58 protein-coding genes, 1 tRNA gene and 1 other RNA gene (2 of these 60 cut by a window edge) are annotated in these 57671 nt (G+C 29.4%); 44 read left to right on the forward strand and 16 right to left on the reverse strand.

Annotation, left to right across the window (positions count from 1 at the left end; genetic code table 11):
- Window positions 1-222, forward strand: partial view of a DedA family protein gene (locus tag ACOTVC_RS02725; protein WP_214116036.1) — the 3' end only. It extends 342 nt beyond the left edge of the window; 222 of the gene's 564 nt are visible here — the last part of the coding sequence; its start codon lies off the left edge, out of view; the stop codon is at window positions 220-222.
- Window positions 219-1475 carry a ComEC/Rec2 family competence protein gene (locus ACOTVC_RS02730; RefSeq protein WP_214097844.1) on the forward strand — a complete coding sequence of 419 codons (1257 nt, stop codon included), beginning with the start codon at window positions 219-221 and terminating at the stop codon, window positions 1473-1475. Before ACOTVC_RS02725 ends, ACOTVC_RS02730 begins: the two co-directional genes overlap by 4 nt.
- On the opposite strand, the gene ACOTVC_RS02735 is transcribed toward ACOTVC_RS02730, so the two are convergent.
- From ACOTVC_RS02735 to ACOTVC_RS02745, 3 genes are read right to left on the reverse strand one after another with little or no spacing between them, the layout of a single operon-like run.
- The gene (locus ACOTVC_RS02735; RefSeq protein ID WP_039642088.1) at window positions 1422-2234 is read right to left on the reverse strand and encodes a ribonuclease BN; all 813 of its coding nucleotides are present in this window, start codon (window positions 2232-2234) and stop codon (window positions 1422-1424) included. The genes ACOTVC_RS02730 and ACOTVC_RS02735 overlap by 54 nt on opposite strands.
- Window positions 2234-3616 (reverse strand): FAD-linked oxidase C-terminal domain-containing protein, encoded by a 1383-nt coding sequence (locus ACOTVC_RS02740; RefSeq protein WP_214097843.1) that lies wholly within the window; start codon window positions 3614-3616, stop codon window positions 2234-2236. The genes ACOTVC_RS02735 and ACOTVC_RS02740 overlap by 1 nt, the downstream gene beginning before the upstream one ends.
- Window positions 3616-4326 (reverse strand): plasminogen-binding N-terminal domain-containing protein, encoded by a 711-nt coding sequence (locus ACOTVC_RS02745; RefSeq protein WP_080754594.1) that lies wholly within the window; start codon window positions 4324-4326, stop codon window positions 3616-3618. The genes ACOTVC_RS02740 and ACOTVC_RS02745 overlap by 1 nt, the downstream gene beginning before the upstream one ends.
- A 125-nt stretch (window positions 4327-4451) precedes the next feature.
- On the opposite strand from ACOTVC_RS02745, the gene ACOTVC_RS02750 reads away from it, so the two are divergent.
- The 3 genes from ACOTVC_RS02750 to tpx are packed head-to-tail and all read left to right on the forward strand — an operon-like array spanning window position 4452 to window position 7485.
- Entirely contained in the window at window positions 4452-5609 is a 1158-nt protein-coding gene (locus ACOTVC_RS02750; protein WP_087690012.1) for a peptidoglycan DD-metalloendopeptidase family protein, read from the forward strand.
- A 1-nt stretch (window position 5610) separates the two neighbouring features.
- Window positions 5611-6954, forward strand: a complete 1344-nt coding sequence (gene mgtE / locus ACOTVC_RS02755) for a magnesium transporter (protein WP_421627649.1) — start codon at window positions 5611-5613, stop codon at window positions 6952-6954.
- 12 nt (window positions 6955-6966) lie between these two features.
- Entirely contained in the window at window positions 6967-7485 is a 519-nt protein-coding gene (gene tpx, locus ACOTVC_RS02760; protein WP_214116029.1) for a thiol peroxidase, read from the forward strand.
- Here tpx and ACOTVC_RS02765 read toward each other — a convergent pair.
- The 4 genes from ACOTVC_RS02765 to waaF form a co-directional block, all read right to left on the reverse strand.
- A complete protein-coding gene (locus ACOTVC_RS02765) occupies window positions 7482-8867 on the reverse strand; it encodes a replicative DNA helicase (protein WP_087699265.1) in 1386 nt (461 codons plus the stop codon). The genes tpx and ACOTVC_RS02765 overlap by 4 nt on opposite strands.
- A gap of 12 nt (window positions 8868-8879) precedes the next feature.
- Window positions 8880-9782, reverse strand: a complete 903-nt coding sequence (gene cysK, locus ACOTVC_RS02770) for a cysteine synthase A (RefSeq protein ID WP_214116027.1) — start codon at window positions 9780-9782, stop codon at window positions 8880-8882.
- A 96-nt stretch (window positions 9783-9878) separates the two neighbouring features.
- Entirely contained in the window at window positions 9879-10181 is a 303-nt protein-coding gene (locus ACOTVC_RS02775) for an HU family DNA-binding protein (protein WP_039619003.1), read from the reverse strand.
- Window positions 10182-10273: 92 nt separating this feature from the next.
- Window positions 10274-11188, reverse strand: coding sequence for a lipopolysaccharide heptosyltransferase II (gene waaF, locus ACOTVC_RS02780; RefSeq protein WP_214116026.1), 915 nt, complete (start codon window positions 11186-11188; stop codon window positions 10274-10276).
- A gap of 51 nt (window positions 11189-11239) precedes the next feature.
- Between waaF and ACOTVC_RS02785 the strand changes: the two genes are divergently transcribed.
- The 13 genes from ACOTVC_RS02785 (at window position 11240) to ACOTVC_RS02845 (ending at window position 22696) form a co-directional block, all read left to right on the forward strand.
- Entirely contained in the window at window positions 11240-12055 is an 816-nt protein-coding gene (locus tag ACOTVC_RS02785; protein WP_421627652.1) for a glycosyltransferase family 2 protein, read from the forward strand.
- Window positions 12056-12102: 47 nt separating this feature from the next.
- Complete coding sequence (locus ACOTVC_RS02790; RefSeq protein WP_421627699.1) at window positions 12103-12777, forward strand: glycosyltransferase family 25 protein; 675 nt, start codon at window positions 12103-12105, stop codon at window positions 12775-12777.
- Window positions 12774-13649 (forward strand): glucose-1-phosphate thymidylyltransferase RfbA, encoded by an 876-nt coding sequence (rfbA, locus tag ACOTVC_RS02795; RefSeq protein WP_039619036.1) that lies wholly within the window; start codon window positions 12774-12776, stop codon window positions 13647-13649. The genes ACOTVC_RS02790 and rfbA overlap by 4 nt, the downstream gene beginning before the upstream one ends.
- A complete protein-coding gene (gene rfbB / locus ACOTVC_RS02800; protein WP_421627654.1) occupies window positions 13650-14678 on the forward strand; it encodes a dTDP-glucose 4,6-dehydratase in 1029 nt (342 codons plus the stop codon).
- A gap of 1 nt (window position 14679) precedes the next feature.
- Window positions 14680-15105, forward strand: a complete 426-nt coding sequence (locus ACOTVC_RS02805) for a sugar 3,4-ketoisomerase (protein ID WP_421627656.1) — start codon at window positions 14680-14682, stop codon at window positions 15103-15105.
- Between the two features lie 7 nt (window positions 15106-15112).
- Window positions 15113-15514, forward strand: a complete 402-nt coding sequence (locus ACOTVC_RS02810; protein ID WP_214117009.1) for a sugar 3,4-ketoisomerase — start codon at window positions 15113-15115, stop codon at window positions 15512-15514.
- A complete protein-coding gene (locus ACOTVC_RS02815) occupies window positions 15511-16185 on the forward strand; it encodes a NeuD/PglB/VioB family sugar acetyltransferase (RefSeq protein ID WP_214117006.1) in 675 nt (224 codons plus the stop codon). Before ACOTVC_RS02810 ends, ACOTVC_RS02815 begins: the two co-directional genes overlap by 4 nt.
- Window positions 16186-16274: 89 nt before the next feature.
- Window positions 16275-17129: a GNAT family N-acetyltransferase gene (locus ACOTVC_RS02820; protein WP_421627658.1), complete on the forward strand. Its 855-nt coding sequence runs from the start codon at window positions 16275-16277 to the stop codon at window positions 17127-17129.
- Window positions 17130-17157: 28 nt separating this feature from the next.
- Window positions 17158-18276 carry a non-hydrolyzing UDP-N-acetylglucosamine 2-epimerase gene (gene wecB / locus ACOTVC_RS02825; protein WP_214116997.1) on the forward strand — a complete coding sequence of 373 codons (1119 nt, stop codon included), beginning with the start codon at window positions 17158-17160 and terminating at the stop codon, window positions 18274-18276.
- Window positions 18273-19217, forward strand: coding sequence for a glycosyltransferase family 2 protein (locus ACOTVC_RS02830; RefSeq protein WP_421627660.1), 945 nt, complete (start codon window positions 18273-18275; stop codon window positions 19215-19217). The genes wecB and ACOTVC_RS02830 overlap by 4 nt, the downstream gene beginning before the upstream one ends.
- The gene (locus tag ACOTVC_RS02835) at window positions 19214-20413 is read left to right on the forward strand and encodes a hypothetical protein (protein WP_421627662.1); all 1200 of its coding nucleotides are present in this window, start codon (window positions 19214-19216) and stop codon (window positions 20411-20413) included. Before ACOTVC_RS02830 ends, ACOTVC_RS02835 begins: the two co-directional genes overlap by 4 nt.
- The gene (locus ACOTVC_RS02840; protein ID WP_421627664.1) at window positions 20406-21491 is read left to right on the forward strand and encodes a DegT/DnrJ/EryC1/StrS family aminotransferase; all 1086 of its coding nucleotides are present in this window, start codon (window positions 20406-20408) and stop codon (window positions 21489-21491) included. Before ACOTVC_RS02835 ends, ACOTVC_RS02840 begins: the two co-directional genes overlap by 8 nt.
- Entirely contained in the window at window positions 21491-22696 is a 1206-nt protein-coding gene (locus ACOTVC_RS02845) for a glycosyltransferase family 8 protein (protein ID WP_214116993.1), read from the forward strand. The genes ACOTVC_RS02840 and ACOTVC_RS02845 overlap by 1 nt, the downstream gene beginning before the upstream one ends.
- On the opposite strand, the gene ACOTVC_RS02850 is transcribed toward ACOTVC_RS02845, so the two are convergent.
- The 4 genes from ACOTVC_RS02850 to waaC are packed head-to-tail and all read right to left on the reverse strand — an operon-like array spanning window position 22685 to window position 27181.
- Window positions 22685-23740 (reverse strand): glycosyltransferase family 4 protein, encoded by a 1056-nt coding sequence (locus ACOTVC_RS02850; RefSeq protein ID WP_421627666.1) that lies wholly within the window; start codon window positions 23738-23740, stop codon window positions 22685-22687. The genes ACOTVC_RS02845 and ACOTVC_RS02850 overlap by 12 nt on opposite strands.
- A complete protein-coding gene (locus ACOTVC_RS02855) occupies window positions 23737-25284 on the reverse strand; it encodes a glycosyltransferase family 2 protein (RefSeq protein ID WP_214116237.1) in 1548 nt (515 codons plus the stop codon). Before ACOTVC_RS02855 ends, ACOTVC_RS02850 begins: the two co-directional genes overlap by 4 nt.
- A gap of 8 nt (window positions 25285-25292) precedes the next feature.
- Complete coding sequence (locus ACOTVC_RS02860) at window positions 25293-26165, reverse strand: lipid A biosynthesis lauroyl acyltransferase (protein WP_214116236.1); 873 nt, start codon at window positions 26163-26165, stop codon at window positions 25293-25295.
- Window positions 26162-27181 (reverse strand): lipopolysaccharide heptosyltransferase I, encoded by a 1020-nt coding sequence (gene waaC / locus ACOTVC_RS02865; protein WP_214116235.1) that lies wholly within the window; start codon window positions 27179-27181, stop codon window positions 26162-26164. The genes ACOTVC_RS02860 and waaC overlap by 4 nt, the downstream gene beginning before the upstream one ends.
- Window positions 27182-27247: 66 nt before the next feature.
- On the opposite strand from waaC, the gene ACOTVC_RS02870 reads away from it, so the two are divergent.
- The 20 genes from ACOTVC_RS02870 (at window position 27248) to ACOTVC_RS02965 (ending at window position 47369) form a co-directional block, all read left to right on the forward strand.
- Window positions 27248-28027 (forward strand): 3'-5' exonuclease, encoded by a 780-nt coding sequence (locus ACOTVC_RS02870; protein WP_214116234.1) that lies wholly within the window; start codon window positions 27248-27250, stop codon window positions 28025-28027.
- Between the two features lie 58 nt (window positions 28028-28085).
- Entirely contained in the window at window positions 28086-29072 is a 987-nt protein-coding gene (galE, locus tag ACOTVC_RS02875; RefSeq protein WP_214116233.1) for a UDP-glucose 4-epimerase GalE, read from the forward strand.
- Window positions 29066-30760, forward strand: coding sequence for an ABC transporter ATP-binding protein (locus tag ACOTVC_RS02880; protein WP_214116232.1), 1695 nt, complete (start codon window positions 29066-29068; stop codon window positions 30758-30760). The genes galE and ACOTVC_RS02880 overlap by 7 nt, the downstream gene beginning before the upstream one ends.
- Window positions 30757-31821: a glycosyltransferase gene (locus ACOTVC_RS02885; protein WP_214116230.1), complete on the forward strand. Its 1065-nt coding sequence runs from the start codon at window positions 30757-30759 to the stop codon at window positions 31819-31821. The genes ACOTVC_RS02880 and ACOTVC_RS02885 overlap by 4 nt, the downstream gene beginning before the upstream one ends.
- Window position 31822: 1 nt before the next feature.
- A complete protein-coding gene (locus ACOTVC_RS02890) occupies window positions 31823-32923 on the forward strand; it encodes a glycosyltransferase (RefSeq protein WP_214116228.1) in 1101 nt (366 codons plus the stop codon).
- Between the two features lies 1 nt (window position 32924).
- Entirely contained in the window at window positions 32925-35063 is a 2139-nt protein-coding gene (locus ACOTVC_RS02895) for an STT3 domain-containing protein (protein WP_421627668.1), read from the forward strand.
- Window positions 35060-36187 carry a N,N'-diacetylbacillosaminyl-diphospho-undecaprenol alpha-1,3-N-acetylgalactosaminyltransferase gene (pglA, locus tag ACOTVC_RS02900; RefSeq protein WP_214116226.1) on the forward strand — a complete coding sequence of 376 codons (1128 nt, stop codon included), beginning with the start codon at window positions 35060-35062 and terminating at the stop codon, window positions 36185-36187. The genes ACOTVC_RS02895 and pglA overlap by 4 nt, the downstream gene beginning before the upstream one ends.
- Window positions 36180-36782, forward strand: a complete 603-nt coding sequence (pglC, locus tag ACOTVC_RS02905) for an undecaprenyl phosphate N,N'-diacetylbacillosamine 1-phosphate transferase (protein WP_039628855.1) — start codon at window positions 36180-36182, stop codon at window positions 36780-36782. Before pglA ends, pglC begins: the two co-directional genes overlap by 8 nt.
- A complete protein-coding gene (gene pglD, locus ACOTVC_RS02910; RefSeq protein WP_214116225.1) occupies window positions 36769-37365 on the forward strand; it encodes a UDP-N-acetylbacillosamine N-acetyltransferase in 597 nt (198 codons plus the stop codon). Before pglC ends, pglD begins: the two co-directional genes overlap by 14 nt.
- A complete protein-coding gene (gene pglE, locus ACOTVC_RS02915) occupies window positions 37362-38522 on the forward strand; it encodes a UDP-N-acetylbacillosamine transaminase (RefSeq protein ID WP_214116224.1) in 1161 nt (386 codons plus the stop codon). The genes pglD and pglE overlap by 4 nt, the downstream gene beginning before the upstream one ends.
- Before the next feature lies 1 nt (window position 38523).
- The gene (gene pglF, locus ACOTVC_RS02920; RefSeq protein WP_214116223.1) at window positions 38524-40287 is read left to right on the forward strand and encodes a UDP-N-acetylglucosamine 4,6-dehydratase (configuration-retaining); all 1764 of its coding nucleotides are present in this window, start codon (window positions 38524-38526) and stop codon (window positions 40285-40287) included.
- A gap of 111 nt (window positions 40288-40398) precedes the next feature.
- On the forward strand, window positions 40399-40776 hold the full coding sequence (locus ACOTVC_RS02925; protein WP_039642147.1) for a chemotaxis response regulator CheY: 378 nt from the start codon (window positions 40399-40401) through the stop codon (window positions 40774-40776).
- Window positions 40777-40788: 12 nt separating this feature from the next.
- The gene (locus ACOTVC_RS02930; RefSeq protein WP_087690059.1) at window positions 40789-41625 is read left to right on the forward strand and encodes a 50S ribosomal protein L11 methyltransferase; all 837 of its coding nucleotides are present in this window, start codon (window positions 40789-40791) and stop codon (window positions 41623-41625) included.
- Entirely contained in the window at window positions 41625-43547 is a 1923-nt protein-coding gene (gene ftsH / locus ACOTVC_RS02935; RefSeq protein ID WP_214116222.1) for an ATP-dependent zinc metalloprotease FtsH, read from the forward strand. Before ACOTVC_RS02930 ends, ftsH begins: the two co-directional genes overlap by 1 nt.
- Entirely contained in the window at window positions 43547-44164 is a 618-nt protein-coding gene (locus ACOTVC_RS02940) for a phosphatidylserine decarboxylase (protein WP_087690061.1), read from the forward strand. The genes ftsH and ACOTVC_RS02940 overlap by 1 nt, the downstream gene beginning before the upstream one ends.
- A complete protein-coding gene (pssA, locus tag ACOTVC_RS02945) occupies window positions 44161-44871 on the forward strand; it encodes a CDP-diacylglycerol--serine O-phosphatidyltransferase (protein WP_039619071.1) in 711 nt (236 codons plus the stop codon). Before ACOTVC_RS02940 ends, pssA begins: the two co-directional genes overlap by 4 nt.
- A 63-nt stretch (window positions 44872-44934) precedes the next feature.
- Window positions 44935-45489, forward strand: a complete 555-nt coding sequence (locus ACOTVC_RS02950) for a PepSY-associated TM helix domain-containing protein (protein WP_214116220.1) — start codon at window positions 44935-44937, stop codon at window positions 45487-45489.
- A 49-nt stretch (window positions 45490-45538) separates the two neighbouring features.
- A tRNA-Ser gene (locus ACOTVC_RS02955) sits at window positions 45539-45628 on the forward strand.
- An 84-nt stretch (window positions 45629-45712) separates the two neighbouring features.
- The gene (locus tag ACOTVC_RS02960) at window positions 45713-47182 is read left to right on the forward strand and encodes a DNA methylase (RefSeq protein ID WP_214099172.1); all 1470 of its coding nucleotides are present in this window, start codon (window positions 45713-45715) and stop codon (window positions 47180-47182) included.
- A complete protein-coding gene (locus ACOTVC_RS02965) occupies window positions 47175-47369 on the forward strand; it encodes a hypothetical protein (protein WP_039628870.1) in 195 nt (64 codons plus the stop codon). Before ACOTVC_RS02960 ends, ACOTVC_RS02965 begins: the two co-directional genes overlap by 8 nt.
- An 18-nt stretch (window positions 47370-47387) precedes the next feature.
- Here the strand turns inward: ACOTVC_RS02965 and ciaB are convergent, their stop codons facing one another.
- Entirely contained in the window at window positions 47388-49223 is a 1836-nt protein-coding gene (ciaB, locus tag ACOTVC_RS02970; RefSeq protein WP_214099171.1) for an invasion protein CiaB, read from the reverse strand.
- A gap of 64 nt (window positions 49224-49287) precedes the next feature.
- On the opposite strand from ciaB, the gene ACOTVC_RS02975 reads away from it, so the two are divergent.
- The 3 genes from ACOTVC_RS02975 to ACOTVC_RS02985 all read left to right on the forward strand — a co-directional run bounded on the left by ACOTVC_RS02975 (window position 49288) and on the right by ACOTVC_RS02985 (window position 51893).
- Window positions 49288-49692 (forward strand): acyl-CoA thioesterase, encoded by a 405-nt coding sequence (locus ACOTVC_RS02975; protein ID WP_039619080.1) that lies wholly within the window; start codon window positions 49288-49290, stop codon window positions 49690-49692.
- Window positions 49693-49756: 64 nt separating this feature from the next.
- Window positions 49757-50686, forward strand: a complete 930-nt coding sequence (locus ACOTVC_RS02980; protein WP_039619082.1) for a ribose-phosphate pyrophosphokinase — start codon at window positions 49757-49759, stop codon at window positions 50684-50686.
- 223 nt (window positions 50687-50909) lie between these two features.
- A complete protein-coding gene (locus ACOTVC_RS02985) occupies window positions 50910-51893 on the forward strand; it encodes a DUF3800 domain-containing protein (RefSeq protein WP_120759946.1) in 984 nt (327 codons plus the stop codon).
- Window positions 51894-52018: 125 nt separating this feature from the next.
- On the opposite strand, the gene ssrA is transcribed toward ACOTVC_RS02985, so the two are convergent.
- Both ssrA and ACOTVC_RS02995 read right to left on the reverse strand, forming a co-directional pair.
- Window positions 52019-52377: a transfer-messenger RNA gene (gene ssrA / locus ACOTVC_RS02990) on the reverse strand.
- Between the two features lies 1 nt (window position 52378).
- Window positions 52379-52789 carry a histidine phosphotransferase gene (locus ACOTVC_RS02995; protein ID WP_421627674.1) on the reverse strand — a complete coding sequence of 137 codons (411 nt, stop codon included), beginning with the start codon at window positions 52787-52789 and terminating at the stop codon, window positions 52379-52381.
- 87 nt (window positions 52790-52876) lie between these two features.
- Here ACOTVC_RS02995 and ruvB point away from each other — a divergent pair, with 87 nt between their 5' ends.
- Together ruvB and ACOTVC_RS03005 are read left to right on the forward strand one after the other, a co-directional pair.
- A complete protein-coding gene (gene ruvB / locus ACOTVC_RS03000) occupies window positions 52877-53887 on the forward strand; it encodes a Holliday junction branch migration DNA helicase RuvB (RefSeq protein ID WP_421627676.1) in 1011 nt (336 codons plus the stop codon).
- On the forward strand, window positions 53877-54920 hold the full coding sequence (locus tag ACOTVC_RS03005; protein ID WP_039642162.1) for an AI-2E family transporter: 1044 nt from the start codon (window positions 53877-53879) through the stop codon (window positions 54918-54920). Before ruvB ends, ACOTVC_RS03005 begins: the two co-directional genes overlap by 11 nt.
- 6 nt (window positions 54921-54926) lie before the next feature.
- Here ACOTVC_RS03005 and ACOTVC_RS03010 read toward each other — a convergent pair whose 3' ends face one another.
- Entirely contained in the window at window positions 54927-56228 is a 1302-nt protein-coding gene (locus ACOTVC_RS03010; RefSeq protein ID WP_214116187.1) for an MFS transporter, read from the reverse strand.
- Between the two features lie 76 nt (window positions 56229-56304).
- Between ACOTVC_RS03010 and rdgB the strand changes: the two genes are divergently transcribed.
- Window positions 56305-56922 carry an RdgB/HAM1 family non-canonical purine NTP pyrophosphatase gene (rdgB, locus tag ACOTVC_RS03015; protein ID WP_421627678.1) on the forward strand — a complete coding sequence of 206 codons (618 nt, stop codon included), beginning with the start codon at window positions 56305-56307 and terminating at the stop codon, window positions 56920-56922.
- A 24-nt stretch (window positions 56923-56946) separates the two neighbouring features.
- Here the strand turns inward: rdgB and ACOTVC_RS03020 are convergent, their stop codons facing one another.
- Window positions 56947-57671 carry the 3' portion of an efflux RND transporter permease subunit gene (locus tag ACOTVC_RS03020; RefSeq protein WP_214116184.1) on the reverse strand. It continues 1741 nt past the right edge of the window, so 725 of the gene's 2466 nt are visible here — the last part of the coding sequence; its start codon lies off the right edge, out of view; it ends in the stop codon at window positions 56947-56949.

Below are 57671 nucleotides of genomic sequence, written 5' to 3' on the forward strand. Positions count from 1 at the left end.
GCAGGTCTTTGCAAATTTAGCTTTGTAAGATTTTTTATCATCAATACCTTAGCTAGTTTAATTTGGGCTGTTGTTTTAGGTTATGCTGGTTTTATTTTTGGAAATACCCTAAAAGAGGCTTTTGAAGTATTTACCAACTATCCTTACATAGCTCCTGTTTTTATAATCACTTTAATTTTTATTATATGGTTATATTTATCACGCTTTTCTAAGAAAAAATGAGTTTAAAATTCTCTATAAAAGAAACTTATAGAGAATTTTTTATTTTATTATTATGTTTTTTAGCAATTTTTAGTTTAAATTTCATCTATGAGTATAAAAAATATCAAAATTTTAAGCTTACTAAGCATTTATTACTTAAAGATAACATCGTTTTATCTTCTTATGAAAAAACTAATAAAAAAGGTAAAAAATATCAAGTTTTAAAACTTAAAAATTCTGATTTTATTTTTTACACTACTAGTTATAAAGATCTAAATTTAAGTAAAAATGATGTAATAAATCTTAGAATTATCACTAAAAATATTAACTTTAAAGATTATCTTAGTAAAAATTTTTATACACCAAGTTATGATTTTAACAAAACCAAAACACAAAAAGAAAATACCCTAATAAAGTATTTTTTAAATCAACATCAAAATGAAAAAATCAAAGAATTTTACGGGGCTTTATTTTTTGCCAAAAATGTATCAAGTGAGCTTAGAAATGATGTAAATTTTTATAATACCGCGCATTTAATTGCTATTAGTGGATATCATTTAGGCTTGTTATTTAGCTTTTGCTTTTTGATTTTTGCTCCTTTATACGCTTTTTTTCATAAACGATATTTTCCTTATAGAAGTTTAAAACTTGATATTAGTATTTTTGCTTTCTTACTTTTAATTTTGTATATATTTTTAATAGACTTTAGTCCTTCTTATACAAGAGCTTTACTGATGAGTCTTTTTGCTTTTTATTTATTTAGTAAAAATATTAAAATACTCAGTTTTAAATTTTTATTTTTAAGTATAGTCTTTTGCATTAGTATTTTTCCAAAACTTCTTTTTAGCGTTGGTTTTTTATTTTCTATTTTAGGGGTTTTTTATATTTATTTATATCTTCATCATTTTAAAGATCAATTTTCAAATTTTACTCACGTTTTTTTGCTAAATATCTGGACTTTTTTGGCAATGATTATTCCTGTATTATACTTTTTTCCTCTACTTAGCTTTCAGCAATTTTTAGCCATACCTTTAAGTTTAGTCTTTGCGGTATTTTATCCTTTGGTTTTAATCTTGCATATTTTTTCTTATGGAAACTTATTAGATTTATATTTAATGTATTTTTTTGAGTTTAAAATGCATGCGATTAATCTATCAATGCCTTTTGTATTTTATTGTATTTATTTAATTTTATCTTTAACCGCTATATTTAATAAATACTTAGCTCTTTTTGTAGTTTCTCTTGGGCTTATTCCCTTTATTTTCTTGATTTAAAAGCAAATAAGCCTTTAAACCCAAAAGATAAATAATCCAAGAAATGTAAATCCACAAAAAGAAAAACAATATCACAGAAAAAGAACCATATACATTTAAATAAGTTTTATTATATACAGCATAATATACAAAAATCATCTTAGAAATATACCAAATTACAGAAGCACCAAAAGAACTAATAAGTAAAGTTTTTAAATCACCTTTTTTACTTACTGAACTTGAATAAGAGACAAAAAATAAAGCCCATATAATCACATAAGGTAAAATCTCAAAAAAATTTAAAGCAATATTAAAATCATCTAAGGTTTTTTGTATAAAACCTGAAATATAAAAACTCACTCCAAGCCCAAGTGGGGTTAAGGTTGCTAAAGTCCAATAAGAACTTATACTATGCCAAAGACTTTTAGAATTTTCTTCTAAAAGCTTATTAATCACATAATCATAACCTGAAAAAAAAGCCAAAGAAGTCAAAGCCATAGCCAAAAGTCCTATAAGTCCTAAATTTACGCTGTTTTTTAAAAATGTATTGATGTATTGTATGATTAATTCTTGTTGAGTTGGGATTAAAAAAGTAAAAATTAAATTTTTAATTCTTTCTTGATAAATTTCAAAACTTGGAATTTGGGTAAAAACCCAAAAACACAAAAACAAAAGTGGTATTAAAGACAAGATAGTATAAAAACTCAAAGCCGCAGCATAATTTAAAATTTCTTTATCTCTTAAAGCTAAAAGAATTTTAAATAAGTTTTTAAAACTCATCAAAGTCCCATTTTGAAAGGATTAAGTATATTATTTGGATCAAATGCTTTTTTGATATTTCTCATTAAGTCCATTTCAGCTTCACTAAAAGCAAGCTTCATAAAAGGAGCTTTTGAAATGCCTATGCCATGCTCTCCACTTAAAGTCCCACCTAAAGAGACCGTAAGCTTAAACACCTCTTCCACAGCTTCATAACCTTTTTTAACTAATTCAGGATTGTTTTTGTCACTTACCATTACATTAGTATGCACATTCCCATCGCCAGTATGACCAAAACAAGGGATTTTAAAATCATATTTTTTAGAAATTTCAGCTATGCCTTTTAAAAGCTCAGGTAGTTTTGAACGTGGCACTGTAATATCTTCATTAAGTTTTAAATTTCCATACATTGCTATACTTTGAGAGCAATTTCTTCTAGCAAACCAAATATCAGCTACTTCTTGCTCATCTTTTGCTATTTTAAACTCTCTTACACCAGATTCATAAAAACTCTCTTGCAAGATTTTTAAATCTGTTTCCAAAGCCTCTTCTATATTACCATCTACATCAGCGATTAAAATCGCACCCGCATCCATAGGCAAGCCTTTTTGAAATTTTTGCTCTAATGCTTGTATGCTTAGTTGATCTAAAAATTCCATAGATACAGGGGTTACACCTTTAGCTAAAGTTTTATAAACTGCATTCATCGCTTCATCAATACTGTTAAAAATCCCCATAGCTGTCTTTTTAAACTTTGGCAAAGCAACTAGTTTTAATGTAATCTCACTAAGTACAGCCAAAGTTCCCTCACTTGCTATTAAAATTCCAGCTAGATTATAACCCGCTACATCTTTTATGGTTTTTTTGCCTGCTCTAATGATTTCTCCATTAGGTAAAACAGCTCTTAAAGCCATTACATAATCTTTAGTTATACCATACTTAGCAGCCCTCATACCCCCTGCATTTTCGCTTACATTTCCCCCTAAAGAAGAATACTCCATACTAGCAGGATCAGGTGGATAAAATAAGCCATATTCTTTTACTTTTTCTTGTAAAGCCATATTTATCACACCAGGTTGTACCACTGCAACTAAATTTTCAAGATCAATTTCTAAAATTTTATTCATATGTTTTTCAAAGCTTAGCACTACTCCACCATTAACAGCCAAGCTTCCACCGGTAAATCCGCTACCTGAACCCCTAGGAATAACGATGATTTTATTTTCATTGCAATATTTTAGAATTTGACTAATATCATTTTCATCTCTTGGGAAAAGCACTCCGTCAGGCAAATAATGCTTTTTAGTAGCATCATAGCTATATGCTCTTTTATGGATAGGATCAAAATGTGCATTTTCAACCCCTAAAAGATCTTGAAAGAATTTTTGATGAATTTCTTGCATTATTTTTCTCTAGTTAAGCTAATTAGTTTTTCATAATATACATAATAATTTCCAATAGCCTCATCATTTAAGCTAAAAATATCACTTTTATAACCTGTGATTCTTGAATAAAATGGAATTTGCAAACTTTGAGCTTGAGGTATGGCAAATTCTTCAATCTTGCCAAAGTCTTGACAATCAACTATCTCAGCTTTATTTTCTAAAGCTACTACTAAAAGCCCCACAGCATTTTTTGAACAAAAAGATCTAAAATCTGATCTTCTTGGAGTTTGGCGGTATTCTTGTATCATATGAGCACCAAATAAATCAGGGTGTAAAAAATAAATTCCATTTAATTTTTGTGCTATAAAATCATACACGCTTTTATCAGGAGCTATAATCAAAGCTCTATCATATAAATAATTCAAAACTATTTTATCGCCTACTTGTGGCAATACATTTGGTAAAGGCATAGCATCTTGAGCTAACATATCAAAAACTTTAAATTGTAATTTAACCAAACCATTTTCACGCCCTATCACACTAGCTCTTGCAATGATAGATTTTTGTGTATCAATTTCATGTACAACTATACCACTTGAGTGCAATAAAATCCTAGGATCATCTTTTATATAACCATAAATATCATCTACTTTTTCAAGTTTTGTTTGTATTAAATCAAAATTTTTAGCTTGTAAAAATGCTAAAAAACAGCAAAGCACTAAAATAATTCTTGACAATTTATACTCCTTAAAAAGTGTAAAAATAAATTATATTGTTTTTTCCTTACAAAATTGTAAGAAAAATTAAGTAAAATACAAATTTATGTTTAAATTTTAGAAGGCTTTAGATTATCATGAAAAAAATTTTCATATCTTTACTTATATCCATAAAACTTTTTGCTATTTCAAGTGTTGAAGAACTTTCTTGGGAAAATGGCAAAACTTTACTTGATTTTTTACAAGATCATTCTATACCACTTAATTTATATTATAATCTTGACACCGAAGATAAAGAACTAAGCGCAGAAATTGCAAGTGGCATTAAATACCAAATGCTAAAAGATGAGCAAGGTGAGCTCGAGCAAGTTTTAATCCCAATTAGTGATGATTTACAAATTCATATTTACAAAAATATAGAAAACAAATTCGTATTGAGTTTTACCCCTATTTCTTACACTAAAGAAAAAAGAATCATTCGCGTAGCTATTAACAACTCAGCTTATCAAGATGTTTATGATGAAAGTGGCAGTGTAACCTTAGCAAGAGCTATGGTGAGAGCTTTTAAAAATAGTGTTAATTTTAAAAATGTCAGAAAAGGCGATAGCGTAGTATTAATTTATGAGCAAAAAAGAAGACTAGGAAGACTTTTTGGCGACATTAATATCCAAGCAGCTTTAGCTAACATTAGAGGTAAAGAATATTCTGTGTTTTTATATAAAGATTCTTATTATAATGCTCAGGGAAAAGAACTTGAAAATTTCTTTTTAACCAAACCTGTTAAATACACAAGAATTTCGGATCGCTTTACTAGAGCAAGATATCATCCTATCTTAAAACGTTATAGAGCTCATTTAGGTATTGACTATGCAGCTCCAACGGGTACTCCAGTTAAGAGTGCAGGAGATGGGACGATTAGTTTTGTTGGGACAAAAGGTGGTTATGGTAAGGTTGTACAAGTAAAACATGTATCAGGCTATATGACTTTATATGCTCATCTTAGTCGCTTTGCAAAAATCAAACGTGGCCAAAAAATTAAGCAAGGACAAGTAATTGCCTATGTAGGCTCTACTGGTATGAGTACTGGGCCACATTTACATTTTGGACTTTATCTAAATAACAAAGCAATTAATCCTGAAACCATAGTAAAAATTCCAAAATCAAGCCTAAGCGGTAAAAATAAAGAAGAATTTTTAAAAATGGCAAAAGAGTATGAAAATCGCTTGCAAAGCATTGATGAAAACTATAAAAATCCACCAAAAGAACAAAATATAGAAAATTCTATGGAGCTTTGAGATGATGAATGATTTTTTAGAAGCACAAGAACTTTTAAAAAATATTTCCAAAAATCAAAGCACCTATGAAACCAATGAAGCCCTAAAGACTATCAAAAGATATAATGAAGAGCTTTATTTGCAAACTCTTAAATCTTTTGATACTTACACACTTGCAAATGTAGCTACTATAACACCTGAACATATCTTAGAAGATATTTTAGAACACTTAAGCATTATAAAGATTGCAAAAGCGGTAGAAGAGCTTGAAAGTGATGATGCAACAGATTTGATTAAGCGTTTTGAAGAGCTAAATCCACAAAAAACTTTAGCCATTTTAAACCGCTTAAGCTCCGAAGATAAAGAAGAAATTTTACGCCTTAAAAATTATGATGAAAATACCGCTGGTGCTTATATGCAAACAGAAATTTTCACAGCTTCTATTGATGAGAGTATAGAAAAGGCTATTAAAAGATATAGAATTTTAAAACACTCAGGACAAGTGGATCAAATTTTTCAAGTTTATATCATAGATAATCAAGGAAAGCTTTGTAATGCTATCAACCTAAGTGATCTTTTGCTTTGGGATTTTAAACTAAGTTTTGCAGATATTATCAAAAACAATAGTGAAAAATATAAATGTTATAGCATTAAAGATCATGAAGATATACAAAAGGCTATTGATATAGTAGAAGATTATGATTTGAGTGTTTTAGCGGTTGTAAATGATGATGGAGTGCTTTTAGGTAGAATTACCTATGATGATATCCATGATTTAATCCAAGAAAATGCAACAGAGCAAATTTATAACTTAGCCGGAGTTGATGAGGATGCTGAAGAAGAAAGTGCTTTTAAAGCAGCCAAAGCAAGAGCTTTTTGGCTTATGATCAACCTTACCACCTCATTAATCTCAGCTAATATCATTAGCCTTTTTTCAGGCGAAATAGAACAACTCGTAGCTCTAGCAGTACTTATGCCTATCGTAGCTTCTATGGGAGGCAATACAGGCTCACAAGCTTTAGCGGTAACAGTTAGAAAACTTTCACTCAATGAAGTAGAATTTAAAGACGCTAAAAAAGTTATATTAAGAGAGAGTGGAATTTCTTTACTTAATGGATTTATATTTGCTAGTATTATGAGTATTATAGCTCTTATATGGTTTAAAACAGCTCTTTTGGGGCTTGTTATAGCCTTATCAATGCTAATTAATCTAGCCTTAGCCGGTTTTGTAGGCTCTTTTGTACCTTTAACTTTAAAAAAATTTAAAATCGATCCTGCAGTAGGATCGAGTGTAGTGATTACTGCAATTACCGATGGTTTGGGATTTTTTAGTTTTTTACTTTTAGCAAAAATGATTTTATTATAAAAGAGGAAAATTATGGCAAGTATTATATATAAAGATCAAGAAATAGAACTTATAGGAGATGAGCTAGAAGTTGGCGATACTGCTCCAAGAATAACTCTAAGAACCAAAAACCTCGCCCCAGTAGAAATAGCACCACCTGGAAAAACTCAAATTTTATTAACCTTTCCTAGTTTAGACACTCAAGTATGCTCTAAACAAGCAAGAGAAACCAATAAGAGATTAGCTTCTATGAAAAATATCGAAGTTATTATTATCAGCATGGATTTGCCTTTTGCTATGGATCGTTTTTGCGCTACTGAAGGGGTTGATGATATTATTGTAGCAAGTGATTTTGCTTTTAAAGATTTTGGTACTAATTATGGAGTTTTAATGGGTGATAGTGTATTTGCAGGATTATTAGCAAGAGCAGCCTTTGTAGTCAAAGATGGAAAAATAGTGTATAAGCAACTCGTAGAAGAGCTAATGGGAAAAATCGATTTTAAAGATTTAGAACTTTTTATGCATAAAAATTATGGTTACCCTTTGAATTAACCTTCAAAGTTTGTAACCACAAAATCTTCTTTTGGAGCTTCAATAAAGCATGATTTTTCTTTTAAAAAAAGCAAATCCACATGTCCTACAGGGCCATTTCTATTTTTACCTATAATGAGCTCAGCCTTTTCTTGCACAGGATTTGGCATAAATTTTCTCTCATAAGTCTTACCTTCATTTTTAGCTTTATTTTCTCTTTCTTTTTCTTCTTGCTCTCTATAAACCTCATCTCTATATACAAATAAAATCGTATCTGCATCTTGTTCTATAGCGCCACTTTCTCTTAAATCACTAAGCATAGGACGCTTATTTGCTCTACTTTCTAATGAACGATTTAATTGCGAAAGTGCCACTACTGGCATATTTAATTCTCTTGCTAAAAGTTTTAAACCTCTTGAAATTTCACTCACTTGTAAATGCCTATCATTAAAAGCTGAATTACTCATCATAAGACCGATGTAATCAACTACGCAAAGCTCAATACTCTCATCTTGAGCCTTTATTTTGCGTAAAATCGAACGAATATCAGCTATGCTAGCATAACCACTATCATAAATATAAAGATTTTTTTGCGCATATTCATTACAAGCATCACCTACTCTACTCCACTCATCATCGTTTAAATCTGCGATTAGAATTTTTTGCAAAGGAATGGAAGTTTTTGCACTGATTAATCTTTGCATGATTTGTGTAGCAGGCATTTCTAGTGAAAACATTACAACACCTTTATTTTGCCTTAGTGTTTTTTCTATAAAATTAAGACAAATTGTAGTTTTTCCCATACCTGGGCGCGCAGCAATGATTACAAGATCGCCAGGTTTAAAGCCTTTTGTCATTTTATTAAGCTCACTAAAGCCTGTATCAAGTCCTAAAATATCTTTGTTTTCAGCTTCTTTTTGCTTTTTAAACTCATCCATAAGCTCAGACATAACCATAGTCATATCTTTAATACTATTACTATTTACACGGTTGGTAAGATTAAAAATCTCTTTGCCTATTTCATCTGAAATTTGAGAAATGCTTTTATCTTCATTTACCCTTGTAGGTATAGTATAAGCAAAATTTAAAAGTTGGCGTCTAATGGATTTTTCTCTTAACTCATAAGCGTATTTACTCACATCTGCTATGGAAGTAGTGGCTAAAACTTCAGCTAAAATTTGTTCATCTACTTTTTTATGTTTTCTTATAAAACTTGCACTTATAGGCTCGCCTGCATTCACACAAGCTAAAATAGCTTTGTAAATATCTTGATGAGCTTTGAGTGAAAAATCATTAATCTCAATATCTGAAGAAATACTAAAAAAAGAATCCTCACTATATATACAAGAACTTAAAATCGCCCTTTCAAGATCTAAATCAAAATGCTCATTATTTTGACTCATACATACTCCAAATTATAAATTTGCAAATAAATCAGTTGATAAATATCGCTCTGCTGTATCATTTAACATAGTCAAGACTTTTTTATTTGGATTTTCTAAAGCAATTTTTCTAGCCATATATACATTTGCTCCGCTTGAAATTCCTGCCATTATGCCGTTTTTACCAAGCTCTAAGGCTGTATTTATAGCATCTTCATTGCTTACACAAACTATCTCATCTATAATTTTTTGATTTAAAATTTTAGGGATAAAATTTGCACCTATACCTTGAATTTTATGGCTTGCAGCGGTATTTTGACTCAAAAGTGGCGAAGATGCAGGTTCTAAAGCTATGATTTTGATATTAGGATTGCGTTCTTTTAAAATTTCTCCTACCCCACTAATAGTCCCACCCGTGCCAAAACCTGCTAAAAAAATATCAAGATCAGGCAAAGCTTTTAAAATTTCTAAAGCAGTATTTTTTCTATGTGCATTTTTGTTGTTGATATTTTCAAATTGACTTACCATAAACGAATTTGGAATTTCACTCAAAAGTTCATTAGCTCTATCAAGCGCTCCTTGCATACCTTTGCTTGCTTGAGTAAGCTCTAGCTTTGCACCAAAAAAACTCATCATTTTTCTACGCTCAATACTCATAGACTCAGGCATAGTTATGATAAGTTTAAGCTTTAAGCTTGCACAAATCATTGCTAAAGCTATGCCGGTATTTCCACTTGTAGCTTCTATAATGGTTGTTTCTTGATTAATCTTGCTTTCATTTAAAGCTTGTTTTATCATCTCCACGGCTGCTCTATCTTTTATAGAATGACTTGGATTAAAATACTCACATTTAGCATAAAGATTTGGAGCAAATTCTTTTAAAGAAATAATCGGAGTATTACCTATACAATCTAAGATATTATTATAAACTGACATTGTTTTCCTTCTAATTTTTTAAAAACAATATCAAAAGAAAATTAATATATAATCTATGAAGAAAAACGCAAAAGTTAAAAACTTTTGCGCAAAGAATTATTTTTTAGCTTTTTTAGCGGTTTTAGCAGCAGCAACTGCGTCTTTAAGGTTTTTACCTACTTTAAATTTAGCAACTTTAGTAGCAGGTACTTTGATAGTAGCACCAGTGCTTGGTACTCTAGCTTCTCTAGCAGCTCTTTCAGCCACAGAAAATGTACCAAAACCAATAAAGCTAATGCTATCACCTTTAGCTAATACATCAGTAATAGTAGCGATTACTGCATCAGTAGCTGCAGTTGCATCTTTTTTAGTTAGCCCAGCAGTTTGAGCAACTTGAGAAATAAAATCTGCTTTAGTCATAAAAAGCTCCTTGATTAAAAATGATTGCTAAGTTTAACACATTTATCAAGCTTTTGCAAGAGGTTTAAACCCAAATCACAAAGAAAAATATGTTAAAAAAATGTTTTTGCTAAATTTATTATTACTTCAGGCTTTAAGTCTTTCATGCATTTGTGGTGTTTTAAAGGGCAGACCTTTTGCATACAAGGCATACAAGTTAAATTTAAATGTGCTATTTTAGCATTTTCTTGCCAAGGCGAGGTTTGACTAAATTTAGTCGAGCCAAAAACCGCCACCGTTTTTACCCCATAAGCTGCGCCTATATGCATAGGGCCACTATCATTTGTGATGAGCAAGTCAAGCATAGAAATATTTTTACATAAAGTATAAATACTAGTTTTACCACAAAGATTTTTTACCCTTATGCCTTCTTTTAAAAGAAAACGCTTAATTTCATCACAAATTTCTCTCTCACTTTCTACTCCAAAGATTAAAATTTGATGCGTGGAGCTAAATTCTTTTGCTACCCTTGCAAAATAGATTGCTTCCCATCTTTTCGCACTTCCAAAATGTGCACCTGGGTTTATACCTAAAATTTTTTGAGTTGATTTTGCTTTTATAGGAAGCTTTAAAGCATTTGAAGTAGCTTTAAAATTTAAGGCTTTTTCTATGAAATTTAAGTATTTTAAGACTTGGTGTTCTTCTTTTAGAATATTTTTATCAAAATAAAATCTTTTTTTTGCTTTGATTAGATTTAAAATAATCTTGCTTGAAAATGCCGAGCGAAATGAAAAAGCTAGATCAAATTTACCAAGGTTTTTTCTAGCTTTTAAAATTTGCCTATATCTTTGCTTTTTATTTTCTACTAAAATTTGAGCATTTTCAAAGCGTTTAAAAAGCTCTGTACTTACAAAAGAACCATAAAAAGTAAATTTAGCTTGGGGATATTTTTCTTTTATAGCATAAATAGCCGCACTAGCCATCACCGCATCGCCAAGCCAAGTAGGAAGGTTGATAAAAATATTCATGATTTTCCTTAAAAATAAAAGCTATAATTATATCAAAAATAAAGAGCTAAAATGAGTCAAATTTCCATCATACTACCAACTTATAATGTAGAAAAATATATAGCCAGAGCATTAGAAAGTTGCATTAATCAAACTTTTAAAGATATAGAAATCATTGTAGTAGATGACCTTGGAAATGATAAAAGTATAGATATAGCCAAAGAATATGCTAGTAAAGATGATAGGATAAAAATCATATATAATGAAGAAAATTTAGGAACCTTTGCTAGTAGAAATATAGGTGTATTAAATGCAAAATCAGATTTTATAATGTTTTTAGATCCTGATGATTATTTAGAATATAATGCTTGTGAGCTTGGGTTTGAAAAAATTAAAAATGTAGATATGGTAGTGTTTGATGCGTATGTACATAGGGTAAAATTTAAGAAATTTTATAGATTTAAGCAAGATGAGTTTTTTAATAAAGATGATTTTATGGAATTTTTACTCAAACAAAAACATTTTTGCTGGAGTGTTTGGGCAAAATTATATAGGAAAAATTTGATTTTAAAAAGCTTTGAATATGTTGATTTCAAAGAAAGGCTTTGTTATGGAGAGGATGTGCTTTTTAACTATATAAATTTTATGCTAAATGAGAGTTTTTTTGTGTCGCAAGAATGCATATACCGCTATGAATTTAATGAAAATGGTAGATATGAAAACAAAAATAAAGAAATTTTATGGCAAAATTACCGACATAAAAAGCAAAGTTTAAAATGCATTAAAAAATTAGCTAATATTTTTTCACATAAACATTTTAATGAAAAAATATTAGAAGTTTTAGAGAAAGAAATTTTAGGATTAGAGAGTAGAGTTTGGAAAAAGTAAAAGTTTTTATCATCAATCTAGAACGCTCAGAAGATAGAAAAAATTTTATGCAAGAACAAATTCAAAAACTCTTCATATGCAATCCGGATTTAAAAAATAAACTAGAATTTGAATTTTTTACAGCCATAGATGGCTCTAAAAATGAGCATTTGCGGTTTAAAAATCACTTCCCATGGTGGTGTCAATTTGTGCTTGGGCGTGAACTTAGTGATAGTGAAAAATCATGCTTTGCATCTCATTATAGTTTATGGAAAAAATGCCAAGAACTTAATAGCCCTATCATCATTTTAGAAGATGATGTCATCTTTAGTGATGAGTTTTTAAACAACTCAAACATCATTGAAAAATTACTAAATAGCAATTATGAATACATAAGACTTCACTATTCTTTTGATAAGAAAATTGATCAAATAAATAACAATTTTTTTAAAAGTTTTGAAAATGTCAGTGGTGCTTTAGGTTATTTCCTTCATCCAAGTGCTGCCATAAAATTTACAAACAAGGCAAAATATTGGTTTAAACCGGTAGATGATTACATGGATATGTATTATTATCATAAGGTGAAAAATATCATATATAAACCTTTTTTAATTTATTTGTCATCATTAAATAGTATAATTGGACAAAGAAACCAAAAACCTAAAAATATACTTCGAAAAATTACTAGAGAGATATTTAGATTTTATTTTAGCATAAAGAAAACATTGCAAGGAAGAAAATGAAAGGAATTATACTTGCTGGGGGTTCTGGAACAAGATTATATCCTAGTACTTTAACTTTATGTAAACAATTACTTCCAATCTATGATAAACCCATGATTTATTATCCACTTTCGGTGTTAATGCTTGCTCAAATTCAAGAAGTTTTAATTATATCTACACCAAAAGACATAGTAAAATTTCAAGAACTTTTTCAAGATGGATCATGGCTTGGGATGGATATATCCTATTGTATTCAAGAAAAACCTGAAGGATTAGCACAAGGCTTAATACTTGCTAGTGATTTTATAAAAAATGATGACATAGCTTTAATTTTAGGAGATAATATCTTCTATGGACAAGGCTTTACAGATATACTTAAAACCGCAAAAGAAGATGCAAAAAAACATTATGCAAGTATATTTTCATATCATGTAAAAGATCCAGAGCGTTTTGGGGTAGCAGAAATTTCTAAAAATGGAGAAGTTTTAAGTATAGAAGAAAAACCTCAGCAACCTAAAAGTAACTATGCTGTTACAGGATTATATTTTTATGATAATCAGGCTATAGACATAGCTAAAAATATCAAACCAAGTCAAAGAGGCGAACTAGAGATAACTGATGTAAATATAGAATATTTAAAACTAAAAAAACTAAAATCTCAAATTCTAGGAAGAGGTTTTGCTTGGGTTGATACCGGAACACATGATAGTCTCATAGAAGCAAGTTCTTTTGTGCAAACAATAGAATTAAGACAAGGTTATAAAATAGCCTGCTTAGAAGAAATAGCCTTTAGAAATGGGTGGATTGATGAGGCTAAGCTTTTAAAACGAGCTAAATTATTAGAAAAAAGTGGATATGGAAACTATCTTCAAAAAATTTTACAAGGTTTTTAAATGAATAATATCTTAATTACCGGGGGAGCGGGTTTTATAGGAAGTAATTTTATAAATCATCATTTACAACATCATCCAAAAGATAAAATTATCAATCTTGATTTATTAACTTACGCAGCAAATTTACAAAACCTTCAAGCAAGTAGCAATCATCCTAACTATACTTTTTACAAGGGAGATATTTGTGATCAACAACTAGTCTGTGATATTTTTCAAAAACATTCCATTAATATAGTTATTCATTTTGCGGCAGAATCACATGTAGATAATTCCATACAAAATCCTGATATTTTTATAAAAACCAATATCAATGGAACTTTTAATCTTTTACACAATGCCTACAAACATTGGTTTTTAGAGCCATTTGTGAAAAATCCAAAATTTAACAAAACTCTTTTTTATCATATTAGCACAGATGAGGTTTTTGGAAGTCTTGGAGAAGATGGTTATTTCACAGAAAAAACACCATATGCTCCAAATTCGCCTTATTCTGCTTCTAAAGCAAGCTCAGATATGCTCGTAAGAAGCTATCATCATACTTATGGATTAAATACTATAATCTCAAATTGCTCTAACAACTATGGCCCAAATCAACACGATGAAAAACTCATACCAACCATCATAAGAAACGCATTAAATGACAACTCTATCCCAATATATGGAGATGGTAAAAATATCCGAGATTGGCTTTTTGTGCAAGATCATTGTGAAGCTATAGGGCAAATTTTACACTATGCTTTAAAAAATTCTAAAAACACTTTTTTTGATACATTTAATATAGGTGGAAATGAAGAATGGCAAAATATAGACATAGCTTATAAAATTTGCTCATTTTTAGATGTAATTTTACCAAAACAACACTCATATAAAGAACAAATTTCTTTTGTAAAAGATAGAGCTGGGCATGATAGAAGATATGCTATAGATTCAAGCAAGCTTAAAAACACTCTACAATGGAAACCAAAAGAAAGTTTTGAGAGTGGCTTGGGAAAAACTATAAAATGGTATATAGAAAAGTATAAGGTCTAAGATGGATTATAAACTTATAAACTTAAATTATTTTGATGATAAAAAATCAACATTAATAGCATGCGAAAAAAACATCAACTGCCCTTTTGAAATAAAAAGAATTTTTTATATTTTTGATGTTCCAGAACATACTATCAGAGGTGATCATGCAAATTTAAATTCTCAATTCTTTTTTATCGCTTTAAAAGGAGAATGTAAAATAAAAATTGATGATGGTAATAAAAAAGAAATTTTTTTGTTAAATAATCCAAAACAAGGGCTATTTTTAGACAAAATGTTATGGAAACAAATGTATGATTTTTCAAAAGACTGTATTTTACTAGTTCTAGCTAATACCTGCTATGATAAAAATGAATATATTTATAATTATGATGAATTTTGTAAAATTAAAAATACTGGGGGGGGGGATATGAATATATTATCCTAAATGTAGCATGAAAGAAAAATATAAGATTTTAAATTTTTCAGCTATTACTGACAAAAGAGGTTCTTTAATAGCACTTGAAAATTTAAAAGATATTCCTTTTGAAGTAAAAAGAATATATTATATTTTTGATACAAAACCAGAATTTCCAAGAGGAGCTCACGCTCATATAAATTTAGAACAAGTTTTAATCATGGTGGATGGATCATGTGAGATTATGTTAAATGATGGTAAAATATCTCAAAGTATAATCTTAAATCGTCCTGATATAGGGCTTTACATAGGTAAAAATATATGGAGAGAAATGAAAAATTTTTCTTATGGAGCGAAGTTGCTTGTGTTAGCAAGTGAATTTTATGATGAAAAAGAATATATAAGAAATTATGATGAATTTTTAAAGGTTGTAAAGTGAAAAAGTTAATTATAATTGGAGCTGGAGAAACAGCTAGTTTGGCTTATGAGTATTTTACTAATGATTCAGATTATAATATTGTAGCCTTTGCTATAAGTGAAAAATTTATTCTAGATAATCAAAATATGTTTTTAGATTTGCCCTTAATAAGCTTAGAAAACTTACAAAATATTTTTAATAGATACGACTATGAAATTTTTGTAGCAATATCAGGAGATAAGCTAGGTTATTATAGAAAAACAATTTATGATTTTTTTAAAAATAAAGGTTATAAATTTGCAAGTTATATTTCTTCTAACAGTCTCATATGGAAAAATGTTGAAATTGGAGAAAATTGCTTTATAATGCCGAATAATGTATTGCATCCTTTTTGTAAAATAGGTAACAATGTAATAATTTGGGGTTCAAATGACATAGGGCATAGAAGTATTATAAGGGATCACTGCTGTATAACATCTAATGTTGTTGTCGCTGGATACTGTGATATAGGTGAACATACTTTTATAGGTATTAACTCATCCATATCTGATGGCCTAAAAATAGCAAAAGACAATTTTATAACTTTAGGATCAACAATAACTAGTAATACTTGTGAAAATAAAATTTACAGAGGGAATCCTGCACGTGCTTTGAAAATTCCAGCAAAAAAATTTTTAAAAATAAAGATATAAAGTGTATAATTATGTTATGTATAAAATATAACTCTAAAGCAAAAAATATTTGGAATGAATTTAATAAAAATTCCAAAAATGGATTATTTATGTTTGATCGTAATTACATGGATTATCATTCTGATAGATTTATTGATCATTCATTAATGTTTTATGAAAATGATAGATTGTTTGCCCTACTTCCACTCAATGAGAAAGATGATACTTTGTATTCACACCAAGGGTTGACTTTTGGTGGGTTTATTTGTGATTCTAAAATGCAACAAAGTAAAATGTTAGATTGTTTTGATGTTTTATTTGATTACATGAAAAAGCAAAATTTTAAAAATCTTATATATAAAAGCATACCTTATATATATCACAAAAAAGCTTCGCAAGAAGATTTATATGGACTATTTATAAATAATGCACAATTATATAGAGTAGATTGTTCAAATGTGATTTATCTTGAAGATTATAAGCTTCCAAGAGGTAGAAAAACTCACATAAACAAAGCCAAAAAAGAAAATATAATAATAGAAGAATCAAATGATTATAACAATTTTATAAAATTACTAAACGAGGTTCTTTATAAACAACATAACGCCAAAGCAGTACATAATGAAAAAGAATTAATTTTACTAAATTCAAGATTTCCTGAAAATATAAAGCTTTTTATAGCTAAAAAAAATAGTGTTATAGTCGCAGCTACTTTGCTTTTCATATATGAAAATTTAGTCCACACACAATACCTTGCTAATAGTGATTATGGCAGAGAAGTAGGAGCTTTAGACTTACTCTTAAAAACATTAATAGAAAAATACAGTAAAGAAAAAAAATATTTTGATTTTGGAATTTCTACAGAAAATGAAGGAAAGTACTTAAACAAAGGACTTATCTTTCAAAAAGAAAGCTTTGGAGGAAGAACTATGGTGCATAATATATACGAAAAAATTCTACAATAATAAATAATTCAAACAAGGTTTTATGATAATGAAAACAATTTTATTTATAATAGGAACTCGTCCTGAAGCAATTAAGCTAGCTCCTTTAATATTGGAATTTAAAAAAAAGTCTGAATGCTACAATGTTTTAGTTTGCAATACAGAACAACAAAAAGAATTGTCAAATCAAGCTTTATCTTTTTTTAATATCCAAACCGACATATCACTTGATATTATGACTGAAAATCAAAATTTATGTTTTTTGCAAGCAAAAATCTTAGAAAAATTACAAGTTATATTTCAAAAAAATACAATTGATGCCACAATAGTACAAGGCGATACCATGAGTGTTTTTGCGGGAGCCTTAAGTAGTTTTTATAATAAAGTTCCTGTTTTTCATATAGAAGCAGGCTTGAGATCGTATAATACTCAAGAACCTTTTCCTGAAGAAGCTATTAGAACAATGGTTAGCAAAATAGCACTATTGCATTTTGCCCCTACACAAGAAGCAGCAAATGCTCTCTTGGCAGAAAAAATAAATAAAAATAATATATATGTATGTGGCAACACTGGAATAGATGCTCTATATCTTTTAGATAAAAATACGTCAGAAGCTTCTCAGATTTTTTTTAAGCAACTGAATATCGATTTAACCAGCGAAAACATCGTATTAATAACTATACATAGAAGAGAAAATCATGGCGCTAGATTATTTAATATTATAAGCGCTATTAAAAAAATAGCTCAAAATTTTACAACACATAAATTTATCATTCCAGTTCATCCTAACCCCAATGTTAAAAATTACATTTATCAAGAACTGCAACAATATGCTAATATTTTACTAGTGGAATCTTTGAATTATCCTCATATGGTTTATATATTAAAATGTGCAAAATTAATATTAACAGATAGCGGTGGATTGCAAGAAGAAGGTCCATCATTTAAATGTCCCATTTTAATTTTAAGAGAACAAACAGAGCGCAAAGAGGGTGTTGTAGCGGGATTTTCAAAATTAGTGGGTACTAATTCCGAAACAATTTATAATGAAGCTGCTAAAATTTTAATACTAAACAAAGAGGCAACTCGTATCAATAAAAAAAATCCATATGGCGATGGAAAAGCGAGTAGAAAGATTGAAAAAATAATCAGAAGGTTTTTTAAATGAATGAGCTAGTAAGTGTTATAATGCCAACATTTAATGGTGCCTCTAGTGGTTTTCTTGCGCAGTCAATAGAAAGCGTCTTGAATCAAACTTATAAAAATTTAGAATTTATTATAGTAAATGATTGTTCCACGGATAATACCTTAGAAATTTTACAAGAGTATGCAAAAAAGGACCATAGAATACAAATCATAAATAACCAAAAAAATCAAAAACTTCCGCAATCTTTGAATATAGGTTTTAATAATGCAAAAGGTAAATATTTCACTTGGACTTCAGATGATAACTATTTTCATTTTAGTGCTATAGAAAAAATGGTTCATTATTTAGAATATAATATTAGTAAAATTTTAGTTTGTTGTGATTTTGAAATAATCGGATTAAAAGGTAAAAAAAATCATTTTATAGTAAGTGATAAAAAAAGAGATCTAATTGAATATGATTGTATAGGTGCGTGTTTTTTATATAAGTCAAATATAGCAAAATTAGTTGGTAATTACAATCCAAAAGAATTTAAGGTAGAAGATTATGAGTATTGGCTAAGAATGGGTTTATATGGTGATTTTGGAGCCATACACGAAACTCTTTACACATATAGATTTCAACCTCAAAGTCTAACAATGACAGCAAAAGACGGAGAAATTGCAAATAAAAGCCATGATCTTATAACAAAATTTTTACCACTATATTTAAAAAAATTCCCTCATATCAATTTAACAACTATATCAAAAATACAACTAATCATTCTAAACAATAATAATATTAAAGAACAAATTAAAATAATATGGAAAAAAAGCAATAAAGTCGAGCAAAGAAAAATTTATGTTTTTCTAAGGGATAGATTTAAAAATTCTAAAAAAGAAATTTATTCTGAAATAATAAAATATATTGGATTAAAATATAGAATAAAATTTTATTTATTTAGGAAAAAATATAAAATATGAATAAAAATATTTACTTTTATTATCCAAGTCATGTTATTGGTGGTGCCGAATTATTATTCTCTAGAATAGCTAATTATCTAGCTTCTCTTAATTATAATGTTGGCTATATAGGTTTTAAAGATGATATTGTCTTATCTTTGCTTAATTTAAAAGTTAATTTCATTATAACAAGTGACATCATTGCTTTACCAGATGATTCAGTAATTATTACCCATCCGGCCAGATGTTTTGAAATACCTAAAATAATTACAAATAAGACTAACTATTTATTCTGGGTGTTGCATATTGATGAGTTAAAACATATTAATCAATTCTACAAGCTTAATAATGCATACACAAAAAAAGTTATTACAAAAATGATAAAACACAAAGCTTTAGTAGATATAGACAAACAAACTACTCAAATTATTGAATATTTCTCTAAAACAAAAATGACATACGAAAGTAAAATACCTGTAATGTTAAATAATTGCTGTTTTAAAATTCGCAAAAAACTACTATTTCAAAATGCAATTAACTTAGCCTGGATAGGAAGATTAAGCCGAGATAAAATATATTCTTTAATAAATATTTTATATAATTTAGAAAATATATCATTGAAAAATACTGAAATTTATTTTCATATAATAGGCGATGGAGAATGTAATCATAAGCTAAAAAAAACATATAATAATTTTCATATAATTCAACATAAAACAATAGCACCAAATCAACTATCTTCTTTTTTGATACAACATATAGACTTAGTTTTTGCATATGGAACATCATTATTAGAAGCTGAAAAATTAGGAATTCCTGCAATTGCACCTTATTATACTACAAACAAAACTTTTTCCAATGAGTTTGTTTGGGGTTTTAACCTAAAAGATTATTGTTTGGCACCTATAAATAAAGAGTGGTATTCAAACGATACTAATACTATTGAAAATCTATTAAATAATTTTATGGAAAATATACAGTTTCACAGCACACAAGCAAGAGAACATTTTGAAAATTTTACCCTTGATAAACAAATTAATCTATTTTTACAAAGTGTTAATAGAACAACATTTTCAAATAATACATATTTAAAATTATATAAATTAAGAAAAATATATATATTAAAAAATTTAAATTTCAAAAATAAAATTCGTCTAAAAATTTACTATTATATATACAAAATTTTAAAAAAGAAGGGGTTGATATTCTATGATTAATTTTTTAGATCTACACAAAATTAACGCAAGATTTGAAGATAAAATAAAAGATAAAATAAATGAAGTTATTAATAGTGGTTGGTATATACTAGGAAAAGAATGTGTAAATTTTGAAACAAATTTTGTACAATATTGCGGTGTAAAACATTGTATAGGTGTTGCAAATGGTCTTGATGCATTAAGAATTATCATCAAAGCTTATGAATTTAGCAAAGATGATGAAATCATAGTTCCTGCAAATACTTACATTGCTTCTATATTAGCCATAACTGATAATCTTTGCAAACCGGTTCTAATAGAGCCTGATATAAATACTTATAATATAGATGCAAAATCAATCGAAGAAAAAATCACAAACAAAACAAAAGCTATCATGGTGGTTCATCTTTATGGACAAGTTTGTAATATGGAGCCAATATATGCTTTAGCAAAAAAATACAATCTTAAAATCATAGAAGATTGCGCACAAGCTCATGGGGCAAATTTTAAAGGAAAAAAAGTTGGTAGTTTGGGTGATGCAGCAGGATTTTCATTTTACCCTGGAAAAAATTTAGGTGCTTTGGGTGATGCAGGTTGCATTACAACAAATGATGATTTATTAGCTAGTAAAATACGAGCTTTAGCAAACTATGGTTCTCATAAAAAATATGAAAACCTATATGCGGGTTTAAACTCAAGACTTGATGAATTACAAGCTGGAATTTTAGATATTAAATTAAAACACCTAGATGATGACAATCAAAAAAGGAAAGAAATAGCCGATTTTTACATGAAAAATATAAAAAATGAAAATATCATATTGCCTAAAATAGACATCGATCATGTATGGCATTTATTTGTCATAAGAACCAAATTTAGAGATAAACTACAAAAATACCTCAACGAAAATAATATACAAACAATCATCCATTACCCTATACCACCGCATAAACAAGAATGCTATAAAGATTTTAATAACCTTTCATTGCCCATAACTGAGCAAATCCATAATGAAGTATTATCGCTGCCAATTTCACCAGTGATGACACAAGAAGAAGTAAAATGTATTGTTGATGTAATAAATAATTGGAGTGTTTGATGTATCACATTGTTTTTAGTGCAGATGAAAACTATATCAAATATACAGCTGTTTTGATTACAAGTATTATTAAAAATACAGATAAAAATAAATTTTATCAAGAAAATGAAATATATTATTTTCATATTTTAAGTAATGATATTAGTAATTATGCTAAAAATAAACTTCAAAAATTAGAACAAGAACTTAATTTAACTTTCCCATGTAAAATACAAATTCACATTCAAGATGATGATGATTTTAAACATTATCCTATCAGTGGAGCTGCTCATAGCTCAAAACTTCCTTATTATAGATTAAAATTAAATTCTATATTAGAGGATGAGATAAACACTTGTTTATATTTAGATTCTGATATGCTATGTTTATGTGATATAAGAGAAATTTTTACTATCAACTTAGAAGGAAAAATAGCCGGTGTTGTAGGCGACCCTGGATCCAAACGTGCAAAAATAAAATTTAAAGAAAATAACCAAAAACACACTTTATATTTTGATGAAAATTATTTTAACTCAGGTTTTTTACTTATCAATCTAAAAGAATGGAAAAAACACAATATAGAACAAAAATGCGAGGATTTAGCTAGCAAATGCTACTACATAAAAGCTGCTGATCAAGATTTGCTTAATGCCACCATAAAACCACAATATCAGCTAAAACTTGATTTTTCATATAATTTCAATATCATTACTCTTTTTTATGCTATATGTAAAGATGAGCAGGCAAATAGACTTAATTACACAAGAGATGAATTTACCAAAAGTGCAAAAACGCCTAAAATTTTACATTATGGAGAAAAACCTTGGAAATTTTTAAAGTCATACACAGATTTGCAAGGTAAAAATATAAATGATTATTGGTGGCAAATAGCAAAAAAAACACCTATTTTTAATGAAGAATTGCTCAAACAAAAAGCAAACATTAAAGATCATTTGCTTTATAGTGCTTTGGGATTTGAGCTTTTAAAAGCTATAAAAAGTTTTAATTTTATAAAAATATCATCTTTGATTCATAATACTAAAAAAGATGAGTATTTTTTAAAAGAACCACAAAAGATTAATGATGATATTTTTGGGCTTTGTTGCATGCTTGGAGAAAATATTTTATATGCAAGAAAAAACCAAAAAAACACCTTCAGTGTTTTTTTAAAAGCTATCAAAATGCTCAAAAATTTTAAAAAATACGCAAACAAATCAAGAGTTTAATAACTCTTGCCATTTTTGCATAACTTTTTCTTTAGAGAAGTTATGAGAAATATTTTCTTTTGCGCTTTGTCCCATTTGTTTTCTAAAATTCTCATCATCCATAAGCAAACAAAGCTTATTTGCAAATTCTTGCAAATTACCATCCTCGATTAAATATCCACTTTTACCATTTTCTATAATATCGCTAGGACCTGTATCAACATTAAAGGCGATACTTGGAATAGCATAATTTGCACTCTCAACTAAAACCATACCAAAACCTTCCCAATAACTACACATTATATAAATACTAGATTGTAAATATTCTTTTTCTATATCTTTTGTAAAAGATTTTAATATGATTGAATTTTCAAGCTTATATTCTTTTATTTTATTTTCTATAGTATTTTTAAACTCACCTTCTCCAACTATAGTTAAAGTCCATTCTTTGTATTTTATATCTTCTTGCACAAACTTCCAGATTTCAATAAGTCTTAAAAAACCTTTTTCATCATTTGCTGTCATACGACCTATACTTAAAATATTTTTTTGACTTAAAGTAGAATTTATATCAGACAAATAAGGCAAAAAATTTGGTATAACCCAAACATTTTTATGATATTTTCTCCACTGATCAATTTGCTTAGCTGATAGCACCACTAAAGCATCAAAATAATTATTTTTAACTCGATATTTTTTAAAATGATTATGAATAAAATTAATATATTTTGTATTTTTATTTTTAAAGAAAGGAAAATGAGGGCAATTATTAAAAATCATCACATCAACATCTTTATATCTTTGTTTTAGTAAAAAACACTCATAATGCTTGTAATATAACTTATAAAATAATCTTTCTTTTTTTACATCAGCTCTTGATTTACTATGCAAGTAATTTATTTTAATATTGTCATTTAATTCATAAGCTACATCAACTCCTTGTTTATAAAAACTAAAAATTTTTACATCATACCCAAGCTCAAAAAGCGCATTTGCTAAATTTACGACAACCCTTTCAGCACCACCTCCTATAGTGATATCCCCAATAAGTAATAAAATTTTCATTTCCAAGTCACTTTTTCATTTTTTATAGTTTCAAGATAAATTTGGTGATTGATTTCAAGCATATTTTTGCTATTTTCTTCATGGTAAATATGATAAGCTAGGGCATTAAATTTAAGTCTTTTAAATGCTCCGTCATTAAATAAAAATCTAGCTACAAACTCACTATCTTCCCTACCCCAACCTATAAATTTTTCATTAAATCCCTCAATGGCTTCAAAATCACTTTTATAAAAACTCATATTGCAAGTTTTACTACCTTTAACAAGTTGTGATTTTTTAAAAAATTTCTTAGTTAACTTTGAAAATTTATATACACATTTAGCTAAAAAAATATTTCTTTGATTTTTAAAACCCTTTTTGTTAAATGCCAAACTAAAATCATTTTTGCTTAAAAGTTCTTTGCTTTCTTTTTCATTTAAAATAGCTCTTGAGCCTTGTAAAATAGTCTTTAAACTAGCAAATTTTAAATGATCACCGATGAAGTTTTTCTCTAAAATCATATCCCCATCAATTAAGATAATATATTCGCTATTAGAAGCATTAATTGCCTTATTGCGGCTTGTCGCAGCACGAAATCCCTCATCTTCTTGCCAAATATGCTCTAACTTACAAGGAAAATCCTTTTGATAAGCTTGTATAAGCTTGGCTGTATCTTCCCTGCTTCCATCATCAGCTATTAAAACCTCATCTGGTAAAGGCTCTAAGTTTTTAACACTATCAAGCACCAAAGCAAGTCTTTCTTTTTGATTATAGGTTGTAATGATTAAAGCACAAGTTTTTGGCTTTTGCTTTTTAAGTTCATACAATTTCATATATTTAAAAAAAGCTCCAAGACCATTGCAAGTACTTATGATAAAGCCTTTATAACCATAAAAAATTCCCTTTTTTAAAATATAATTTCTAAAAAAAGTCCAAATTCCTCTTAGTAATGCCTTGCAAACACTACTGTCCTTATGTAAATTTTGCAAAGCCCAAAGCTTAGAGTATTTTTGAAGCTTATCTAACAAACTATCGATATCCTCAAAAGCAAAATGCCTCAAACCATTTTGCAGCTTAATCTTTTTGCTATCTTCATGTAAAATCAAACTCTCATGCACCAAATTTTCATTAAAACTTGTATGGGTTTTATTAAACACTCGCATTACATGATCAGGCCACCACCCACAAGCTTTAATCCACTCTCCATTGTATAAATTTTCTCTTGGCAAAGCTATGATATCTTCTTTATTAGGCTCGATTTTCCTTAGCTCTTGTAAAAATTCTTTCTTAGCAAGTTCATCTGCGTCAATATTAAAAATCCAATCATTACTAGCATAACTTATGGCTAAATTTTTCAAAGGTCCAAAACCTATAAATTTATGCTGATAAATCTTGATATTTTTATAACTTTTACTAAATTCATAAGCAATTTTCAAAGTATCATCATTGCTATCATTTTCTATCAAAACGATCTCGCCAAATTCTTGCAAAGATTCCAAGCAAGCCTTTAAGGTTTTTTGAGCATTTTTAACAATCATTATCACACTAATTTGCTTTAAATCCATTTTATATCCTATAAATACAACTCATGATTGTATCTTTTAAATCTCTTATGAAAGAAAAAATACTCATCAGGTTTAAATTTAATCATCTCTTCACAACACTTTGCTTGATACTTAGTAAGCTCTTCTATACTTGCCTTGCTTGCGTCTAAAGCCTTAAAAGTTTTTACAAAAAATTTCTCATCTTTTTGATACACAAAACAAGGTAAAATCATAGCATTTGTTTTTTTTGCAAGCACACTTGCACCTGCTATAAAATTTACTTCTTGATTAAAATACTGTATTTTTATACTTTCACTATCCACTGCATCTTGATCGGTTAAAATTCCAAGCGATCTGCCTTCTTTTAAGGCTTTTAGCATTTTTTTAAGTCCACCCTTTTTTTCTATAAGCTCTATGTTAAACTGCGTGCGATTTTTACTTAAAATTTTATCCATTATCACACTATCAAGCGCTCTTCCAACTATGGAGATTCCTTGAAATTTAGCTCCAAAAGATAAAGCCAAAAGCTCCCAGTTACCATAATGAGCCGTAGTTACGATCAAGGGTCTTTTACTTTGCATTATATTTAAAATTTGCTCCTCATCATCAAAACAAATTTTATTGATGATTTCTTCTTTGCTTGCATTTTGATTTTTGATAAAATCAATCCCAAATTTAGCAAAATTTTTATAGATATTAAGACTAGTTTCATTACGCCATTTTTGATCTTTTTCAGGAAAGCAAATTTTTAAGTTTGTGTCAATGATTTTGCGGTGTTTGTGATTAAGCCTATAAGTGATTAAAGCAACCAAATTTGCAAAAGAACTTAAAAGTTTTGAAGGTAAAATCTTCACAAGAACTTTTAACATGTAAAAAAGGCTTAGATATACATAATTTATCATTTTTCTAAAAGCTCACAAGCAAGTTTAAAAATATCTTTTTCATCGATATTTTGTATGCAAAAATCACTCTTATCTATATGTTTTGAATGCAGTATTTTTTTACCTGCATTGATTGTTTTGTTGATATTTGTTTCATAAGTATTTCTTTGACTAGGAGTAGCACCAAAAATCGTTATAGAAGGCTTGTTTAGTGCAAAGGCTAAATGAGTAGGCCCACTATCATTTCCGATAATCAAATCACTTGCTTTAGTTAAAGCACAAAGCTCACTTAAGCTTAATTTTGGCGCAAGTTCTATTTTTAAATGTTTTAAATTTAAAACTATATCTTTAGCAAAATTAAACTCATTAACATTGCCCCAACCAAGCATGATTTTTGCACTAGTAAAATACTCCAAAAGCATTCTACAAAGTAGTATCAAACGCTCTTTTGGGTAAATTTTATTAGGCATAGATGAGCCTACATGTATGAGTATATTTGGCGCACTTTCACTTAAAGAAAGTCTTTGTTCTAAGCTTTCTTTTAACTCATCATCTACGCTAAAACAACTTTGTTTTAACTCTATGTCGCTATGATCAAAATGCTCATTTAACACATAAGCTACTAAAGAAAGATTACGTACAATAATATTTTCTTCATAATTACACGCAAATTTATGCGTATAAAAATTGCTCGCAAAGCTCTCTTTGATACTTTCTTGATCAAAACCAAAAGTATTAGCACATAAAAATTTACTTACCAAAGCAGATTTAATCAAACCTTGCAAGTCAATCACAACATCATATTTGTTTTGTCTTGCTTCAAAAAGCATAGCAAAAACTTCTTTGAATTTTCTATCTTTTAAAGGCAGGGCATATACTTCATTGATCATTGGATGATCTTGCAATAATCCTGCAAATCTCGCATCTACAAACCAATCAATACTCGCCTTAGGATAATGCTTTTTAATAAATTGCAAAACAATTACCGCATGGATGATATCTCCAAGTGCGGATAACTTAACCAAACCTATTTTCATATGCTACTTTATTTTTAAATTTTCTGTTATGATTTTAACAAAGATTTTTTTAAAAAAAGGTTTATCATGCAAGAATATATTTGCGTTTTTGATTGTGAGAGCATTCCTGATGTAGAATTGATAAAACATCTTTATGATTTTAATGGCGATGATTTAAGCATTAGCAAGCAAGCTTTAGAAAGACAAAAAGAAGAAAGCGGAAGCGAGTTTTTACCCCTGCCTTTTCATAAAGTTGTAAGCATTTGTGCAGTAATTGCAGATAAATTTGGAAATTTCATCAAAGTCAATAAAATCAAAGGTGACAACGAAAAACAAATGCTAGAAGAGTTTTTTAACTTCATAGACAAACACCAACCCCGCCTTGTAAGTTTTAATGGCAAAATCTACGATATGCCTTTGCTTGTTATAAGAGCATTAAAATACAATATCAACGCAAGTGCTTATTTAGACGCAAGCGATAAATGGAATAACTATAAAAGTAAATTTGTAGAAAATAAACATTGTGATTTATTAGAATCTTTAGGAAGTTTTGGCCAAAAAGGCTTAAGACTTGACACACTTTGTGCTATGGCAGGACTTCCTGGAAAATATGATGTACATGGAAATGAAGTATTAGAACTTTTTTATCAAAACAAATTAGAAAAAATTCACGAGTATTGCGAGAGTGATGTGTTAAACACCTATATGCTATTTTTAAAATACGAACTCATCAAAGCTAATTTAACCCAAGAAGATTATCTTAATATTTTAGAAAATTTCAAAGAAGAACTTTTGCAAAAACATAGCGGTAAAAGCTATCAAAAGCCATTTTTAGAGGCCATAGAAAAAGAAAAGAGCAAGTTTTAAATTAATTAAGAAAAGTATATTAAAATAACTATTATTAAATATCACAAAAAGGATAAAAATGAAAATTTTAATCACCGGTGGCGCAGGATACATAGGCTCTCATACTTTAAAACAATTTTTAGAAACAAATCATGAAATTTGTGTATTAGATAATCTTTCAAAAGGCAGTAAAAAAAGCTTAGATGAACTTTCTAAAATCAGACCTTTTAAGTTTTTTGAGCAAGATTTAAGCGATTATGCTGGGATTAAAAAACTTTTCAAAGAAGAAAAATTTGATGCGATTGTGCATTTTGCAGCTAGCATTGAAGTTCCTGAAAGTATGGAAAATCCTTTAAAATACTATATGAACAATACCGCAAATACAAGTAATCTAATCCAAACTTGTTTAGAAACAGGTGTGAAAAAATTCATTTTTTCTTCAACCGCAGCAACTTATGGAGAGCCACAAACTCCTATTGTAGATGAGCAAAGTCCATTAGCACCGATTAATCCTTATGGACAAAGCAAGCTTATGAGTGAGAAAGTCCTACAAGATGCTAATATGGCAAATCCTGAATTTAAATACTGCGTTTTAAGATACTTCAATGTAGCAGGTGCTTGCATGAGTTATCCTATAGGTCAACGCTATCCAAAAGCTACTTTGCTTATCAAGGTTGCTGCTGAAGTAGCCACAGGAAAAAGAAAAAAGCTTTATATTTTTGGCGATGATTACAATACTAAAGATGGCACTTGCATTAGAGATTTTATCCATGTTGATGATATTTCAAGTGCACATTTAGCTGCTTTAGAATACCTAGAAAACAATGAAAGTAATATTTTCAATGTAGGCTATGGACATGGCTTTAGCGTAAAAGAAGTTATTGAAACTATGAAAAAAGTAAGCGGGGTGGATTTCACAGTAGAACTTGCACCAAAGAGAGCTGGGGATCCTTCTGTGCTTATTTCAAATGCTGATAAAATCAAAACTCTAACTAATTGGAAACCAAAATATGATGATTTAGAATTAATCTGCAAAAGCGCTTATGAGTGGGAAAAACAGTGTTAAAAAAACTTTTTTTCATACTCAATGTTCATGATAAGAAATTTTTATTTGCTTTGCTAATTTTTTCTATTTTCATAGGATTTATAGAAAGCTTTGCTATTTCTTTAATCATGCCTTTTGTATCGGTAGCGAGTAATTTTGAGCTTTTAGAAAAAAGCTCCTATTTTCAACCTATATATGAGTATTTAAATTTACCAAGTTATAAGATTATTGCTTATTTTGGCTGTATATTAATCGCCTTTTATATTTTTAGAGCTTTTTTAAACGCCTTTTATTTTCATTTGCTTGCGCGTTTTTCTAAAGGGCGCTATCACAGCCTTGCTTGTCGTATTTTTGATAAATACTTACATCTTGAATATGAAAATTTTACTAATAAAAATCAATCAGAACTTTTAAAAACCATCACTCAAGAAGTATTTTATTTAAGCACTTTAATTAGTGCATTTTTACTTATGCTAAGTGAAAGCTTTGTGGTGTTTTTGCTTTATACTTTATTGCTAATTATCAACTATAAAATCACCCTAGCTTTAAGTGCTTTTTTACTTTTAAATGCTTTTATTTTAATCAAAATTCTCTCACCCTTGGTAAAAAAAGCTTCCATAGCTAGAGAAGAGGCGATGAAAAATTATTTTGAAATTTTAAATGCAAATTTAAACAATCTTAAAATCATCAAACTCAAAACTAAAGAACAAAGCACACAAAAGCTTTATGAACTTCAAAGTGGGCTTTTTGCCAAAGCAAATATTAGCAATGAAAGCATGTCAAGCATTCCTAGAATTTACCTTGAAGGTATAGGTTTTTGTATGCTTTGTTTTATCGTGGTGTATTTAGTTTTAAGATATGAAAGTGATATTTCATCTATCTTAGCAACTATTACCATTTTTGTGGTAGCTCTTTATAGACTTATGCCAAGTGCTAATCGTATCATCACAAGTTATAATGAAATCACATATTATAAAAACTCTTTAGATATTATTTATAATATGCTCAATGAAAAAGAAGAAAAACTAGGTGATGAAAGTATTGAATTTAAAGAAAAAATCGTTTTGAAAAATATTTTCTTTGCCTATAAGGGTAAGAAAAATTTATTTAAAAATTTAAATTTTGAGCTTAAGAAAAATGAAAAAATCGCTTTTATAGGTAAAAGCGGAAGTGGCAAAAGCACTTTAGTCGATCTTATCATAGGGCTTTTAAAACCAAGCGATGGAGCTATATTTGTAGATGAAATTAAACTTGATGAAAGCAATATAAAAAGTTTTAGAAGTAAAATTGGCTACATACCTCAACAAATTTATCTTTTTAATGATTCTATTGCTAAAAATATTAGCTTTGGAGAAGAAGTAGATGAAACACTTTTACATAAGGTAATCAAGCAGGCTAATCTTGAAAGCTTTGTAAATTCACTTGAAGATGGAGTGCATACTAAGGTAGGTGATTCAGGTTCGTTTTTAAGTGGAGGTCAAAAACAAAGAATAGCCATAGCAAGAGCGCTTTATCAACAACCTGAAATTTTAGTTTTAGATGAAGCAACTAGTGCTCTTGATCAAGAAAGTGAAGCAAAAATCATGGAAGAAATCTATAAAATTTCAAAAGATAAAACCCTCATCATCATAGCCCATAGGCTCTCAACTATACAAGGTTGTGATAGAGTATTTGAAGTAAAACATGGGTATTTAAAGGAACAAATATGAAAATCACTTTCATCATAGCTACTTTAAATTCAGGTGGTGCTGAAAGAGTATTAGTCACTTTAGCTAATGAACTTTGCAAAAATCATGAAATAAATATTATTAAATTTCACAAAGAAGACTCTTTTTACAAGCTTGATCCAAAAATCAAACTTTTTACTCTAGAGCAGTTTGACTTTACCACTCTTTATAATAAAATAGCTTCACGCATTAAAAAATTCAAAGCATTAAAACAAGCACTTAAAGAGCATAAAAGTGATGTTTTTATCTCATTTTTAGATACTACCAATATCGCTTGTATTTGGGCAAATAAAGGCTCAAACATACCTTTAATCATTAGTGAGCATAGCTCTTATACTTATTTAAAATCTAAAATTTGGAAGTTTTTACGCCGTATAAGTTTTCCTCATGCAAATGCTCTAACCGTGCTAAGCAATGATGATAAAAATTACTATGAAAATTTTGTTAAAAAAGTTATCAATATGCCAAATCCTTGTCATTTTAGCTCTATTAAAGAAAATTTAGAAAAAGAAAATAATGTCATTTTCGTAGGTAGACTTGATCATAATAAAAATGCTTCTATGTTTTTAAAAGCCATAGCAAGACTAGATACAAATTTACAAAATCAATACAACTTTTTCATAGCAGGCGATGGAGAATTAAGACAAGATTTAGAACAAGAAGCTAAGAATTTAAATATCAAGATTAATTTTTTAGGTAAAGTTGAAAATATGCAAGAACTTTATAAAAAAGCAAAAATAATCTGCCTTTGCTCTTTCATAGAAGGCTTGCCAACGGTTTTGCTTGAAAGTTTATATTATCAAGTAGCGCGCATTAGCACTAAATACACAAGCGGTCATAAAGATTTAATTGATGATGGAAAAGATGGATTTTTAGTAGATTTAGATGATGAAAAAGCTTTAAGCGAAAAACTCACGCTTTTAATGCAGGATGAAAATTTAAGAAAAACTCTAGCGCTTAATGCACAGCAGCGATGTAAAGATTATGAAGTGGCCAATGTAGCACAAAAATGGCTTGATTTGATCAAAGAAGTAAGGGTTTAACATGAAAAAACTAGCAATTTTTATTTATTCTTTAGGGAGTGGTGGCGCTGAAAGGGTTGTATCTACGCTATTGCCTGTGTTAAATTTAAAATATGAAGTACATTTGATTTTAATGAATGATAAAATATCCTATGATATTCCTGAGGTTAATATCCACTACCTTGAAAAATCAAATCCAAGCGAAAACAATTTAGCTAAATTTTTAAAACTACCCTTGCTAGCTATGAAATACAAAAAGCTTTGTGAAGATTTAAAAATCAATTTGCAATTTGTATTATTAAATAGACCTAATTATATTGCATTAATGGCAAAATCTCTAGGGCTTAAATCAACCCTTATTATCAATGAATGCACTACTCCAAGTGTGATTTACAAGCATAATAATCTAAATTCTTTTATCAATAAATTTCTTATTAAAAAACTTTACAATAACGCAGATTTAATCTTAGCAAATTCTATAGGAAATAAAGAAGATTTAATACAAAATTTCAACATAGAAGCTAAAAAATGCGATATTTTATACAATGCTATAGATTTAGAAAGCATTATAGAAAAATCTAAAGAAGAAATAAACTTTAAAGATCCTTTTATACTAAGCGTTGGCAGACTTGATCATGGTAAAAATCATGCTATGCTTATAAGAGCTTATACAAAAGTTAAAACTGATTTAAAATTAGTCATTTTAGGCGAGGGTATTTTAAAAGATGAGCTTTTAGTTTTAATAGAAACTTTAAATTTAAAAGACAAAGTCTTTTTACTAGGTTTTGATAAAAATCCTTATAAATACATGAGCAAATGTGATTTTTTTGCTTTTGCTTCAAGTTTTGAAGGTTTTTCTAATGTTTTAATCGAATGCCTAGCTTGCAATACTGCCGTGCTTTGCACTGATCATAAAAGCGGCGCAAGGGAGCTATTTTTAGATGATGAGTTTGGACTTTTAGTAAAAGTAGATGATGAAAAAGCCATGCAAGAAGGCTTAGAAAAAATGTGCAATGATGAAGCATTAAAAGCCTCATATAGACAAAAGGCTTTTTTACGTGCAAAAGAATTTGATAAAATTAGCATAGCAAAGCAATTATTTGAATTTTTTAACAAGGCATAAAATGAAACTACAACAAAATTTCACTGATAATAATTCTATAAAATATACCTGTATTTTAATCCTTATAGCCTTTGCTTTTAGTGTTTTGTGTAGATTATACTGGGTAGCTTGGGCAAGTGAGTTTTATGAGTTTTTCTTTAATGATCAACTTATGATTACTACTAATGATGGCTATGCTTTTGCAGAAGGTGCAAGAGATATGATAGCAGGTTTTCATCAACCTAATGACTTATCTTATTTTGGAAGCTCACTTTCTACTTTGACTTACTGGCTTTATAGTATTTTACCTTTTAGCTTTGAAAGTATTATTTTATATATGAGTACTTTTTTTGCTTCTTTGATTGTTGTGCCTATTATATTAATCGCAAGAGAGTATAAACTCACTACCTATGGCTTTATAGCAGCCTTGCTTGGAAGCATTGCAAATAGTTATTATAACCGCACTATGAGTGGGTATTATGATACAGATATGCTAGTATTAGTTTTACCAATGCTTATTTTGCTTACCTTTATACGCTTAACCATTAATAAAGACATTTTTACCCTACTTTTGAGTCCGGTTTTTATTATGATTTATTTATGGTGGTATCCATCAAGCTATTCTTTAAATTTTGCCATGATAGGACTTTTTGGATTTTATACTTTAATATTTCATAGAAAAGAAAAGATTTTTTATCTAGCTATTGCTTTGATGATCATAGCTTTAAGTATGCTAGCATGGCAATATAAGCTTGCTTTGATTGTATTATTATTTGCTATTTTTGCTTTTAAAGAAGAAAAAATTAATTTTTATATGATTTGGGCTTTGATTTTTATTAGCATTTTGATATTACATTTAAGTGGTGGTTTAGATCCTGTTTTATATCAACTTAAATTTTATGTTTTTAAAGCTTCTGATGTGCAAAATTTAAAAGATGCTGCCTTTATGTATTTTAATGTTAATGAAACTATTATGGAAGTAAATACTATCGATCCTGAAGTATTTATGCAAAGAATTAGCTCTAGTGTTTTAGTATTTATCCTTTCTTTTATAGGTTTTATCTTACTTTGCAAAGATCACAAAAGTATGCTTTTGGCTCTACCTATGCTTGCACTAGGTTTTATGGCTTTAAGAGCTGGACTTAGATTTACCATTTATGCAGTTCCTGTGATGGCTTTGGGTTTTGGGTATTTTTTATATGTATTTTTTAATTTTTTAGAAAAAAAACAAATCAAACTTAGCCTAAGAAATAAAAATATCCTACTCATGCTCATTGCATTTTTTAGTATAAGTCCTGCTTTGATGCATATTTATTATTATAAATCCTCTACTGTTTTTACTTCTTATGAAGCTAGCATTTTAAATGATTTAAAAAATAAAGCTCAAAGAGAAGATTATGTTGCTGCTTGGTGGGATTATGGTTACCCAATACGCTATTATAGCGATGTAAAAACCCTAATCGATGGTGGGAAACACCTAGGAAAAGATAATTTTTTCTCATCTTTTGTCTTAAGTAAAGAACAAATTCCAGCGGCCAATATGGCAAGACTTAGCGTAGAATACACTGAAAAATCTTTCAAAGAAAACTATCCTGATGTTTTAAAAGCTATGGTTAAAGATTATAACCAAACAAGTGCTAAAGATTTTTTAGAAAGTTTAAATGATAAAAATTTTAAATTTGATACCAATAAAACTAGAGATGTATATATTTATATGCCTTATAGAATGTTGCGTATCATGCCTGTGGTGGCACAATTTGCAAATACAAATCCTGACAATGGAGAGCAAGAAAAAAGTTTATTTTTCTCTCAAGCTAATGCCATAGCTCAAGATAAAACTACAGGTTCTGTTATGCTTGATAATGGAGTAGAAATTATTAATGATTTTAGGGCTTTAAAAGTAGAAGGTGCAAGCATACCTTTAAAAGCTTTTGTGGATATAGAATCCATCACTAATGGCAAATTTTATTACAATGAAATTGATTCAAAAGCTCAAATTTATTTACTCTTTTTAAGAGAATACAAAAGCTTTGTGATTTTAGATGAAAGTCTTTATAATAGTGCTTATATACAAATGTTTTTATTGAATCAATATGATCAAGATTTATTTGAGCAAGTCACTAATGATGCAAGAGCAAAAATTTATAGGCTAAAAAGATGAAAATAGGAATTTTAACCCATAGCGCAATGAGTGTGTATTATTTTCGTCTTGCACTCATTAGGGCTTTAGAAAAAAACAATCATGAAGTTATAATCATCACTCCAAAAGATGATTTTGCTATTAAATTACAAGAACTAGGCTATAAGGTTTGCTTTTATGATTTAGCCAGATCAAGCGTTAATCCTTTGATTGTTTTTAAAAATCTACTTAGTTTAAAAAATACACTCAAAAGTTTAAATTTAGATCTTTTACAAACAAGTGCTCACAAAAGCAATACAACAGGTATCATAGCAGCTAAAATGGCGGGCATTAAATATACTTTTGGTTTGGTTGAGGGCTTAGGAAGTTTTTATATAGATGATGATTTTAAAAGCAAATTAGTAAGAATGAGCATTAATTTACTTTATAAAATTTCTTTTAAACTTGCTAATGGTTTTATTTTTGTCAATGAAAGCAATGCTTTATTTATGAAAAATTTAGGCTTAAAAGAAGAAAAAATCAAAATCATCAAATCCGTAGGGCTAAATTTAAAACAATTTTTACCTTTAAAAATTAGCACAGAAGAAAAACAAGCTTTTTTAAAAGAGCATAATATGCCCAATAAACCTATCGTTTTAATGATCTCAAGAGCGCTTTGGCATAAAGGTATTAAAGAATTTTATGAGGCAAGTCAAATTTTAAAAGATAAGGCAAATTTTGTTTTGGTAGGTGGAAGGGATGATAATAAATCTTGCGCACCATTAGAATTTTTAAACTCAAGTGATGTTTTTTATCTTGGTGCAAGAAGTGATATTGCACATTTATTAAATTTATGCGATATTTTTGTTTTACCAAGTTATAAAGAAGGCTATCCAAGAACGGTTTTAGAAGCACAAGCTTGTAAAACAGCATGTGTGGTAAGTGATGCTGAAGGTTGCATTGAAGCAGTGGATAATGCCATAGATGGTTTAATTTGTAAATGCAAAGATAGTAAAGATTTAGCTGAAAAAATCGCAGTTTTATTAGAAGATGAAAAACTAAAAAATACTTTAGCGCAAAATGCTTTTCTTAGAGCACAAAATTATGATGAAAATATCATAGCTTTGAAATATCTTGACTTTTATAGGGGTTTTACAAATGTATAAAAATGGTTTAAAGCGTGTTTTTGACTTTTTTTTGGCTTTGATTTTGCTGATTGTTTTTTCACCCTTTATAGTGCTTATAGGTATTGTTTTAAAAATTGTTCAAGGAAGCGTGCTTTTTAAACAAGCAAGACCAGGATTAAATGAAAAAATTTTTTATATTTATAAATTTAAAACTATGAGTGATGAAACCGATGAAAATGGAGAATTACTTCCTGATGAATTACGCCTAAAGCCTTTTGGTAAGCTAGTTAGAAGCTTGAGTTTAGATGAATTACCACAGCTTTTTAATGTATTAAAAGGCGATATGAGCTTCATAGGACCAAGACCTTTACTTGTAGAATACTTACCCTTATACAATCAAGAACAAAAAAAACGCCACGATGTAAGACCAGGCATTACAGGTTGGGCACAAATCAATGGACGCAATGCTATTTCTTGGGAGCAAAAATTTAAATATGATGTAGAATATGTGCAAAATTGCTCTTTTTTATTTGATCTTAAAATCTTTTTTATGACCATTGTTAAAGTTTTAAAAAGAAGTGGGGTTAATAAAGAAGGAGTAGCTACAACGGATAAATTCAATGGACACAACTAAAAGTATTTATATATATGGCTCTAGTGGGCATGGTTTAGTCTGTGCTGATGTAGCTAGAAATTTAGGATATGAAAAAATTATCTTTTTGGATGATAATAAAGGCTTAAAATATCACTCCAACTTAGAAAAACACGATATGTTTATTGCTATTGGTGCAAACTCTATTAGAGAAAAACTTTTCAAAAAAGCAAAAGAAGATGGATTTAGATTAGTAAATTTGATACACAAAAGTGCTATTATTAGCTCAAGTGCTTTTTTAGACGATGAGGGTATTTTAATCATGCCAAATGTCGTAGTTAATGCTAAAACTAGCATTGCAAAAGGTGTGATTTTAAATACTGCTTGTGTGATTGAGCATGAGTGTTTTGTAGATGAGTTTAGCCATATTAGCGTTGGAGTTAAACTAACAGGAAATGTAAAAATAGGAAAGCGTTGTTTTTTGGGAGTTAATTCAAGCGTTATTCCCTGTATGAGTTTAAATGATGATATAACTTTAGGTGCGGGAGCAGTTGTGGTTAAAAACTTAACTTCTAAAGGTATTTATGCTGGAGTTCCTGCTAAGAAAATAAAGGAGGTAAAATGAGATTTTTTCTATCAGCACCACATATGAGTGGAAAAGAATTAGAATATATACATAAAGCTTTTGAAAGTAATTATATAGCACCTTTGGGTGAGTTTGTTAATGCCTTAGAACAAAGTATTAAAGATTATACAAAAAGTTCTAACGCACTTGCTCTAAATGCAGCTACTGCAGCTATTCATTTAGCTTTAAGAGTTTTGGGTATCAAAGAAGGCGATGTAGTTTTAGCTTCAAGTTTTACTTTTATTGCTTCAGTAGCGCCTATTTCTTACATGAATGCTACGCCTGTGTTTATTGATTGTGATGAAACTTATAATTTAGATGTCAATTTATTAAAAAAAGCTATCAAAGAAAGTCCTAAAAAGCCAAAAGCTCTCATTTTAACACACCTTTATGGTAATGCTTCTAAAATGGATGAGATTATCCAAATTTGTAAAGAAAATGAGATTTTTTTAATCGAAGATGCTGCTGAAGCTTTGGGAAGTTTTTACAAAAATAAAGCTTTAGGTACTTTTGGAGATTTTGGAATATATTCTTTTAATGGTAATAAAATCATCACAACAGGTGGTGGTGGTATGCTTGTAAGTGAAAATCATGCTAATCTTGAAAAAGCAAGATTTTATAGCACTCAAGCTAGAGAAAATTGCCTTCATTATGAGCATAAAGAATATGGTTATAATTATAGAATGAGCAATATCTTAGGCGCAATCGGCACTGCTCAAATGGAAGTTTTAGAAGAAAGAGTGAATAAAAAGCGTGAAATTTATAGCTGGTATAAAGAATTTTTAAGTGGCACCTTTACTTTTTTAGATGAACTTGAAAATGCCAAGTCAAATCGCTGGCTAAGTACTGCTTTACTTGATTTTGATTTAAATAAACTTAATACCTATGAAAAACATTGTATATGTGAAAATAAAAATGTTCAAATTCAAGATAAAATTTTAAAAATCATACAAGTTTTAAAAGATAATAAAATCGAAAGTCGTCCGCTTTGGAAGCCAATGCATTTACAAGAACTTTACAAAGGTTGTGATGCTTACTTAAATGGCAATAGTGAGTTTTTCTTTAGCAATGGAATTTGTCTTCCAAGCGCAACTACTATGAGTAAAGCTGATGTAGAGGAAGTTTCTACTTTAATCTTAAACACCTTAAAGGACTAAGATGGATTATAAAAGCAAACGCTTAGGTTTTTTCCTAGGCGCTGATATTTTACTTTTTGTTATAAGTATTTATTTGTCTTTTTCTTTACGCTTTAGTGCAGACATCCCGAGTGAATTTTATGAAGGTATGTTTAAAAGTGCTGTGATTTTGATTTTACTCAAAATCATTTTTCTAGCTTTTTTTAGAATTTATCAGGTTGCTTGGAGATTTTTTTCACTTAATGAAGCGCGTAAATTAGTCATTGCTTTAGCTTTAGCTGAGCTTGTATTTTTAGCAATTTATTATTTTTATGATAATTTTTTTAACCCTTTTCCAAGAAGCGTCATAGGAATAGATTTTGTTTTATCTTGTATGCTAATTGGAAGTTTGCGCATAAGCAAAAGAATGATAGTTGATTTTAGAAAGCCAAAATACAACGAAGAACACCCTTGTATAGTAGTTGGTGCCACTTCAAAGGCTTTACATTTATTAAAAGGAGCCAAAGAAGGAAGCTTAGGACTTTTCCCTGTTGCTGTGGTAGATGAGCGTAAAAATTTAATAGGTACTTATTGTGATAAATTTATAGTTGAAGAAAAAGAAGCTATTAGAAAATATACCGCTGAAGGAATTCATACTGCTATCATTGCTTTAAAACTTGAACAAGAAGAACTTAAGAAACTTTTTGATGAACTCATTGCTTATGGGATTAATGATATAAAACTTTTTTCTTTTACACAAAATGAAGCAAGAGATATAAGTATTGAAGATTTATTAGCGCGCAAGCCAAAAGATTTAGATAATGCTTGTGTGATTGATTTTATCAAAGATAAGGTAGTTTTAGTTAGTGGGGCTGGTGGGACTATAGGAAGTGAGCTTTGCAAACAATGCATTAAATTTGGAGCAAAACACTTAATCATGCTTGATCATAGTGAGTATAATTTATATAAAATCAATGAAGAATTAAGCTTACATAAAGAAAAAATCGAACCTATTATGATGAGTATATTAAACAAAGAAGCTTTAGAAAAACTTTTACAAGAAAAAAACATAGATTTAATCTTACATGCAGCAGCTTACAAGCATGTACCTTTGTGTGAGCAAAATCCACATTCAGCTATTTTAAATAATATCATAGGTACTAAAAATTTAATCGATCTTGCAAAGACTTACAAGGTTGCTAAATTTGTTATGATAAGCACAGACAAGGCTGTAAGACCAACTAATATCATGGGTTGCACAAAAAGAATTTGCGAGCTTTATGCGCTAAGTTCAAGTTGTGAAAATTTTGAAGTAGCTTGTGTACGTTTTGGCAATGTTTTAGGATCAAGTGGAAGTGTTATACCTAAATTTAAAGCTCAAATTGCAGCTAATGAGCCACTTACTCTTACTCATCCTGATATAGTACGTTATTTTATGTTAGTAGATGAGGCTGTGCAGCTTGTTTTACAAGCTGCGGCTATTGCAAAAGGTGGAGAATTATTTGTACTTGATATGGGTGAGCCTATTAAAATTATGGATTTAGCTAAAAAAATGCTTTTACTTTCTAATAAAAAGCTAGAAATTAAAATCACCGGACTTAGAAAAGGTGAAAAACTTTATGAAGAGCTTTTAATCCATGAAGATGATTTAAAAACTCAATATGAAAGTATTTTTGTTACCACTAGCGAAATTAAAGATTTGAAAATTTTAAATCAAGAAATAGAAAAATTACTCCAAAGCGTAGATCCTGCAAAAGTTTTAAAGGAAATTGTGCCTGAGTTTAACCATAACAAAAATGGAGAGTAATTAAATTCTAATTTTATTTTAAAATGGTATAATATATACTTTTAATTGATTAATAAAAATAAAAACGATACAATTGCGTTTATGTAATTACATCGAAATAAAGGAAAAAAAGTGAAGTTATTAGTAGTTGATGATAGTTCCACCATGAGAAGAATAATCAAAAACACTCTTGTAAGATTAGGTCATAAAGATGTTTTAGAAGCTGAACATGGAGTTGAAGCTTGGGATTTACTTTCAAAAAATGATGATATTAAAATTTTAATTACCGACTGGAATATGCCTGAAATGAATGGCTTAGAATTAGTAAAAAAAGTAAGAGCGGAAGAAAAATATGCTGATATGCCTATTATCATGGTAACTACAGAAGGTGGTAAGGCAGAAGTTATTACAGCTTTAAAAGCAGGTGTAAATAACTATATCGTAAAACCTTTTACACCTCAAGTATTAAAAGAAAAACTTGAAGATGTTTTAGGAACAAACGAAGGCTAATTATAAGTTTTTATGCAAACACATTATTACGAACTTTTTTTTCAAACAGACAAGGAATATTTAGATTTGTTCCTTGATCTTATTTTTTCTCTAGATATAGATGCCATAGAAGAAAAAAACGATGGCATTTATATACGATCAGAAGAAGATATAGAACTCATTCAAATAGCCTTACAAAATTTTCATCAAAAATTATGTGAAAAATTTAACACTAAGATTTATTTTCACTCTACTTTAGAAAAAAAAGAAAATAAAAACTGGATAGAAGAGTATAAAAAAGGCATACAAGCTTTAACTATTGACAATATTCACATTCATACCACTTGGCAAAAACCTATGCAAGATAAGATCAATATCATTATAGATCCTGCCTTAGCTTTTGGTTCAGGACACCATGAAAGCACTTATACTTGTATAGAATTTTTACAAAAATACACAGATGATTCCAAATTTTGTTTAGATGTAGGCTGTGGAAGTGGGATTTTAAGTATCATCATGGCAAAGCTTGGAGCTAAAGTGCAAGCTTGCGATACAGATGAGCTAGCCATAGTTGCAAGCAAGGAAAATGCAAAATTAAATCAAATTAGCTTTGATGATATTTGGGTAGGTTCTATTAATAAAAGCTTACATAAATATGATATAGTTGTGGCAAATATCATTGCTGATATTTTAATCATACTAGAAAAAGATCTTAAAGAAAAAACCAAAGAAGGTGGAATTTTAATCTTATCTGGTATTTTAAACAAATACGAAGAAAGAATTAAAGGTAAATTCAAAGATTTGACTTTGTTGGAATGCAAACACAAAGGAGAGTGGTTGAGTTTAGCTTACAAAAAGGAAACAAAATAATGAATAAAAAATCAAACGAACCAAAAGATAATCCAAACAATAATAGCTTTTTTAATAAAAACCCTATTTTTATTTTCGCTATTTTTGCCATTGTGATGATTCTTTTATTTAAAGGATTTTCAGATGATGGTAGCATGGGTATTATGGGCGGAGAAAATACCAAAAAAGTTACTTATTCTGAATTAAAAACTTTAATCGAAAACAATCAAATTGCCCAAGTTAACATAGGTCAAACTACCATAAAAGCAGTGTCTAAAGCAGGAAATATGGTATATATTACTAAAAAAGTTCCAAATGATGCTACTTTTGTGCCTTTGCTTGATTCAAAAGGCGTTTCTTATGGAGCTTTTAACGAAAGTAATTGGTTTATAGATATCTTACTTTCTTGGGTTTTACCGGTATTTATTTTCTTTGGTATATGGATGTTTTTAGCTTCTCGTATGCAAAAAAATATGGGCGGATCCATACTTGGCATAGGAAGCTCTAAAAAACTTGTAAATTCAGAAAAACCAAAAGTTAAATTCAATGATGTTGCAGGTGTTGAGGAAGCAAAAGAAGAAGTTAAAGAAATTGTTGATTTTCTAAAATATCCCGAAAGATACATCAATCTTGGCGCAAAAATTCCAAAAGGACTTTTACTTGTAGGCCCTCCAGGTACGGGTAAAACTTTACTTGCAAAAGCAGTAGCAGGCGAAGCTGATGTGCCATTTTTTAGCGTATCAGGTTCATCTTTCATAGAAATGTTTGTGGGTGTTGGAGCTAGTAGGGTTAGAGATTTATTTGAAAATGCTAAAAAAGAAGCTCCAGCTATTGTATTTATAGATGAAATCGATGCTATAGGCAAATCACGTGCCGCAAGTGGCATGATGGGTGGAAATGACGAAAGAGAGCAAACTTTAAACCAACTTCTAGCAGAAATGGACGGCTTTGGCACTGAAAGCTCACCAGTAATCGTATTAGCAGCGACAAACCGTCCTGAAGTCTTAGATGCGGCATTGCTTAGACCGGGGCGTTTTGATAGACAAGTTTTAGTAGATAAGCCTGATTTTAAAGGTAGATGTGATATTTTAAAAGTTCATATGAAAGATGTTAAAATTTCACCTGAAGTAAAAGTAGAAGATATCGCAAGATTAACAGCAGGTCTTGCAGGTGCTGATTTAGCAAATATCATTAACGAAGCAGCTTTACTTGCAGGTAGGGATTCTAAAAAACATGTAGAGCAAAAAGACTTAGTTGAAGCAGTAGAAAGAGCTATAGCAGGACTTGAGAAAAAATCACGTAGAATTAATGATAAAGAGAAAAAAATCGTAACTTATCATGAATGCGGCCATGCTTTAATCGCTGAAACCACAAAAGGCGCTAAAAAAGTAAGTAAAGTTTCTGTTATACCGCGTGGTTTAGCAGCTTTAGGATATACACTCAATACCCCTGAAGAAAATAAATTTTTAATGCAAAAACATGAGCTTTTAGCTGAAGTTGATGTGCTTTTAGGTGGGCGTGCAGCTGAAGAAATTTTCATTAAAGAAATTTCAACTGGTGCAAGCAATGACCTTGAGCGTGCAACTGATATCATAAAAGCTATGATTTCTATGTATGGTATGAGTGAAATCGCGGGTTTAATGGTGCTTGAAAAACAAAGAAATACTTTCTTAAGTGGTGGACAAACCATCAAAGATTATTCTGATAAAATGGCTCAAGATTTAGATGAGTATGTAAAGAAAACCTTAGATGAACGCTATGCGGGTGTAAAAGAAATTTTAAAAACTTATAGTGGTGCTATAGAAGTAATGGTACAAGCACTCTATGAAGAAGAAACTATTGATGGTGCTAAAGTAAGAGAGATTATTAAAAACTATGAAGAAGAAAATAATCTTCCAACGCGCTTAGAAGAAAAAGAGCAAGAAGCTACTAAGGATAACTAATGAAAACAAATTTTATTGCAAAGGCTGGCTGGAATTTACTCATAGTTCTAGCTATAGTTTTTGCAATAGCTCAATTTATATGGGGATTTTCTTGGCTTTTATGGTGTATTTTTATACTTTTTGCTTGTCTTTTTAGAACTAGTAAAATCGATTATATAGCAGATCCAAATACTATCATAGCTCCCATAGAAGGAAAAATAAAAAGCATTAAAACAAGCTCATATAAAGAGCTTGGCGAATGTATAGAAGTACAAATTATAAACAATATCATTCATCAAGGCAATATCATAGCTCCACTTGATATGGATATAGAAGAAACTAGACTAAGACATGGGCTTTTTTTATGTCCATTTATGAAAAATACAAATTTAATGGGCGAAAGAATGCTATTTTTAGCACGCTCTAAAAGCAAACAATGGGCATTACGCATCATTTTTGGTGCTTTAAATAGAAAAGCTCATATTGATGATTTTGGCCATCATTTAAACCATGGACAAAATATAGGTTTTATGTTTGATGGTAGTGTAAGTTTATTGCTTCCAAAAGATACTAGAATTTGTGTAAATGAAAATGACAAAGTACGCATTGGTGCATTGATAGGGTATTTAAATCCATGAATTTTAAACTAATTTATATTTTACCTAATCTTTTTACAGCTGCTTCTATATTTTTAGGCATTATTTCAGTGATTGCTTCTATTAATCAAAATTTTGATAAAGCATTAATTTATATCATTTTATCATTAATTTGCGATGGCTTAGATGGACGCGTTGCAAGAGCTACAAATTCAACTTCTAAATTTGGAGTTGAATTTGATTCATTAGCAGATTTAATAGCCTTTGGTGTTGCACCTGCTATGCTTTTTTATATGAGCATAGGTTATGAATATGGTCGTTTTGGCTCCTTAATAGCAGGTTTGTTTGTAGTTTTTGGTGCCATACGCTTAGCAAGATTTAATGTCACCACAGGCACTTATGAGCCTTCAGTTTTTATAGGACTTCCCATACCAACAGCTGCAGTTGTAAGTTCTTTATGGGTTAGTGCTTATTTATATTATGATTTTTTACATGATTTTTCTTTAATGATAGTATGCATTCAAATACTTTTAGCTTTTTTAATGGTAAGTAATATAAGATATCCAAGTTTTAAAAAAATCGATTTAAAACGTGCAAATGTTTTAAAAGTGTTAATCCTTTTGGTAGTCTTATTTTCTATGCTTTATTTGTATTTTTTAGAAAGTGCATTAATCGTTGCAAGCTTATATGTGTTTTATGGAATCGCACGCAGTTTTTTTACCTTAGCACGCAAATTTAAAAAAGATTAAATTTTATTTTCACTTCATTTTTTAATAATATACTTTTTATTATTTTAAAAAAGGAGTTAAAAAATGAATAAGAACAAATTATTCAGACAAATTCACATTTATATTAGCTTATTTTTCTTGCCACTAGCATTTTTATATGCTGTTACTGGTTTTGCTTATATAGCTGGTTTTGATGGAGAAAGTGGAGCTAAAATTCAAAGTCAAAAAGTTCAAGCCATTATCCAAGAAGGTGCTGAAGCTGAATTTTTAATTGATTTTTTAAAGAAAAATAATTTAAAACTTCCTTCATCTTTAGAACCAAAACTTAACAAAAAAGGTGATGGTATAGAGCTTGGTGCTATAAACTATACTGCAAGTATTGTTAAAATAGATGAAAACAATTATGAAATTATCACGAAAGAAAGAAGCTTACTTGGTAATATGATTTTACTTCACAAAGATAAAGGTATGTGGTATTTTTCTATTCTTGGGCTAGCTTTTGCACTTGCTATGATAATCCTTTATATTTCAGGACTTTTAATCACTATCATAGCTATACGCAAGGACAGAGGCAAACAAATCGCAGTTTTAGGCGCTGGTTTTGTTATAACTTTAATCATAGCTTATCTTAGTGTATAAATTTAAGGTATATCTTATAAACATTAAGATATACTTTCCCTTTTAATACGGACAGATGGGTGAGTGGCTGAAACCACACCCCTGCTAAGGGTGCAGATCTTAACGGGTCTCGAGGGTTCAAATCCCTCTCTGTCCGCCACCTTATAAAATCCATTTCCTTTCATCTATTTTAATAATTTTTACTGTTATAATTATAATAAATTTAAAGGCAAGCTCACATACTATGCAAATTTATGCTTCTATTGATTTGAAATCTTTTTACGCTTCAGCTGAATGTGTTTTAAGAAATTTAGATCCTTTAACAACTAATCTTATTGTAACAGATGAATCAAGAACAGATAAAACCATCATACTAGCAGTTTCACCTGCACTAAAAACTTACAATATACCCGGCAGACTAAGGCTTTTTGAGTTTAAACAAAAAATCCATTCAATCAATCAAGAAAGATTAAAACAAGCTCAAAAACACTGCTTTAAAGCTAAAAGTTTTGATACGTTAGAACTTGAAAATGATTTAAATTTAGAACTAGATTACATCATCGCCAAACCCAGAATGGCAACTTATATAGAATTTAGCACAAAAATATACAGCATTTATTTGAAGTATTTTGATACTAAAGATATCCATATATACTCTATTGATGAAGTTTTTATCGATCTTAGTTCTTATCTTGAAAAATACAAACTTTCAGCTTATGAACTACTTACTAAGGTTTTACTTGATATTTTACATACAAGTAAAATCACTGCAACAGCAGGTATAGGTACAAATTTATACTTAGCTAAAATTGCCATGGATATACTTGCCAAAAGACAACAAGTAGATGAAAATGGCTTACTTATAGCCTTTTTAGATGAAAAATTATACAGATATAAATTATGGCAACACAAACCTTTAAAAGATTTTTGGCGTATAGGCAAAGGCATTGCCTTAAAACTTGCGAATTTAAACATTCATACTATGGGAGATCTTGCAAGATTTTCTTTAAAACACGAAGCTTTGCTTTATAAACACTTTGGTGTTAATGCTGAATTATTAATCGATCATGCATGGGGTATTGAAACTTGCACGATGAAAGATATTAAAAACTACAAATCGCAAAATCACTCTAAAATCATGGCTAAGGTTTTGCCTTTTGCATATGATAATAATCAAACAATAAAAGTTTTAAAAGAACTTGTCGATCATTTAGTGCTTGAACTTATACAAAATAACCTTAAAACAAATCATATCACGCTAGATATACAATATGATAAAAGCAATTTAGAAAATTCAAGTTTTTTGAGTTCTTATAAAGGAGCTATTACTAAAGATAATTACGGAAGAACTATACCTAAAAATGCTCATGGAAGTATAAATTTAGAAAATTTCACCCATTCTTTAAAAATCATCAATAAAAAAGCCTTAGAACTATTTTGCAAAATCAGCAATAAAAACTTAAGCATTAGAAAAATCAGTCTAAGTTTAAATAATATCACAGATAAAGCACAAGAAAATTTCCAAGAATTAAATTTATTTAGTGATTTTAATGCAATTTTGCAAGAAAAAAATCAACTTGAAAAAGAAGAAAAGCTCCAAAAAGCAAGACTTCAAATCATGCAAAAATTTGGTAAAAAAGCTATTTTAAAAGCTTCAAGTTTAGATAATGAAACCAAAGAAATTACTTCTTTAATAGGAGGTCATCATGCATGATGATTATAAAGATATAATAGACATAAAATATCAAAAATCAAAACAATTCCCGCCAATGCCAAGAGAAAAAAGAGCGGCGCAATTTGCCCCATTTTCAGTGCTAAATGGTTTTAGCAAAGCTATTTTAAAAACGCAAAAAGATATGGAAAAAGCATTAGAAAATAGCAAATATCAAGAAGAAAGCTAAGTTCTTCTTGATAAAATTTTATTTTGCGTTAGAGTATTTTTCAAACTCTCCACTTTCATCGATTTCATTGCCATAAAGTTTGTGTAACTCATAGTAGTATTTTACAAATTCCTTACACTCTTCATCAAGTGGTAAAAACACCTCATCTTCTAAAACACAAAACTCATCTAAATAATTTTTAGCATCTTCTTTTAGCATATAATGTCTTGCTAATTTATAGTAATTTTGCATAAACACAGCTTTAAAGGCTTCATAAGCTTCCTCATCAAATTTAATATTTAATTTCTCATTTGCAAAAGATAACACCCCTGATTTAAACAACAATGACAAATGAATCAAACCTTCTGTATAATAAGGCTTAACCTCATCTACTCTTTGCCAAGCGATCAATCCTATAGCCCTTTTAATAAGCTCATAAAACACAGGAAGCTTTAAGTCATCTTCTTCATGCAAAAAGAAATTTACAAGCCCACCCGCAGTAGCTTTAAACTCTTCTATATTTTTAAACACACCACTTTCATTCATTTTCTTTTCGCTATCATTTGCCACAAAGAAAATATGCCCAAACTCATGACCTATAGTGGAAACTTCATAAATTCTTTTCCATAATTTTTCATTATAAAATAAAATTTCTCTACCATAATCTAAAAATTCTTTTTCAAATACCATAGAAGAAAGCTTCATAAAAGGCTTGGTTTTAGCATTTTCATAAACATAATTTAAAAAAGCAAAGATCTTTTTGCCTGCTATATTGCTTACATACTCATCATTTGGTACTACTTGAGCAGAAAAAAGCCCCTTAAGCTCTGCTCCATAAAAAATCATAGGCATACAAATATAAAGCTGAGTTTTTTCAAGATTAAAATTCACTTCATCAAACAAAGCTTCATCTTCTTCATCTAAATTTGCATACACCATTGCAAAACTTTCTTTGATTTTATCTTTAAACTCACTCCCATTAAAATCACTCACATCTTCTAAGCGTATATCCCACTCAAGTGCTACTGCATGTGTGTAAGAGTCTTCATAGTATTCTAAAGGATGACCAATTTGTAATGGACATTTTACTTCCATCCACGCAAGCTCTGCTTCTTGCCATTTTTTAACCACTTCATTATTATCTTTTTCACAAAAAGCAAATTTTAATTTTTCTATATAGTCAATATAAGCATTTTTTTCATCATCTAACGCACAATTTCTTAGTTTTTCTAAAAGTTTATCAAACTCATATTCAAGCTTTAAAACCTCATTTTCAAAAGCTTTTGCATAAGGTAAAAATCTCCAAAGTGTTCCTATTTTAACTAAAGCCCCATAGCTTCTTTCACAAATTTCACCATCTTGATTAAGCTGATAAAGCTCATTTTGTTTTAAAAACTCCAAAGCATCACTTAAATTTGGAAATTGTTCTTTTAAGATTTTATTATTTGTATCTAAAATTTGCTTACTCCAAACAAGCTCAAAAGAATTCATAACTACACCTATATTATGCACACCTTGAACTAAAGCCAAATAAAACTCATCAAGTAAATTTTTACTCTTAATCTCATCGATTAAATCTTGGTGTTCTACTTCATAAAAGGCTCTTACTAAAGAAAAAACTTTATATTTTATTTGAGAAATTTCTTCTTCATTTAAACCTTTTTTCTCAAGCTCTTGGACTAAATTTTCCTCTTTTAAATCCACCAAACGACGCAACATTGCTAAAACATTGCTTTTTTCATTTTCAAGATTAGCTAGTTCTAAAGCTCTATCTATCAAAGGATGACTTTGATTAGTTTGAAGTATATTATAAAGACTATTGATATTTTGTTTCCTATTTTTCACAATTTTTGCTATTTGCTTAAAATCATTCATTTTTTACCTTTCTTTATTTTTAAAACTTAATTATAATGTTTTTTTTAAAACACAAGGAGAATGTATGAAAGATATGGGAGAACCTAAGCTAAGAGTTATAGCTATGCCAAGCAATACAAACCCCGCTGGTAATATCTTTGGTGGTTGGATCATGTCACAAATTGATCTAGCCGGAGCCATTGCCGCAAGAGAACTTTCCCCACAAAGAGTTGTAACGGTTGCGGTAGATAAAATCATTTTTAAAGAGCCAATTTTCGTAGGTGATTTGGTATCTTGCTATGCAAAAATCATCAAAGCAGGTAATACATCCATCACCGTAGAAGTAGAAGTAGTTACTCAAAGAGCTAATGAATATGGCCGTGTGTATTGTATGCATGTAACTTCAGCTGTGGTAACTTATGTAAGCGTAGATAAAGATGGAAATAAATTTCCTATTGATGCGGATTTAAAAAGATTACATGGCTTTTAATATGTTTTATTGTATTTTCAAAAAAAATTTTATATCATCACAGAAAACTTTCTAAGGCTTATATATGCGTGGATATAAAATATTTTCTGGTTCAGCAAATGAGGAATTTGCTAAAAAAATCTCAAAATACCTTTCACTGCCTCTAAGCAATGCAGGTGTGAAGCGTTTTAGCGATGGTGAAATTAGCATTCAAATAGATGAAAGCGTGCGTGGTAAAGATGTATTTATCATTCAAAGTACTTGTGCTCCAACAAATGATAATCTAATGGAACTTTTAATCATGACAGATGCATTGCGTCGCTCAAGTGCAAGCTCTATCACTGCTATCATCCCTTATTTTGGCTATGCTAGACAAGATAGAAAAGCAAGCCCTAGGGTGCCTATTACTGCAAAATTAGTAGCAAATCTTATAGAATCAGCAGGAGTAGATAGAGTAGCTACTATAGACTTACATGCTGGACAAATTCAAGGCTTTTTTGATATACCGGTGGATAATCTTTATGGAAGTATTATTTTTAATGATTATATTAAAAATAAAAACTATAAAAATCCTATCATCGCAAGTCCTGACATAGGTGGTATAGCAAGAGCTAGAAGCGTGGCAAAAGCTTTAGGGCTTGATATAGTTATAGTAGATAAAAGACGCGAAAAAGCTAATGAAAGCGAAGTGATGAATGTCATCGGTGATGTAAAAGATAAAGAAGTAATTTTAGTAGATGATATCATCGATACAGCAGGAACCATAGTAAAAGCTGCTGAAGTGTTTAAAAGCAAAGGTGCAAAGTCAGTTATAGCTTGCTGTACTCACCCTGTGCTTAGTGGTGTAGCTTATGAAAGAATAGCTAAAGATGCATTAGATGAGCTAGTAGTAACTGACACTATACCTTTAAAACAACAAATGGATAAAATCAAAGTCCTAAGCGTAGCACCTATTTTTGGTGAGGTAATACGCAGAGTTTATCATAATGAAAGCGTGAATTCTTTATTTGTATAAATTCTTTGCAAGAATTATCTTGCAAAGAATTATTCTTTAAAACTTGGAATATATTTTAAGACTTTTTCTCTAAATTTCCCATTTTCTCTTAAAATTTTAAAACTAACCCTACATAAGTTTCTTTTGTTTTACCTGCTTTTAAAAAGTATCTATCAAGCTTTATATTGTAGTTTAAATTAGAATTAAATATAATATATTTTTATTTTCAAAAAAAGATAAAACGATGGATATATCAGATAATAAAGCTATAAAACTTATTCAAAATTTACTAAAACAAAAAGGATATTTTGATATAGCAGATAAGCTAGAGGGTGCGGATTTAAAGTATTCCTTTGATGGGATATGTGACACAATAACTTTTAAAGTAAATCCTAAATACATTTTTGATCTTAATAATTGTGATGAAAATATTCTTGGGGAAATTATAGAAATTTTAAATCTTATTAGTTTTAGCAATATTAATAGAGTTGATTATATAGATTTTAAAATTAACGAAAAGTCATTTTTGGAATCTTTTGAAGATGTTTTGTATTTTTTTGTAGATGAATCTGGAGATATGGATTTTAGTGAAAAAGGTTCTAAATATTACATGTTTAGCTTTTTAGTTAAAAAACGCCCTTTTAAGCTACATGAAGCCATCTCATCTTATAGATATTCTTTACTTGAGAGAAATCTAAACCCTTTAAATAATAGACTAGATATAGAAAAATTTCATGCATGCGAAGACAATAAGTACATAAGAGAACATCTTTTCAACCTAATCTCCAAATTTGAAGACAATGATATACAAATTTATTCTTATATATTAGAAAAACCAAAAGTCATACCTGAAAAAATAAAAGAAAAATCTAATTTTTATGCTGAAAATTTGAGCTATGCAATCATAAAACTGCTAGAAAAACTTAAAATATCAAAAAACTTTATAGTAATAACAGATAATTTACCCGTTCAAAAAAATAAACAAACTCAAATTAAAGCAATAAAAAATGGCGTAAATACTTATATAACTAATAATAACTTAAATATAAGATATGATATTTTTCATCATTGTAGTGCCTCTAGTGTTAATTTACAGCTTATTGACTACATCAATTGGGCTATACAAAGAAAATATGAAAAAAATGATATATTTTTTTATGAAAAAATAAAAAAATATATTTTAGATGAAGAAATTGTAACAAAAGAAAGAATAATAAAGTATTATTAAAGACCTCGCTACCTATCTAAAAAGAAGCCTTCCTTGAAGTCTTATCAGTAGCAAGGAACCTTTGATGAAATTATATTATTAAAATATTAAATTCTAATAAATCAACATACATGAAAAATTAAATTTGGTGGAGACGAGGGGAATTGAACCCCTGTCCAAAAATAAAACAACCACGGCATCTACATGTTTAGCAAAGGTGAAAACTTCATCTAGCCAAACTCACCTTCCAAAATTTCAAGCTAGACTAAGACTTTAACTTCAATCAAAACTTGTCAAATTTCAATCTACACTATCAAAAATGACCAAATTCTAAGCTAGATAGTATCACTTAAAATTCAGGCTCAACTGAACTTACGCAGCTTTAGCGTAAGCAGGAGCAAATTTAACGTTGTTTGCGTTTAATTTTAACTTGAGCTTTATACGCTTTGCTCAAAGCGACATGCCACCAAGGCCACTCTACTCCTGTCGAATCCAAGTCGTCCCCGTTATTGAGAAATTTTATCCGGAACATTTGCAATCTGAGGATTGAACACACTTAAAAAAGAAGCATTTTTTTCATAATCACTGCAATATCTATCAAGTTGTTCACCCACTAAAAACATCCAATCCACAAATTCATCGCTAGCAGGCCCATCAAATTTAGTTGCTTCTTGCATAATTTCCTCGCAGAATGTACAAAAATTCGCAATTTCATCTAAATTTAATCTTTTAGCAGCCCAAACTACATTGTGAATATTTTGCTCTAAGTCTTTTAAAGCTTCTTTGTATTTTAAGCTATCACTGCTTAGCTTTACTATCAAAGGCTCTAAAACATCGCAAAGACTTCTAAAAAAATACAAAAAACGCTCAATTTCTTCAAGATCGTAATCTAACTCTAATTGCTCTAAAATTCCCATAAAAACTTCTATAATCTAAGTTTAAATATTTATTTTAGCAAATTTTAGATAAAATTAAAATTTCTTACAAAATAAAATGGAAAAAATATGGATAGAATCGTAGAGATTGAAAAATTCTCCCCTGATGAAACTTATGAAACAAGCCTTAGACCCTCAAATTTTGAGGGCTACATAGGACAAGAAAATATTAAAAAAAATTTAGAAATTTTCATTAAAGCTGCTAAAAAAAGAAATGAATGTCTAGATCATATTCTTTTTAGCGGACCTGCAGGACTTGGTAAGACAACTCTAGCAAACATTATCTCTTATGAAATGAATGCAAATATCAAAACTACTGCTGCACCCATGATAGAAAAAAGCGGGGATTTAGCTGCGATTTTAACCAATCTTAGCGAAGGAGATATTTTATTTATCGATGAAATTCATCGTTTAAGTCCTGCAATAGAAGAAGTACTTTACCCTGCTATGGAAGATTTTCGTCTTGATATTATCATCGGTAGCGGTCCTGCTGCACAAACAATAAAAATCGATTTGCCCAAATTTACACTTATTGGCGCCACCACAAGAGCAGGTATGTTAAGCAATCCTTTGCGCGATCGTTTTGGTATGCAATTTCGCTTAGAATTTTATAAAAATGAAGAACTTGCTGTCATTTTAGAAAAAGCAGCCCTAAAGCTTAATAAAACTTGCGAAAAAAAGGCTTCTTTAGAGATAGCCAAACGCAGTCGTTCCACCCCAAGAATTGCATTAAGATTACTTAAACGTGTAAGAGATTTTGCTGATGTAAATGATGAGGAAGTCATTAGCGAAAAAAGAGCTAAAGAAGCACTTGATTCTTTAGGAGTTAATGAACTTGGTTTTGATGCAATGGATTTAAGATACCTAGAGCTTTTAACTGAAGCCAAAAGAAAGCCTATAGGACTTTCTAGCATAGCTGCAGCATTGAGTGAAGATGAAAATACTATAGAAGATGTGATAGAACCGTACTTACTAGCAAATGGCTATATAGAAAGAACAGCTAAAGGTCGCATTGCAAGCTTAAAAAGCTTTGATGTTTTAAAATTAAAATACAACAAGGGTTTATTTGATGAAAAGTAGTAATTTTTTCTTGATTAGTTTTATTTTGATCATTTTATTTTGGGTACTTTTTTTATTTAAACCTTTTTTGATGAATATAGCCATAGCAAGTTTAATGGCTGTTTCCACTTCTAATGTTAATGTTAAATTCTTAAGTATTTTCAAAGGTAAAAAAGTCGTTGCAGCAGCAGCTACTACTGTTTTTATGTTGGCTTTATTTTTTATCCCTTTTGTATATGCTATTATAGAACTTGCAAAGGCAGCTAGCGGTTTTAATATAAGTTATATCCACAATACCATAGAATATTTTAAAAACTATTCTTTACACTTGCCTGAGTCTTTAAGTTTTATAGAACCAAAAATCAAAGAAGCATTAGCAAGTATTGATTTAAATTCCATCTCTAAAAATGTTTTAACCTATCTTTCAAGCGCAACTAAATTTGGCACTAAATTTCTAACTGATATGGTGTTAATTTGTGTGTTTTATTTCTTTGCTAATCTTTATGGAGCTCAACTCATTGGCTATATAAAAACCATAGTGCCTATGAAAAAAGAAGAAACTCAAGGCATTTTAAGCGAAGTGAGTAATGTAATGTCTGTTGTGTTTTATTCTATGGTGCTAAATGCTATTTTACAAGGAGTGCTTTTTGCTATCATTACTAAATTTTATGGTTATGATGCGATTTTAATGGGGATATTATTTTGCTTTAGCTCTTTAATCCCTGTAGTAGGCGGGGCTTTAGTTTATGTGCCTGTCTCTTTATATGAATTTGCAAATAACAATCTAAGTGGCGCTTTAGTGATTTTCATTTATAGCGTGGTTATGATATCTTTTATCGCAGATACTTTAGTAAAGCCTTATATCATTAAATGGATCAATGAAAAACTTGTTCAAATTCCAACACAAATTAACGAACTTTTAATTTTCTTTGCGATGATAGCAGGAATTTCAAGTTTTGGTTTTTGGGGTATTATTCTTGGACCTGCTATTTTAACTTTCTTTATTTCTACTTTAAAATTATATGTAATTTTAAAAGAAAAGCATTTTGTGTAAAGGCGATTATTTTTCAATAATCGCTAAAATTTCTTCTTCGCTTGTAAGTTTTTTGTTGTATTTAATCACTAAAAATTTAGAGTTTTTATACACATCTAAAACACCATTTATGCCTTTAATCACATTTAAATCATGTTTTGTTTCTAAAGATAAATAGACATTTTTAAAATCTGCTGGACTTTGTAAAAACAAAAGCAACACAAACCAAATTACAGACAAAGCTATCAAAATAAAAGCAAGAGTGACTAAACTAAAATGGTGCAAAAAATACCCTCCAACAACACCGCCTAAAAAACTTCCAAAATAACCAAAAGCATTAAATACACCCAAAGCTACACCTTTTTCATTTACTTTGGCAAATTTACTCGCACAGCTTTGCATAATAGGCTCATGTAAATTAAATCCTATAAAAAACACTACAACACCCACCATAAACACTAAAGCATTATGTGAAAAAGCAAATATAATATAAGCAATGATAAAAAATGCCACACCTAAAAGCAATATCTCTTTACTTAAGCCTCTTTTTTCTCCTAAAGATCCTGATAAACCCATAGCTAAAAACCCAAGCACCATAGAACTCACATAAACATGCCATAAATTCTCACTTGGGTAATTAAACTCATGCACCAAAACCAAAGGAATACTTAAAAATGCAATACTCATAAGCATTTTTTGCATACAATTAGTAAGATTCATCAAAGCTAAGTTTTTTTCTTTTAAAAGTTTTTTCAATGGAGTTTTAGTATTTTCATGTACTATTGTATGCTCTTTTGGCACAACGCTAAATAAAAGCACGATACAAATTAAACTCAAAATCGCACTTAAATCAAATAAACTTGAAAGGCCGAATTTAGCACTCATTAAAGGAGAAAGCACTAAAGAAGCTGCAAAAGAAAGTCCTATAAATGAACCCATGATAGCCATAGCCTTACCACGATTTTCTTCATTAATAAAATCGCTTATCATAGCAGTGGCTACTGCTCCTATGGCACCTGCACCTTGTAAAAGCCTTCCAAACATCATCGTATAAATATCATCAGCATACGAACACACCAAAGAACCTATGATAAACACCACAAGTCCTATTAGCATAGTTTTTTTACGCCCTATTTTATCTGAGATGATTCCAAAAGGAACTTGCAACGCCATTTGAGTTAGAGCATACACACCCACTAAAAGCCCTACTAAAAACTCATTGGCTCCTTTTAAATTTAAAGCATATAAACTTAAAACCGGCAAAACTATAAATAATCCAAAAAATCTAGTTCCTACAATAAAAGACAAAGGTAAAACGGTTTTTAACATCTTTTCTCCTTATAAAGGATAATTTTACTATGATTTTGATAAACTTTTTTTAAAGTCAAAATAAAAAGAGTAATTTATGAAGAAAAAATTAAAAATCATTCTAGCAACTTCTAACGCACACAAAGTAGAAGAAATCAAAAAATTTTTAACTACTTATGAAATTTATGCCTTAAATGAAATCATCACCCCTTTTGAAGTCATCGAAGATGGTGTGAGTTTTAAAGAAAATGCTTTGATAAAATCTAAAGCCATTTTTAATGCTTTAGGTAAAAAACAAGATGAATTTATCACTTTAAGTGATGATAGCGGTATAAGCGTAGAGGCTTTAGATAATGCACCAGGGATTTTTTCTGCAAGATACTCTCAACAAGGCACTGATGAGGCCAATAGAAACAAGCTCATCCAAGCTTTACATGAAAAAAACTTACATCAAAGCAAAGCTTTTTACACTGCAGCCATAGCCATAAGCTCAAAATATGGACATTTTAGTACGCATGGATATATGCATGGCCTTGTTATTGATACTCCAAGGGGTAATAATGGCTTTGGATATGATCCTTTATTTATCCCAAAAGGTTTTGATAAAACCTTGGGCGAATTAGATGAGCAAGTAAAATTAAAAATTTCACACCGCTCGCAAGCACTAATGTTTGCTACTTACATCTTAAGAGCATTAGAAAAAATGGAGCATTGATGAAACAATTTATAAAATACATGCTTATTGCTTTTGGGCTTTATGTGTTTTGGATGTTGCTTTATTATAATTTTGCCTAAGATAATGATAACTTAAAATAAAACTTGGTAATAAAAAAAGCGAACCAAACAAAAGCAAACTCATAGCCAAAACTGTAAGCAAGCCAAAATAAATCGTTGGGATAAAATTACTACTAATCATTACCAAAAAGCCTAGAATAATCGTAACACTAGTATAATAAATCGCACTTCCTATACCCATATGTGAAGCTTTTATAGCCTCTTCTAAGCTTTTATGTTTTAATTCTTCTTTAAAACGATGAATATAATGAATCATATCATCAACCCCTATTCCTATACAAATAGCAGCTATGGTAATACTCATAATATCAAGTGGTATATTTAAAATACCCATTAAGCCAAATACTAAAGCCAAAGGTATGAGATTAGCCAAAATCGCCACAAAAGCGTAAACAAAACTTTTAAAAATCACCACAAACAAAGCAAAAATCACAAGCACCACGAAGGCTAAAGTGTCAAATTGTGATGAAAAAAGACTTTGAAGCATATTATTATACAAAGGCATAATACCACTGATTTTAACCTCTACATTATCATTTTGCAAAAGTTCTTTTAAGTCTTTTTCAAGCTGTTTTAAAAAAGCATCGCGTCTTAAATTTGGATCACTATCTAACATACGCACGCTAAATCGCAACTCATTATTTTCTACACTTACAAAAGGGGTTAAAA

It is taken from the genome of Campylobacter sp. GB48, assembly GCF_049221845.1.
Classification (GTDB): domain Bacteria; phylum Campylobacterota; class Campylobacteria; order Campylobacterales; family Campylobacteraceae; genus Campylobacter_D; species Campylobacter_D lari_C.

Coding starts and splice junctions, on each gene's coding strand:
- ACOTVC_RS02730 (WP_214097844.1), top strand. CDS start 219: ATGAGTTTAAAATTCTCTATAAAAGAAACTTATAGAGAATTTTTTATT.
- ACOTVC_RS02735 (WP_039642088.1), bottom strand. CDS start 2,234: ATGAGTTTTAAAAACTTATTTAAAATTCTTTTAGCTTTAAGAGATAAA.
- ACOTVC_RS02740 (WP_214097843.1), bottom strand. CDS start 3,616: ATGCAAGAAATTCATCAAAAATTCTTTCAAGATCTTTTAGGGGTTGAA.
- ACOTVC_RS02750 (WP_087690012.1), top strand. CDS start 4,452: ATGAAAAAAATTTTCATATCTTTACTTATATCCATAAAACTTTTTGCT.
- mgtE (WP_421627649.1), top strand. CDS start 5,611: ATGATGAATGATTTTTTAGAAGCACAAGAACTTTTAAAAAATATTTCC.
- tpx (WP_214116029.1), top strand. CDS start 6,967: ATGGCAAGTATTATATATAAAGATCAAGAAATAGAACTTATAGGAGAT.
- ACOTVC_RS02765 (WP_087699265.1), bottom strand. CDS start 8,867: ATGAGTCAAAATAATGAGCATTTTGATTTAGATCTTGAAAGGGCGATT.
- cysK (WP_214116027.1), bottom strand. CDS start 9,782: ATGTCAGTTTATAATAATATCTTAGATTGTATAGGTAATACTCCGATT.
- ACOTVC_RS02775 (WP_039619003.1), bottom strand. CDS start 10,181: ATGACTAAAGCAGATTTTATTTCTCAAGTTGCTCAAACTGCTGGGCTA.
- waaF (WP_214116026.1), bottom strand. CDS start 11,188: ATGAATATTTTTATCAACCTTCCTACTTGGCTTGGCGATGCGGTGATG.
- ACOTVC_RS02785 (WP_421627652.1), top strand. CDS start 11,240: ATGAGTCAAATTTCCATCATACTACCAACTTATAATGTAGAAAAATAT.
- ACOTVC_RS02790 (WP_421627699.1), top strand. CDS start 12,103: ATGCAAGAACAAATTCAAAAACTCTTCATATGCAATCCGGATTTAAAA.
- rfbA (WP_039619036.1), top strand. CDS start 12,774: ATGAAAGGAATTATACTTGCTGGGGGTTCTGGAACAAGATTATATCCT.
- rfbB (WP_421627654.1), top strand. CDS start 13,650: ATGAATAATATCTTAATTACCGGGGGAGCGGGTTTTATAGGAAGTAAT.
- ACOTVC_RS02805 (WP_421627656.1), top strand. CDS start 14,680: ATGGATTATAAACTTATAAACTTAAATTATTTTGATGATAAAAAATCA.
- ACOTVC_RS02810 (WP_214117009.1), top strand. CDS start 15,113: ATGAAAGAAAAATATAAGATTTTAAATTTTTCAGCTATTACTGACAAA.
- ACOTVC_RS02820 (WP_421627658.1), top strand. CDS start 16,275: ATGTTTGATCGTAATTACATGGATTATCATTCTGATAGATTTATTGAT.
- wecB (WP_214116997.1), top strand. CDS start 17,158: ATGAAAACAATTTTATTTATAATAGGAACTCGTCCTGAAGCAATTAAG.
- ACOTVC_RS02830 (WP_421627660.1), top strand. CDS start 18,273: ATGAATGAGCTAGTAAGTGTTATAATGCCAACATTTAATGGTGCCTCT.
- ACOTVC_RS02835 (WP_421627662.1), top strand. CDS start 19,214: ATGAATAAAAATATTTACTTTTATTATCCAAGTCATGTTATTGGTGGT.
- ACOTVC_RS02840 (WP_421627664.1), top strand. CDS start 20,406: ATGATTAATTTTTTAGATCTACACAAAATTAACGCAAGATTTGAAGAT.
- ACOTVC_RS02845 (WP_214116993.1), top strand. CDS start 21,491: ATGTATCACATTGTTTTTAGTGCAGATGAAAACTATATCAAATATACA.
- ACOTVC_RS02850 (WP_421627666.1), bottom strand. CDS start 23,740: ATGAAAATTTTATTACTTATTGGGGATATCACTATAGGAGGTGGTGCT.
- ACOTVC_RS02855 (WP_214116237.1), bottom strand. CDS start 25,284: ATGGATTTAAAGCAAATTAGTGTGATAATGATTGTTAAAAATGCTCAA.
- ACOTVC_RS02860 (WP_214116236.1), bottom strand. CDS start 26,165: ATGATAAATTATGTATATCTAAGCCTTTTTTACATGTTAAAAGTTCTT.
- waaC (WP_214116235.1), bottom strand. CDS start 27,181: ATGAAAATAGGTTTGGTTAAGTTATCCGCACTTGGAGATATCATCCAT.
- ACOTVC_RS02870 (WP_214116234.1), top strand. CDS start 27,248: ATGCAAGAATATATTTGCGTTTTTGATTGTGAGAGCATTCCTGATGTA.
- galE (WP_214116233.1), top strand. CDS start 28,086: ATGAAAATTTTAATCACCGGTGGCGCAGGATACATAGGCTCTCATACT.
- ACOTVC_RS02885 (WP_214116230.1), top strand. CDS start 30,757: ATGAAAATCACTTTCATCATAGCTACTTTAAATTCAGGTGGTGCTGAA.
- ACOTVC_RS02890 (WP_214116228.1), top strand. CDS start 31,823: ATGAAAAAACTAGCAATTTTTATTTATTCTTTAGGGAGTGGTGGCGCT.
- ACOTVC_RS02895 (WP_421627668.1), top strand. CDS start 32,925: ATGAAACTACAACAAAATTTCACTGATAATAATTCTATAAAATATACC.
- pglA (WP_214116226.1), top strand. CDS start 35,060: ATGAAAATAGGAATTTTAACCCATAGCGCAATGAGTGTGTATTATTTT.
- pglC (WP_039628855.1), top strand. CDS start 36,180: ATGTATAAAAATGGTTTAAAGCGTGTTTTTGACTTTTTTTTGGCTTTG.
- pglD (WP_214116225.1), top strand. CDS start 36,769: ATGGACACAACTAAAAGTATTTATATATATGGCTCTAGTGGGCATGGT.
- pglE (WP_214116224.1), top strand. CDS start 37,362: ATGAGATTTTTTCTATCAGCACCACATATGAGTGGAAAAGAATTAGAA.
- pglF (WP_214116223.1), top strand. CDS start 38,524: ATGGATTATAAAAGCAAACGCTTAGGTTTTTTCCTAGGCGCTGATATT.
- ACOTVC_RS02930 (WP_087690059.1), top strand. CDS start 40,789: ATGCAAACACATTATTACGAACTTTTTTTTCAAACAGACAAGGAATAT.
- ftsH (WP_214116222.1), top strand. CDS start 41,625: ATGAATAAAAAATCAAACGAACCAAAAGATAATCCAAACAATAATAGC.
- ACOTVC_RS02940 (WP_087690061.1), top strand. CDS start 43,547: ATGAAAACAAATTTTATTGCAAAGGCTGGCTGGAATTTACTCATAGTT.
- pssA (WP_039619071.1), top strand. CDS start 44,161: ATGAATTTTAAACTAATTTATATTTTACCTAATCTTTTTACAGCTGCT.
- ACOTVC_RS02950 (WP_214116220.1), top strand. CDS start 44,935: ATGAATAAGAACAAATTATTCAGACAAATTCACATTTATATTAGCTTA.
- ACOTVC_RS02960 (WP_214099172.1), top strand. CDS start 45,713: ATGCAAATTTATGCTTCTATTGATTTGAAATCTTTTTACGCTTCAGCT.
- ACOTVC_RS02965 (WP_039628870.1), top strand. CDS start 47,175: ATGCATGATGATTATAAAGATATAATAGACATAAAATATCAAAAATCA.
- ciaB (WP_214099171.1), bottom strand. CDS start 49,223: ATGAATGATTTTAAGCAAATAGCAAAAATTGTGAAAAATAGGAAACAA.
- ACOTVC_RS02975 (WP_039619080.1), top strand. CDS start 49,288: ATGAAAGATATGGGAGAACCTAAGCTAAGAGTTATAGCTATGCCAAGC.
- ACOTVC_RS02980 (WP_039619082.1), top strand. CDS start 49,757: ATGCGTGGATATAAAATATTTTCTGGTTCAGCAAATGAGGAATTTGCT.
- ACOTVC_RS02985 (WP_120759946.1), top strand. CDS start 50,910: ATGGATATATCAGATAATAAAGCTATAAAACTTATTCAAAATTTACTA.
- ACOTVC_RS02995 (WP_421627674.1), bottom strand. CDS start 52,789: ATGGGAATTTTAGAGCAATTAGAGTTAGATTACGATCTTGAAGAAATT.
- ruvB (WP_421627676.1), top strand. CDS start 52,877: ATGGATAGAATCGTAGAGATTGAAAAATTCTCCCCTGATGAAACTTAT.
- ACOTVC_RS03005 (WP_039642162.1), top strand. CDS start 53,877: ATGAAAAGTAGTAATTTTTTCTTGATTAGTTTTATTTTGATCATTTTA.
- ACOTVC_RS03010 (WP_214116187.1), bottom strand. CDS start 56,228: ATGTTAAAAACCGTTTTACCTTTGTCTTTTATTGTAGGAACTAGATTT.
- rdgB (WP_421627678.1), top strand. CDS start 56,305: ATGAAGAAAAAATTAAAAATCATTCTAGCAACTTCTAACGCACACAAA.